At 34.5% G+C, this 57,671-nt stretch carries 46 protein-coding genes and 1 riboswitch (1 of these 47 running past the window's edge); of the genes, 25 read left to right on the forward strand and 21 right to left on the reverse strand.

The window, feature by feature from the left end:
- Positions 1–311 precede the first annotated feature (311 nt).
- On the reverse strand, positions 312–1,289 hold the full coding sequence (ispB, locus tag FcAc13_RS01125) for an octaprenyl diphosphate synthase (protein ID WP_187754366.1): 978 nt from the start codon (positions 1,287–1,289) through the stop codon (positions 312–314).
- Positions 1,290–1,481: 192 nt separating this feature from the next.
- On the opposite strand from ispB, the gene FcAc13_RS01130 reads away from it, so the two are divergent.
- Positions 1,482–2,270: a TonB family protein gene (locus FcAc13_RS01130; protein WP_187754367.1), complete on the forward strand. Its 789-nt coding sequence runs from the start codon at positions 1,482–1,484 to the stop codon at positions 2,268–2,270.
- A 42-nt stretch (positions 2,271–2,312) separates the two neighbouring features.
- Here FcAc13_RS01130 and pepP read toward each other — a convergent pair whose 3' ends face one another.
- The 3 genes from pepP to FcAc13_RS01145 all read right to left on the reverse strand — a co-directional run bounded on the left by pepP (position 2,313) and on the right by FcAc13_RS01145 (position 5,457).
- Positions 2,313–3,617 (reverse strand): Xaa-Pro aminopeptidase, encoded by a 1,305-nt coding sequence (gene pepP / locus FcAc13_RS01135; protein WP_187754368.1) that lies wholly within the window; start codon positions 3,615–3,617, stop codon positions 2,313–2,315.
- Positions 3,618–3,686: 69 nt separating this feature from the next.
- On the reverse strand, positions 3,687–4,229 hold the full coding sequence (locus FcAc13_RS01140) for a UPF0149 family protein (protein WP_187754369.1): 543 nt from the start codon (positions 4,227–4,229) through the stop codon (positions 3,687–3,689).
- Positions 4,230–4,566: 337 nt separating this feature from the next.
- The gene (locus FcAc13_RS01145; protein ID WP_220679435.1) at positions 4,567–5,457 is read right to left on the reverse strand and encodes an SIS domain-containing protein; all 891 of its coding nucleotides are present in this window, start codon (positions 5,455–5,457) and stop codon (positions 4,567–4,569) included.
- Positions 5,458–5,630: 173 nt separating this feature from the next.
- On the opposite strand from FcAc13_RS01145, the gene rpiB reads away from it, so the two are divergent.
- The 6 genes from rpiB (at position 5,631) to FcAc13_RS01175 (ending at position 12,337) form a co-directional block, all read left to right on the forward strand.
- A complete protein-coding gene (rpiB, locus tag FcAc13_RS01150) occupies positions 5,631–6,083 on the forward strand; it encodes a ribose 5-phosphate isomerase B (RefSeq protein ID WP_187754370.1) in 453 nt (150 codons plus the stop codon).
- Positions 6,076–6,729, forward strand: coding sequence for a ribulose-phosphate 3-epimerase (gene rpe / locus FcAc13_RS01155; RefSeq protein ID WP_187754371.1), 654 nt, complete (start codon positions 6,076–6,078; stop codon positions 6,727–6,729). Before rpiB ends, rpe begins: the two co-directional genes overlap by 8 nt.
- A gap of 230 nt (positions 6,730–6,959) precedes the next feature.
- Entirely contained in the window at positions 6,960–8,555 is a 1,596-nt protein-coding gene (locus tag FcAc13_RS01160) for a PTS transporter subunit EIIC (RefSeq protein ID WP_187754372.1), read from the forward strand.
- Between the two features lie 1,247 nt (positions 8,556–9,802).
- Complete coding sequence (locus FcAc13_RS01165) at positions 9,803–10,774, forward strand: hypothetical protein (protein ID WP_187754373.1); 972 nt, start codon at positions 9,803–9,805, stop codon at positions 10,772–10,774.
- Between the two features lie 373 nt (positions 10,775–11,147).
- Positions 11,148–11,193: riboswitch (PreQ1 riboswitch) on the forward strand.
- Between the two features lie 105 nt (positions 11,194–11,298).
- A complete protein-coding gene (gene queD / locus FcAc13_RS01170; protein ID WP_187754374.1) occupies positions 11,299–11,718 on the forward strand; it encodes a 6-carboxytetrahydropterin synthase QueD in 420 nt (139 codons plus the stop codon).
- Positions 11,719–11,722: 4 nt separating this feature from the next.
- A complete protein-coding gene (locus tag FcAc13_RS01175) occupies positions 11,723–12,337 on the forward strand; it encodes a 7-carboxy-7-deazaguanine synthase QueE (protein ID WP_187754375.1) in 615 nt (204 codons plus the stop codon).
- Positions 12,338–12,359: 22 nt separating this feature from the next.
- On the opposite strand, the gene radA is transcribed toward FcAc13_RS01175, so the two are convergent.
- The 3 genes from radA to cycA form a co-directional block, all read right to left on the reverse strand.
- Complete coding sequence (gene radA, locus FcAc13_RS01180; protein ID WP_187754376.1) at positions 12,360–13,742, reverse strand: DNA repair protein RadA; 1,383 nt, start codon at positions 13,740–13,742, stop codon at positions 12,360–12,362.
- A 102-nt stretch (positions 13,743–13,844) separates the two neighbouring features.
- Positions 13,845–14,822 (reverse strand): phosphoserine phosphatase, encoded by a 978-nt coding sequence (serB, locus tag FcAc13_RS01185; protein ID WP_187754377.1) that lies wholly within the window; start codon positions 14,820–14,822, stop codon positions 13,845–13,847.
- A 164-nt stretch (positions 14,823–14,986) separates the two neighbouring features.
- Positions 14,987–16,402: a D-serine/D-alanine/glycine transporter gene (gene cycA / locus FcAc13_RS01190; protein WP_187754378.1), complete on the reverse strand. Its 1,416-nt coding sequence runs from the start codon at positions 16,400–16,402 to the stop codon at positions 14,987–14,989.
- 163 nt (positions 16,403–16,565) lie between these two features.
- Here cycA and mltA point away from each other — a divergent pair, with 163 nt between their 5' ends.
- The gene (mltA, locus tag FcAc13_RS01195; RefSeq protein WP_246415074.1) at positions 16,566–17,717 is read left to right on the forward strand and encodes a murein transglycosylase A; all 1,152 of its coding nucleotides are present in this window, start codon (positions 16,566–16,568) and stop codon (positions 17,715–17,717) included.
- 170 nt (positions 17,718–17,887) lie between these two features.
- On the opposite strand, the gene metG is transcribed toward mltA, so the two are convergent.
- A complete protein-coding gene (gene metG / locus FcAc13_RS01200) occupies positions 17,888–19,918 on the reverse strand; it encodes a methionine--tRNA ligase (protein ID WP_187754379.1) in 2,031 nt (676 codons plus the stop codon).
- Positions 19,919–20,116: 198 nt separating this feature from the next.
- Here metG and apbC point away from each other — a divergent pair, with 198 nt between their 5' ends.
- Positions 20,117–21,202 (forward strand): iron-sulfur cluster carrier protein ApbC, encoded by a 1,086-nt coding sequence (gene apbC, locus FcAc13_RS01205; protein WP_187754380.1) that lies wholly within the window; start codon positions 20,117–20,119, stop codon positions 21,200–21,202.
- 81 nt (positions 21,203–21,283) lie between these two features.
- Here apbC and FcAc13_RS01210 read toward each other — a convergent pair whose 3' ends face one another.
- Entirely contained in the window at positions 21,284–21,637 is a 354-nt protein-coding gene (locus FcAc13_RS01210; RefSeq protein ID WP_187754381.1) for a DMT family protein, read from the reverse strand.
- 420 nt (positions 21,638–22,057) lie between these two features.
- On the opposite strand from FcAc13_RS01210, the gene dcd reads away from it, so the two are divergent.
- From dcd to gltP, 4 genes are all read left to right on the forward strand, one after another.
- Entirely contained in the window at positions 22,058–22,639 is a 582-nt protein-coding gene (gene dcd / locus FcAc13_RS01215) for a dCTP deaminase (protein WP_187754382.1), read from the forward strand.
- Between the two features lie 23 nt (positions 22,640–22,662).
- Positions 22,663–24,600 (forward strand): outer membrane assembly protein AsmA, encoded by a 1,938-nt coding sequence (asmA, locus tag FcAc13_RS01220; protein ID WP_187754383.1) that lies wholly within the window; start codon positions 22,663–22,665, stop codon positions 24,598–24,600.
- Between the two features lie 331 nt (positions 24,601–24,931).
- Positions 24,932–27,607, forward strand: coding sequence for a DNA topoisomerase (ATP-hydrolyzing) subunit A (gene gyrA / locus FcAc13_RS01225; RefSeq protein ID WP_187754384.1), 2,676 nt, complete (start codon positions 24,932–24,934; stop codon positions 27,605–27,607).
- Positions 27,608–27,687: 80 nt separating this feature from the next.
- Positions 27,688–29,016, forward strand: a complete 1,329-nt coding sequence (gene gltP, locus FcAc13_RS01230) for a glutamate/aspartate:proton symporter GltP (RefSeq protein ID WP_187754385.1) — start codon at positions 27,688–27,690, stop codon at positions 29,014–29,016.
- Between the two features lie 960 nt (positions 29,017–29,976).
- On the opposite strand, the gene FcAc13_RS01235 is transcribed toward gltP, so the two are convergent.
- From FcAc13_RS01235 to FcAc13_RS01280, 10 genes are all read right to left on the reverse strand, one after another.
- The gene (locus FcAc13_RS01235; RefSeq protein WP_187754386.1) at positions 29,977–30,771 is read right to left on the reverse strand and encodes an ABC transporter ATP-binding protein; all 795 of its coding nucleotides are present in this window, start codon (positions 30,769–30,771) and stop codon (positions 29,977–29,979) included.
- Positions 30,768–31,718, reverse strand: a complete 951-nt coding sequence (locus tag FcAc13_RS01240; RefSeq protein ID WP_187754387.1) for an ABC transporter permease — start codon at positions 31,716–31,718, stop codon at positions 30,768–30,770. Before FcAc13_RS01240 ends, FcAc13_RS01235 begins: the two co-directional genes overlap by 4 nt.
- A 64-nt stretch (positions 31,719–31,782) precedes the next feature.
- Positions 31,783–32,766 (reverse strand): ABC transporter substrate-binding protein, encoded by a 984-nt coding sequence (locus tag FcAc13_RS01245; RefSeq protein ID WP_187754388.1) that lies wholly within the window; start codon positions 32,764–32,766, stop codon positions 31,783–31,785.
- Positions 32,767–33,047: 281 nt separating this feature from the next.
- Positions 33,048–34,019, reverse strand: a complete 972-nt coding sequence (locus FcAc13_RS01250) for an ABC transporter substrate-binding protein (RefSeq protein ID WP_187754389.1) — start codon at positions 34,017–34,019, stop codon at positions 33,048–33,050.
- 68 nt (positions 34,020–34,087) lie between these two features.
- On the reverse strand, positions 34,088–36,004 hold the full coding sequence (locus FcAc13_RS01255; protein WP_187754390.1) for an SEL1-like repeat protein: 1,917 nt from the start codon (positions 36,002–36,004) through the stop codon (positions 34,088–34,090).
- A 19-nt stretch (positions 36,005–36,023) separates the two neighbouring features.
- A complete protein-coding gene (gene fdhE / locus FcAc13_RS01260) occupies positions 36,024–36,953 on the reverse strand; it encodes a formate dehydrogenase accessory protein FdhE (protein ID WP_187754391.1) in 930 nt (309 codons plus the stop codon).
- Positions 36,954–37,103: 150 nt separating this feature from the next.
- Positions 37,104–37,787: a formate dehydrogenase subunit gamma gene (locus FcAc13_RS01265; RefSeq protein WP_187754392.1), complete on the reverse strand. Its 684-nt coding sequence runs from the start codon at positions 37,785–37,787 to the stop codon at positions 37,104–37,106.
- Entirely contained in the window at positions 37,780–38,745 is a 966-nt protein-coding gene (gene fdxH / locus FcAc13_RS01270) for a formate dehydrogenase subunit beta (protein WP_187754393.1), read from the reverse strand. Before fdxH ends, FcAc13_RS01265 begins: the two co-directional genes overlap by 8 nt.
- Positions 38,746–38,764: 19 nt before the next feature.
- Complete coding sequence (gene fdnG, locus FcAc13_RS01275) at positions 38,765–41,842, reverse strand: formate dehydrogenase-N subunit alpha (protein ID WP_187754394.1); 3,078 nt, start codon at positions 41,840–41,842, stop codon at positions 38,765–38,767.
- Positions 41,843–42,060: 218 nt separating this feature from the next.
- Positions 42,061–43,011: a Kdo(2)-lipid IV(A) acyltransferase gene (locus tag FcAc13_RS01280; protein WP_187754395.1), complete on the reverse strand. Its 951-nt coding sequence runs from the start codon at positions 43,009–43,011 to the stop codon at positions 42,061–42,063.
- 222 nt (positions 43,012–43,233) lie between these two features.
- Here FcAc13_RS01280 and mutM point away from each other — a divergent pair, with 222 nt between their 5' ends.
- From mutM to FcAc13_RS01315, 7 genes are all read left to right on the forward strand, one after another.
- Positions 43,234–44,043 carry a bifunctional DNA-formamidopyrimidine glycosylase/DNA-(apurinic or apyrimidinic site) lyase gene (gene mutM / locus FcAc13_RS01285; RefSeq protein WP_187754396.1) on the forward strand — a complete coding sequence of 270 codons (810 nt, stop codon included), beginning with the start codon at positions 43,234–43,236 and terminating at the stop codon, positions 44,041–44,043.
- An 81-nt stretch (positions 44,044–44,124) separates the two neighbouring features.
- Positions 44,125–45,027 carry a LysR family transcriptional regulator gene (locus tag FcAc13_RS01290; RefSeq protein WP_187754397.1) on the forward strand — a complete coding sequence of 301 codons (903 nt, stop codon included), beginning with the start codon at positions 44,125–44,127 and terminating at the stop codon, positions 45,025–45,027.
- Positions 45,028–45,135: 108 nt separating this feature from the next.
- Positions 45,136–45,966, forward strand: a complete 831-nt coding sequence (locus tag FcAc13_RS01295; protein ID WP_187754398.1) for a shikimate dehydrogenase family protein — start codon at positions 45,136–45,138, stop codon at positions 45,964–45,966.
- A gap of 45 nt (positions 45,967–46,011) precedes the next feature.
- Positions 46,012–46,851 (forward strand): aldo/keto reductase, encoded by an 840-nt coding sequence (locus FcAc13_RS01300; RefSeq protein WP_187754399.1) that lies wholly within the window; start codon positions 46,012–46,014, stop codon positions 46,849–46,851.
- Between the two features lie 69 nt (positions 46,852–46,920).
- Positions 46,921–47,274, forward strand: a complete 354-nt coding sequence (locus tag FcAc13_RS01305) for an Aca2/YdiL-like domain-containing protein (RefSeq protein ID WP_187754400.1) — start codon at positions 46,921–46,923, stop codon at positions 47,272–47,274.
- Positions 47,275–47,543: 269 nt separating this feature from the next.
- Positions 47,544–48,059, forward strand: coding sequence for a shikimate kinase AroL (aroL, locus tag FcAc13_RS01310; RefSeq protein WP_187754401.1), 516 nt, complete (start codon positions 47,544–47,546; stop codon positions 48,057–48,059).
- 414 nt (positions 48,060–48,473) lie between these two features.
- Positions 48,474–49,670, forward strand: a complete 1,197-nt coding sequence (locus FcAc13_RS01315; RefSeq protein WP_187754402.1) for an MFS transporter — start codon at positions 48,474–48,476, stop codon at positions 49,668–49,670.
- 267 nt (positions 49,671–49,937) lie between these two features.
- Here the strand turns inward: FcAc13_RS01315 and FcAc13_RS01320 are convergent, their stop codons facing one another.
- Entirely contained in the window at positions 49,938–50,366 is a 429-nt protein-coding gene (locus tag FcAc13_RS01320; protein WP_187754403.1) for an NUDIX domain-containing protein, read from the reverse strand.
- Between the two features lie 589 nt (positions 50,367–50,955).
- Positions 50,956–52,188, reverse strand: a complete 1,233-nt coding sequence (locus FcAc13_RS01325) for an MFS transporter (protein ID WP_187754404.1) — start codon at positions 52,186–52,188, stop codon at positions 50,956–50,958.
- A 452-nt stretch (positions 52,189–52,640) separates the two neighbouring features.
- Between FcAc13_RS01325 and FcAc13_RS01330 the strand changes: the two genes are divergently transcribed.
- The 5 genes from FcAc13_RS01330 to FcAc13_RS01350 all read left to right on the forward strand — a co-directional run.
- Positions 52,641–53,462, forward strand: a complete 822-nt coding sequence (locus tag FcAc13_RS01330; protein ID WP_187754405.1) for a sugar phosphate isomerase/epimerase family protein — start codon at positions 52,641–52,643, stop codon at positions 53,460–53,462.
- Between the two features lie 9 nt (positions 53,463–53,471).
- Complete coding sequence (locus FcAc13_RS01335; RefSeq protein WP_343066762.1) at positions 53,472–54,353, forward strand: shikimate dehydrogenase; 882 nt, start codon at positions 53,472–53,474, stop codon at positions 54,351–54,353.
- Between the two features lie 125 nt (positions 54,354–54,478).
- Positions 54,479–55,243, forward strand: a complete 765-nt coding sequence (aroD, locus tag FcAc13_RS01340) for a type I 3-dehydroquinate dehydratase (RefSeq protein ID WP_187754422.1) — start codon at positions 54,479–54,481, stop codon at positions 55,241–55,243.
- A gap of 160 nt (positions 55,244–55,403) precedes the next feature.
- Positions 55,404–56,243 carry an SDR family NAD(P)-dependent oxidoreductase gene (locus FcAc13_RS01345; RefSeq protein WP_187754407.1) on the forward strand — a complete coding sequence of 280 codons (840 nt, stop codon included), beginning with the start codon at positions 55,404–55,406 and terminating at the stop codon, positions 56,241–56,243.
- Between the two features lie 469 nt (positions 56,244–56,712).
- Positions 56,713–57,671, forward strand: the start of a protein-coding gene (locus tag FcAc13_RS01350; RefSeq protein WP_187754408.1) for an oxidoreductase. The gene runs 1,081 nt beyond the window's last position; the window shows 959 of its 2,040 coding nt (coding positions 1–959); its start codon is at positions 56,713–56,715; its stop codon lies off the right edge, out of view.

Genomic DNA, 57,671 nt, shown 5'->3' on the forward strand with positions numbered 1-57,671 from the left:
TGTTCTGAATAAATTTATAATCTATTATACAATCTCATCTATAACTTTGTTTATTTGTTAGCAATGTTACGCTACTGATTTATAATCTTATCCTAATTCTATATTTCAGGTTGAATAAATATATAATCAAAATAATGGTTGACTCATTTTGTTTAACTAAATGAATAAACTTTAAAAATCATTTCACACCCATTTAATTAAACAAAATAGACTATTATTCTAAGGAAAAGCAATATGTATTATTAAACAAACGATAAAACATAAATTAGTATAACTATTAAATAAAGGATAACTTTTCCTGAATAAATGAATTAGCGGTTGCGTTTTATTGATAGTAGTGCAATTTGTTGTAACGCATCTTTATAAGGCGAATCAGGTAGAATTTTTATTGATTCCACTGCTTTTTCGGCTTCTTGTTTTGCAATTTGGTAGGTAAATTCAAGTGAATTACACTCTTGCATAATAGTTAAAACTTTTTCAAGTAAATGTCTACCATTTCCCTTTTCAATTGCTTGACGAATTAGCTTTACGTCCTCAATATTTTTTGCATGGTACATAGCATGTATTAGGGGTAAAGTTGGTTTTCCTTCATTAAGATCATCCCCTAAATTTTTACCTAGCACTTCTGCATCTTCAGCTGAATAATCAAGCATATCATCAATGATTTGAAATGCGGTGCCGATATAACGACCATAATTCTGTAATGCGGTTTCAAATTCTTTAGGAGCATTACTTATTATAGCAGCAGTATGACTTGATGCTTCAAATAATCTCGCTGTTTTTCGGTAAATAACTTGTAGATATTGCGCAATGGTAATGTTAGGATCATTACAATTTAACAGTTGTTGTACCTCTCCTTCTGCGATAACATTTGTTGCTTCAGACATGATTTTAAGTACCGGAATGGATTCAATACTAACCATCATTTGAAATGAGCGCGTGTAAATGTAATCACCTACAAGAACACTGGCTGCATTACCAAAAAGAGTATTTGCTGTTGAACGTCCTCTTCTTAGTGATGATTCATCAACAACATCATCATGTAAAAGTGTTGCTGTATGAATAAATTCAATGAATGCTGCAGCCATGTGGTGTTTGTCGCCTTTATAATTTAGTGCTTTAGCACTCAATAATGCGATAATAGGACGTATACGTTTGCCGCCACTGTCAATGATATATTTACCTAATTGATTAATTAATACGACGTCTGAATTTAGTTGTGCTAAGATAATTTCGTCTACCGTTATTAATTCATCATGTATAAGATCAATTATTTTTTCCATTATCATTTTTTAACTCAATAAACCTACTGTTCTTTAAAAATTATATTCTTTTGTATAGCATTATGCGATAAAAGCTAAATGACAACAATAAAAGTTCCATAATATGGAATAAATAATTAAAAAAATACTGTGAATGATATACATTTTCATTTAAACTTGCTAACTTAATATTCTAGTTGTATGAATACTGACTTAACGATGGAAAGAATCTATAATCCTGATAAAAATAAAAGTAATTTTGCTATTGTCGTGATTGCCGCAATGATTTTGCATTTGCTAATAATAACTTTATTAGTAATGGGGAGTTTATTTTCTGAGAAAGCACTTTCCATGGATGGCGATAGTGCGATAAAAGCGATGATGATTGATTTGTCGGTTTTGGCGGCTCCAGAACAATCTTTAGCAGAAAACTCACCTAATGTCGCGAATCAAGAAGATTTACCAGTAGTTGTTGAAAAACCGATAACAACTGAAGAAGTTGCAAAAGATAACGACGATATACCGGATATTGTTGTGGAAAAAAAACCAGAAGAACCAACTTTACCAACTAATGAGCCGACTTTGGTAATGAAAGAAAAACCTAAAAAACCTAAGAAATTACATAAGAAAAAACACCGCCAACAATCATCCCAAGCGCATGTCAAACAAGAAATTATCACTGAAAAACGGGCGGATGTAGCTACTGCTTCAGCTATATCTGATAATAATCAATTTTTAGATATGCCAACTGCAATTAGTCGAGGTTATCCTGAATACCCTAGACGAGCATTGGATATGCGCATTGATGGACATGTCATCGTATTATTTGATATCGATAATCATGGACGTGTCGATAATATTCGAATTACTGAAGCTAAGCCTAACAATATTTTCAATCGATCAGTTATCCAAGCTATGAAGCGTTGGAAATACCCGCCAAGAGCTAAACGAGATTTGAAAATTAAGATTATATTTAATCGTAATAAGTCAATCAAGCTTGAGGATTAGCATCAAACTAGTTTTGATTGACTTATAATCTTGTTTCATCAACTAACTATTCATTAATTTCTCAATTTGTTCAGGTTCTTTCGGTACATCTGCGGTAAGAATCTCATTACCTGTTGATGTGATTAAGATATCATCTTCTATGCGGATACCAATACCTTTATATTGAATAGGTACATCTGCATTTTTATTAATGTATAATCCTGGCTCAACTGTGATAACCATACCTGGTTCCAGAATACGTTCACGAGCAACCGATTTATAATCACCCACATCATGGACATCAATACCTAACCAGTGGCCTAAACCATGCATATAAAATTGACTATAAGCTTTTTGAGCAATTAAATCATCAATTTTTCCGTGCATAATATCTAAATTAATTAGGTCTTCCACCATAATACGAATGATCTTATCATTAACTTCTTTTATTGATGTTCCAGGTTTGAGTAATTCTAGTGCGCGATATTGAGCTTTTAGTACTATATTATATATTTCACGTTGAGCTTGATTGAATTTGCCATTTACTGGAAATGTACGAGTAATGTCACCCGCATAATTTTGATATTCACATCCTGCATCGATCAAAACTAAATCACCACTAACTAATGGTTGATTATTATCTTCATAATGCAAAATACAACCATTATTACCACTACCGACAATAGTATTATAAGAAGGTGTTCTGGCACCATGCATAGCAAATTCATGTAATATTTCAGCTTCTAATTGATATTCATACATATTAGGTTTACATTTTTTCATAGCTCGAATATGACCAAGGGCACTAATTCGTCCAGCTTCACGCATGATTTCAATTTCGTGTGCTGATTTAAATAGTCGCATATCATGCAAAATAGGTCGCCAATCTATAATTGATTGAGGAGCGAAGAGATTTTGCCTAAGACCATTTCTTAAAGTTTGCATTAGACGTTCGATAATACTATCAGCATAATTATATAATTGGCTCGCATGGTATAACGCTTGTTTACCACTAATGATTTTGGGTAGCAATTCATTAATTTCATTAAAAGAATAAGCTTCATCAACGTTAAGTTGTGTTAAAGCTGCTTGTTGACCTAATCGATAACCTGTCCAAATTTCAGCTAAAGAATCCTTTGTTCGATTAAATAAAATAGTTTGATGTTGATTAGCTGAATCTTTAATTAACAATAATGCTGCTTCAGGCTCATTAAATGTGGTTAAATACCAAAAATCGCTATTTTGTCGATATTTATAATGAGTGTCATTACTTCTAACTACTTCAGGTGCAGCAAAAAAGATAGCTACACTATTATCAATCATTTTGGCTAAGAATTTATTACGTCGATTTATTATATCGTTAATCATTTTACAACCTACCAGCCTTTTAAAGTATTTATTTAAAGTTAATAGTGCCCTTGGTTCGTTATGCAATTACTAATGAATTGTTATAGATGAATAACGATCAGTAAACTCGTCATAGCATAAAATGACAGTAATTCGCACATATTCTAAAATTTCTTCAAAAGCAAATGCTAATTCATCTTGATTGTCATCTTCATCATAATCAAGTTGTGTAATTTGCCTTAAATCGTATATGGCTTCGCCAATATCACCTTTGATTTTTGCTAATTGTGGTTGAGCAAGCCCTAACCCTAATAAAAAATGATTTACCCAACTGACCATATCATCAATTTGTGTAAAAAGATCCTCTTCAGCGATTAATAGTTGAAATTCAAAATTTTCATTAGTTAATTTTTGCTTAATTTGCTCATAAAGCAATTTAACCGACTTATCCAACTCACCTACAATTGGCTGCCCGTTATTCATCATATCTTTTAGCAGTACTAGCCAGCTTTGGTCTTGTATACCACCAGCAACGATTCCAGTTATAAAACCATGTAATTCAGAAGCGTTAATACCGATTTGTGCAGATTTTAATTCAATATTCAAAGTAGAATAGCTTGGTTGGCTTGACATTTTTGCAACTCATAAAAGAAAATATTGTGCCTAGTATATCGCTAATTCATTAATTTTTGCACTATTTACATGGAATTGTTCGCTAGCTACATTTTAATAACATTACAATAATTACCAAGGTTATAACAAAGTAATAACTTGTAATTCAATAGGATAGTAATCATGTTTTGCGGGATATTAATTTTAAAATGTTAGATAATAAATATCCTTTACTTTAAAACAATAATCAAATAGATAGAAAAAATAAAGCTAGTGTCCAGATTTAGATGATAGAATTTACTATCATCTTTAACCATAAAACACAGAAAATTTTCAGTAAAATTAATTGTATATTTATTCAGTCATTTGGGTTTTTTCTGTGTAATGATTTTACAACATCTATACTACGTTCTAGATGCACTTTTGATTTAGCATTATCTAATACCACAATAGCAATAAACAGTGTATCTAGTAAGGTCAATTGAATAATTCTCGCTGCGGCATTTTGGCCTAATAATGGACCGTTTTTTGCAGGACTAAATATTGATAAATCCGAAATTTCTGCGAGCTCTGATTGATGATTATTGGTAATACAGATAATTTTTGTTTTATTTTTCTTAGCAACCAAAATCGCGTTACATATTTCAGTTGTATTTCCTGATTGTGAAATAGCAATAACAACATCGTTTTCTTTTAGTTGACTTGCAACCATTACCATTAAATGATTATCACTGTAAGTATGACTATGAATCCCTATACGCAATAGTTTATGTTCAAAGTCTTCTCCAACAATAGCTGAACCGCCAACCCCGAGAATCACAATCCGATTTGCATTAAAAATCCACTCTGCGGCTTGTGAGATAATTTTAGCGTCGACAATAGATTGTGCTTCTTTTAATGCTTGTACGGAATTATTAAATACTTTTTCAATGATATCATCAACATTATCTTTTTCAGAAAGTTCTTGTTCTTTATCGAATGGCAAGGCGTCAAAATATGAAAGCAATGCTTTTCTAATTTCTCTAAATCCAGAATAGCCCAATTTTTTAGCTACTTTTACCAGCAAAGGTTCTGATACCGATAGCTTTATTGCAACCTCTTTAATACTAGTTCGTGATGTTAAATTCCCTTTGGTCATCATCCATTCGATAATTCGCTGTTCAGTATTACTTAAACTTGAGAGCGAAATACGAATCATCGCACCAATTGCTAGTGCATTAGAATTATCTGGCTCATTTACTCTTTTCAATCTAAACTCTCCAATAACATTTTTATCGTTAATTCTAACCTAATTTCAGCTTAATCACATTGTAAAAGAGGTTTTTTTTATTTTTTAGCAAACTTTACAAAATAAAAAATTAACGTTAATATCATTTTTAGTGAAGTAAAAGATTTATTTCTAGTCATTGGAGAATAAAACATATGAAAATTGCAATTGGTTATGATCATGTTGGTTATATTTTAAAACAAGATGTTATTGATTATTTAACGCAAAAGAATATCACTGTCATTGATTTGGGCGCACCATCTACCGATAGGACGGATTATCCTATTTATGCAAATCGAGTAGCAAATGCAATCAATAATAAACAAGCTGATCTTGGTATATTAATTTGCGGCACGGGTGTGGGTATATCAATAGCAGCAAATAAATCACCAGGAATTCGAGCCGTTGTTTGTAGTGATCCCTATTCTGCCAAATTATCCCGCGAACATAATAACACGAATATTTTGGCTTTTGGATCTCGTGTTGTGGGAAGTGAATTAGCAAAAATGATTATAGATCAATGGTTAAATGCTGAATTTGAAGGTGGGCGCCATCAAAGAAGAATAGATCAAATTCATTTAATTGAAGAGGGTAAATACCATGAGTAAATTTTGTCCTTCACTCATGTGTGTTGATTTTTCCAAATTAGCAACGGAATTAAAACTTCTTGAAGAGGCTGGTGTGGATATGTTTCACATTGATGTAATGGATGGTAATTTTGTACCTAATTTTGCTTTAGGTACTGAAGATATAAAAGCTGTAAGTAAATTAACAACAATTCCTTACGATGTTCACTTAATGGTAAGTAATCCAGTCCCTTATATTGAAAAATTTGCTCAATTAGGATGTCAAATTATTTATGTCCATATCGAAACATTAACACATTCCCATCGTGTGTTAAATCAAATCAAAGCAACAGGAGCTAAAGTTGGTGTTGCTATTAATCCCGGTACACCGTTATGTATGTTAGAGGATATATTAGAACTTATTGATGTTGTTTTAATTATGTCAGTAAATCCCGGATTTGCAGGACAACCTTTTATACACAATTCTATCGATAGAATTAAACGTTTAAGTCACATGATTAAAGACAGAAAACTTGGGACCTCAATTGCTATTGATGGGGCAATAAGTGCTCATATAGTCGAACAATTATCTGCTTATGTAGAATATTTTATCCTGGGTACTGCTGGATTGTTTATTAAAGAAAAACCTTATCAACAAACAATTAATGAATTACGTAAGCTAGCATAATTTAATAGGCCTTGTTATATAAAGGCCTAATTTCACAAAAGATTAAAAAAAAGATAAATTTCTATTGTTTTTTCACCGTTTGATCAAATTTAAAACCTAGTATAATTAATTTTTTATTAATATTATGTGAAGTAGATCTCTTTAAAATGAATTTATTTACATATAAAATTATTTTTGTGAATTTTTGGTTTATTCATTTTATCTTTCAATAAAAAAAAGGGTTAACTACAATGAAAAGTACTTTTTTTAGCATATTGCAACGGGTTGGTAGATCGTTTATGTTACCAATTGCACTACTACCTGTAGCTGGTTTGATGTTAGGTATAGGAGCCTCTTTTACCAATGAAACAACAATCACCTCTTATGGCTTACAAAGTGTTTTAGGTGATGGAACGGTATTACATGCATTTCTTACAATTATGAAAAATGCAGGGAGTGTAGTTTTTGCAAATCTTCCGATCTTATTCTCTATTGGGGTAGCAATGGGAATGGCAAAACAAGAAAAAGAGGTAGCTGCAATTTCAGGAGCAGTTGGTTTCTTTATCATGCACTCTACAATTCACGCATTACTTGAATTAAAAGGTTTATTAATAGCGGGTGCATTACCAGATGGATCGTTAGGTAATGCAGTTGGGATTGAAACTTTACAAATGGGAGTATTTGGCGGAGTAATTGTCGGTTTAGGTGTTGCCGCGTTGCATAATCGCTATTATCGAATTGAACTTCCTGCAATTTTATCTTTTTTTGGTGGATCACGATTTATTCCCATTATTACGGCCTTTGTTTATTTATTTGTTGGTATTTTAATGTTCTATGTATGGCCTTCAATCCAAAACGGTATCTTATTACTCGGTCATTTAGTTAATGAATCGGGTTATGCAGGTACATTTATTTATGGTTTCATTGAACGGGCATTGATTCCTTTTGGATTACATCATGTATTTTATATGCCATTTTGGCAAACTGGTGTCGGTGGAACAGCAATGATTGATGGGCATCTTGTAGCTGGCGCTCAAAATATTTTCTTCGCTGAATTAGCAAGTCCAAATACTACAGAATTCTCAGTTGAAGCAACTCGTTTTATGGCTGGAAAATTCCCGTTCTATTTATTTGGTATTCCTGGTGCGGCATTAGCAATTTATCGTACTGCTAAACCACAAAACCGTAAAATGATATTGGGGCTGTTGGTTTCTGCTACTTTAACCGCAATTTTAACTGGGATTACTGAGCCAATTGAATTTTCATTTCTATTTGCCGGTCCTCTTTTATATGTTATTCACTGTTTATATGCTGGTTTATCCTTTATGTTATGCCACATCTTTAATGTTGGGGTTGGACAAACATTTTCGGGTAGTTTAATTGATTTTGTTTTATTTGGCGTGTTACAAGGCAATGATAAAACACATTGGTTCAATGTTATTTTAATTGGTTTACCAATGTTCCCACTTTATTATTTTACATTTAGTTTCTTAATCAAAAAATTCAATTTTAAAACTCCAGGTCGAGAAGATGATAATGAAGAAACTAAATTATATACTAGAAAAGATGTTGAAGATGCTAAAAAAACAAAACAAAAGAAACAAAGTGATGTTTCCAGCACTATTTTAGAAGGCTTAGGAGGAAAAGATAATATTACTTATGTTGATTGTTGTGCTACTCGATTAAGAATTTCAGTGCAAGATAACAAATTAGTTGATAGAGAAATTTTAAAATCAACAGGTGCGAAAGGTATAATTATTAATGGGGAAGGTGTTCAGGTTATTTATGGACCTCATGTCACAGTCATTAAATCTCATTTGGAAGAGTACATTTCGACGTTAGAATAATATAAATTAAAGCATTTACGATATAAATAAAATGATGTTTTACCTATTTTTAATGATATTATTAGGTTAAAAATAGGTAGAACATAGAATAATGCCTAGTGTTAGTTTAGCTGATCATGGGAAGAGAATTGCTCGATTTAACTAATTAAATAATTCATCAAATAGCTTGCTGATAAACCCTCTCTAAAAGTACTATTTTTTATTTGAACAAATCATATAAAAATATTCATATCATTCAATATTTATTACAGAATATGCAAACAATAATTAAGCCACTTTTCTTACATTAAAGGTGATTAAGTACCCATATCACTATTTTATCAATTAAAAAGATGCCAGAACTTGGCACTATTTATCGAAAATATAATAACTGCAACAATTACTTTTGTATTATCTGTCGATGAAATTATTTGTTCACTTATTGAGAGCAATATAAATTGTTATATTTTGGGGGAAAATTTTAAATATAAATAATTCTGTAAAAATTGACAAAAGTCCTAAATCGGCAACTTTTCATGCTGTTTTAAATAAAATACATATTTACATAATAAACAAATAAAAAGGATTGTATCTATTGCGTGTTACAGGTATTGGCTGTTATAACAACATTTGGGAAAGAACTCACTAGACTAACTAACTTTTTTAAGTAATTATTCTTTCCCTTTATAAAAATAATTTATAACTCTTTTAATAGTAAATAAAAAAATGATAAATTTACAAGGAAATAAATTGGTGAAAAAATCATACTTTGAACTTGTGTTAAGCAAGTTCGTTGCGTGTAAATATTTTTTTTGCAAAAACAATGTTCTGTTATAGATATTATTTCAACGGTTTTTGCAAGAAAAAGTCGATTATTATCAATATCTTCTTTACAAATCATATTCTCAAATATCTTGGTAACAAATTATCAACAATTCACTTCTTTAAAAAAAATGTGGCTTAGGTGTTTTGGCGAAGATTTTTTTCTGTAAACAGTTTGGCGAAACTGTCCGCGACATCTAAACAATCTATTATGGGAAGTGAACCTTATATATTATTACCCAATCTAACTAAACTAACAAATTTAAGTTAGTTACGAACGATTCAAATAACCAAACGTGATGGTAGTTTGAGCACTATTTATACCACAAATGCTAATAGGATTATGAAAGCACCACAATTTATGCGTTTTTCTGATGTTAAACTTTTTTTAAATGTGCCGGCAGATGGTTTTTATCACAATCTTGTTGGTACAATTTTAGGAGACGATGAGTGGTGATAATGCAGAGGTAACGATATCAGGAACAATAAAAGCCACCTGGTATGATGAAAACAATCAGCAGGTACCTAATCATCGTTTAGGTGAAGAGTTATGGCATTGTAGTGGTCCATTTAAACTTGAAGTTATAGTCAAGAATGTGTACGTAGCAACAAAATATGGTAATCCGCGTTCTCGTTATTATGATGATGGGCAAGTTATTAATTATATTTTTTTATCAGGTGGTAGTAACATCTGTTTTCTCAAGCCTAAAGATATGACAATAAGAGATAATTCTTATAATGCTAATATATTTTATCCTAATAAGGGCTTTATCCGTTCAACAGGTTTTCAATATGCATCATTTAGTTTAATGGGACCAGGTCCAAATCAAGGTATATATCGTTGCTACATTTCTCATGGTTGGGGAAAAATCTCATTATCAACCGATGGAGGTATAGGACAAAATTGTACAATAACCTATCAATCTGCAACTAAGGCTGATTTTATTAATAGTGGAACGCCAGTTATAACGATGGAGTATCATGATGGTCAAGCATGGCAATGGTTAGACAGCTTTACTATTCCTGTACCAAGCAAATGGGCATTAGGTGGTAAGAGGGTACCATTCGGCAGCAGTAGGTCATTAACCACTTCATTGTCGTTTCCTGGATTGGATTATTGTTCTGGTGGAAAAGCAGCAATGTCTCAGGCGTTTGACAGAAATTATCGTATTCAATATATGTATGGGCCTTATGAAATTACTAGCAGCTTTGACGGATTTGTACGAGGAATGGGATCATTTATGGCTGAGTGGGGCATGTTACAAAATTACGGAGGCGTTTGGAGTAGAGATCCTGAAATCTGGACTGCTGACGAGGCACCAAACAATAAAATGTATCGAATTTACGGAACAATAGGACTAATTCAGCCCCGTCAACCCAATGATTCAAGTACTATAATGATATGCCGCGGCGATTGATTTAGAACAATATAAAATACCAACAATCCAAAATTGTTGGTATTAATAAGTGTTTTCGCTATTGTTGATGGATAATGCTTTACGTTTTATTATCTTTGTAAGGTTATAATAAAACATAATCTTATATATCTGGTATTAATTTATCAGCTATATGTAACTATATTAGTTAATCTCATAATAAATAGGGCTCATAAACACGGTATTTTATCTTTATATTATTCTAATAAATGTTCATGCAAAAAATATGTTTCGCAAAAGCGAATACCCACATTTGAATTTTAGTTGAAATTAATTTATGATCATTAGCCTCTATTAAGTAATCTGATGATAAATTGGTTGCTGGCTTATAATTTAAAGGTGATTGATTTATTCTATTATCGTGGTTCGTAATCCATCCCACGTAAAAAAACTAGGAGCTTACAATGTCATATTTATCTATCCCATCTTTCAGTTTTCGTAAATGTATACCAATCTCAACAATGAATAATATTTTCATTTAATTATCCAGATAATACGAGTACGTTATGTATAAAATTGCGAAAGAATTTCAATTCGACGCCTGTCATATGTTAGATGGGCATAATGGGAAATGCCATAATTTACATGGGCATACTTATCGTTTGGTGATAGAAGTGTCTGCTCACTTAATTGACCAAGGAAGTAGTGCTGATATGGTAATGGATTTTGCTGATTTAAAGCAGATAGTAAAAAAACATATTATTGATAAATTAGATCATGCTTTTATTTATTATAAAAATAATAGTAATGAAAGCAAAATTGCTCAATTATTACAGCAAATGCAGCGAAAAATTTTTGCCTTTCCCTGCCGAACAACGGCAGAGGGGATGAGTCGTTATATTTTTAATGAACTTAAACAGTATCTTCCTATTTCGTCAGTAACCTTATGGGAAACACCAACATCCTATTGTCAATACAGTGAATAACATTATGCTAACTTTTCCAATTGTTGAAATCTTTCAATCCTTACAAGGTGAAGGATATAATACTGGTATGCCTGCTATATTTATTCGTTTTGGTGGCTGTAATTTGCGTTGTCCTTGGTGTGATACTCATTTTGATCATTTTCAGAAATTTACCTTAACGGCGATATTAACGCGAGTACTTACTTACTCTGCGGAAAATATTATTATTACGGGGGGGGAGCCAACATTACAGAAATATTTGTTTGAATTAGTTGTTCGTTTAAAACGATTCGGTTATTACATCGCAATAGAAACAAATGGCTTAAGAACTGTTTGTACGGGAATTGATTATATTGCTGTTAGTCCTAAATATCATTATTGGCAAAATTATCACGATGCACCGTTGATTAAGGCTGATGAAGTACGTATTGTAGTGGAGGACGCTGAGGATATTGAACAATTTTGTCTGGAAATGGAACAACGTATTAAAGCTAAGCATTACTATCTTTCTCCTTGTGAGCAAAATGGTGACACGACTTTATTGCCCACGCTGCAATTATTAGGCAAACTTAATCGAAATCGGCAAGATAATAAGTGGCAATTAAGTATACAGGCTCATAAAATAGCTAATATCGAATAAGCTAGGCTATGAATTTAAAAATTTAATCTAAATTTGATAAAATATCTAATGCTTCAGATAATTTTTTTACACCATAGACTTGCATATTCATTGCGGTTTTTTTTGGCATGTTACTAATTGGTACAATTGCACGTTTAAAACCATGTTTAGCTGCTTCAGCAATACGTTCTTGGCCACTTGGCACAGGACGTATTTCACCACCTAAACCAATTTCACCAAAAATAACCATATCTTGAGGTAAAGGACGATTACGTAAGCTCGATACTAAAGCTGCGACTAATGCTAAGTCAGCACTAGTTTCACTGACTTTTACGCCTCCAACAACATTAACAAAAACATCTTGATCCGCCATTTGTAAGCCACCATGACGATGTAATACCGCCAGTAATAATGCTAACCGGTTCTGTTCTAATCCAACAGTAACGCGTCTTGGATTACCAAAATTCGATTGATCCACTAGTGCTTGTATTTCAACTAATAGCGGTCTAGTACCTTCCCAAAGTACCATAACTGAACTGCCAGAGCTCATTTCATCGCCACGAGTTAAGAAGATAGCTGATGGATTACTCACTTCTTTTAAGCCTTGCTCTGTCATTGCAAACACACCTAATTCATTAACGGCGCCAAAGCGGTTTTTATGACTACGTAATGTTCTAAAGCGAGAATCTGAGTCTCCATCCAATAGAATTGAACAGTCTATGCAGTGTTCTAGTACTTTAGGGCCAGCTAGTGACCCATCTTTGGTAACATGGCCAACCATAATAATGGCAATGCCTTTAGTTTTGGCAAAACGTGTCAGATAAGCTGCAGTCTCTCTAACTTGTGCGACACTTCCTGGAGAAGATTGTATATCTGCCATATGCATCACTTGAATAGAATCAATCACCATCAATTTAGGTTGTTCTTGATCGGCTAATAAACAGATTTGTTCGATACTAGTTTCAGATAGCATATTAATATTATTAGCGGGCAAACCTAAACGATGGGCTCGCATTGCGACTTGTTGTAACGATTCTTCTCCGGTAACGTATAAAGTCTTCATATTAGCTGATAAACGACATAATGTTTGTAACAATAATGTACTTTTACCTGCGCCAGGATTGCCACCGATTAATATTGCACTACCTGGGACAACACCACCACCCAATACGCGATCGAACTCAGAGAATCCTGTTGTGAAACGTGGTAATTCTTCTAAACTAATCTCAGTTAATTTTTGAATTTTTGATTGTCCAGCGCCGCCGGCATAACCACTGAAGCGGTCATTGCTATGAGAGTTGGTTACGGCAAGACGAATTTCAGTGATGGTGTTCCAGGCATGACATTCATTACACTGGCCTTGCCAACGCAAATAGTCAGCACCACATTCATTACAGACATAAGCGCGTTTAACTGCTTTTGCCAAATCGATACTCCTAAAATTTCAAAATGATTAATAATACTAAAATTCAAGTATTAACTGATAATAAACAATACACTGTAATACAGATTATCTTATCGTGTGCGATTATCCCTGACTATCAAGGCTAGCGGATAAAATACACATCAAACCAGTAAGGTCTGCGTAATTAATACTATTTTTTGCTTTTTGGATAACTTTTGGTTTACCGTGATAAGCAACACCTAATCCAGCAATACGGATCATCATTAAATCATTCGCACCATCACCAATGGCTACGGTTTGTTCTATTGGTATATTGAATTGGTGTGCCAAATTTTGCAACGTTTTGGCTTTGAATCGGGCATCAACGATTTGTCCTTTAATCTTACCGGTTAATTTACGATTATTATTAATATCTAATTCATTAGCATAAACCGCTACTAATTTTAATTTGCTTTTTAAATGTTCAGCGAAATAAGTAAAACCACCTGAAACAATAGCAACCTTCCACTGCCGTTTATGCAGTTCTTTTACTAAAAAAGTTAAACCGGGCATTAATGGTAATTTATTTTTTATCGATTCTAAAATCGCCACATCAGCCCCTTTTAATGTAGCAACACGTTTGCGTAGACTGGTGGCAAAATCAATTTCCCCACGCATTGCTTGCTCGGTAATTTTTGAAACCAGCTCGCCAGAACCATGTCGTTTGGCTAATTCATCAATACATTCGATCTTAATTGCTGTCGAATCCATATCCATCACTAATAAACCTTCTGAATGAAGCGACGGGAGATGGTTAATACTAGCTATATCAATCCCTAATTCATTTGCGATAGATTGCGCCTTCTTCGGCATGACACCAGCAATCCGAATCACTTGATAGTTTTTGACTTGCCAAGATGAGACAATCACTATTGGCATAGCTAGCATAGTTTGAAATTTCGAAACTAGAGTTTTATCTAATTTGCGACCATAAATAATCCAACCCGTTTTACCGGCATTATAATCTAATGGTACAATCTCACAGCCATTTAGAGATAAAGGTAACACTTGCCAATTTTTAATGTTTTCTGGCAAATCGTTAAACGTTAATGTATAACCCATAATTGATTTTAAGTTTTAATTAAATATTCATTATTATTGATTAAATTATCATAACATAAGCAATAACACTAAGTCATAAAAATTGCTTGGGCAAAAATAAACCGTCTAAATTTAGTTGTTATAATTGAAGCAAATATTCAATTTAAAGTCTTATCATTTGTACATTAATGTTCATTAGAAACAGCTGTTTTAGTTTTGCCATATTTTTTATGGACATAATAGCTTGTTGCTAAAATTAAAAACCATATAGGCGTTGCGATTAAGGCTTGTCGTGTATCATTTTCAAATGTTAACAACACAATTACAAATGCAAAGAACACTAAACAAATAATACTCATCACAATGCCACCTGGCATTTTAAATAATGATTGTTCATGTAAATGCTGGCGTTTTTTACGATATTGGATATAAGATAACAAAATCATCGACCAAATAAACATAAATAAGATTGCCGAAATGGTTGTTACAATCGTAAAAGCAGCCATTACATCAGGTACCATATAAATTAACACTACCCCGCTTAACAGACAGATGCAAGAAAACATTAATCCATTTGCAGGCACAAAACGCCGTGAAAGATGTCCAAATAATGAGGGGGCATCGTTTTTCTTTGCCAAACCAAATAACATACGACTGGTTGAATAAATACCACTGTTAGCTGATGATGCAGCAGAAGTTAATACAACAAAATTAATTACACTGGCTGCTGCAGGTAATCCAATAAGCGTAAATAATTCAACAAATGGACTTTTATTCGGTGAAATAAATGTCCATGGCGTTACACTCATAATGATGATTAATGCAAATACATAAAAGAAAATAATTCGTAACGGCACAGAGTTGATGGCTCGTGGAAGATTTATAGTTGGATCATGAGTCTCCGCTGCTGTTGTACCAATAAGTTCAATACCGACAAAGGCAAAAATCGCAATTTGGAAACCTGCAAAGAATCCCATAATACCATTTGGGAACATTCCATCATATTGCCAGAGGTTAGTTAAAGATGCAGTGGTATTGGTGGTTTGTGAATGATACGAAGTAATAAGCAATAAAATACCGACAGCAATGAGCGCAAAAATGGCAATAATTTTTATCATTGAAAACCAAAATTCAGTTTCACCGAACATTTTTACTGTTAACAGGTTTAATGATACCAAAATAAAAATACAGATCAGCATAGGAATCCATGCTTGTAAACTTGGGAACCAATATTGTGCATAACCGGCAATCGCTACGACGTCGGCAATACCTGTTATTATCCAGCAAAACCAATAAGTCCAACCTGTAAAAAAACCAGCCCACGGGCCCATTAAATCTGCAGCGAAGTCACTAAAAGATTTATAGTTTAAATTTGATAATAGAATTTCCCCCATCGCGCGCATCACAAAGAAAAGGATAAAACCTATAATCATATATACAAAAATAATTGAAGGACCAGCTAAATTAATTGTTTTACCTGATCCCATAAATAAACCTGTTCCAATTGCCCCACTAATTGCAATTAACTGAATATGCCGATTAGATAAATTGCGTTTTAGTTTTTTTTCTTGTGAAGACCCAGTATTATTAATAGAATTCATGGTATCTTTGTTCCTTAGTTAATGGTTTTTTTGATTAACGCTTTGGAGATATTAAAGTTTATAAAAAGCTATTTCAATGTTTTTCTATGATATTAATTGAATTTTTAGTGTCATATTCAAAAATATAATATTGTGAAATGTATTATAAGGTTATAATGTTTTTATGAATCAAAATGAGGCTGAAATGGATCTAGGTCAGGTATTACGTAAATTAATAAAATGGAAAACAATAAGGTATTTACTTTTCATCATTATTCTAACATCCTGTCAATATCATCCTACTCAACATGGTCAACAATATACCAATGGTCAATTACCTAGGTTGTTAAACTTAGCTCAACCTCATCTGAATCGACCCATCAATATTGATAGTTACTTGCAGCAAGTTAAACTGATTGAGCAATATTCACCTTCATTATTTAACCAAAATAAGGCAGTATATAATGCAATTAATCAATGGATTATCGAAGGTTTAGCAACAAATCAATTCAATTTTGTCGGATTAAGTACTTATCAGTTACAAGGTCAAGATAAGTGGGGAAATGTGCATTTAACTGGTTACTATACACCTGTGATGAAGGGACGGCGTACCCCACAAGGGCGGTATCGTTATCCTCTATATGCAAAACCAAGGAATTTTTCTACGCGATTACCATCAAGATTAGAAATTTATGATGGCGCATTAGACGGTCAAAAGCTAGAAATTGCCTATACCGATTCTTTGATTGATAATTTTATTATGGAAGTACAAGGTAGTGGTTTTATTGATTTTGAAGATGGTTCACCACCTATATTTTTTGGTTATAATGGTAAAAATGGTCATCCCTATAAAAGCATTGGACGATTATTGATTGAGCAAGGTAAATTCCAACGCGGAAAAGTATCCATGCAAGCGATAAAAGCTTGGGCAAAAGAACAAGATGAGCAAGTGGTAAAAAATTTATTGATTCAGAATGCTTCAACTGTTTTCTTCGAACCCCAACAACATGCTCTAGTCATTGGTTCAACGGGGGTACCATTAATCGCTAGAGCTTCAGTCGCCTCAGATCAATCGATAATACCAGCAGGTTCAGTATTACTCGTTGATATACCGTTACTCGATGATAAGGGAATTTATCAAGGGCAACGAGAATTAAGATTAATGATTGCTTTGGATATAGGGGGAGCAATTAAAGGTCAACATCTAGATATTTATCAGGGAATCGGTGAGCAAGCAGGGAATTTAGCCGGTTATTACAATCATTATGGTCGAGTATGGTTATTGGCACCACCCAAAAATAGTCACCTATTATCTCCAGTCTTAACAAGGACTTGAAAAACTTATGATAATATTGACTTATTTGAGATGATCAATTTCACTTATTATTAACTGATAATTTAGCGCTTTATAAAATAAAACCCCGATAGTTTCGGGGTTATTTTTATTAGTTGGTAATTAGAGTCACTTTTTAAGCATCACGAGTCGTGACGATAAATAAAAGCCGGTTAGCTAATTTTCATACCTGGTTTAGCACCACTATCTGGTGATAATAAATATAAGCCAGCATTATCTTGTGTACCACTGGCACAAAGCACCATGCCTTGTGAAACGCCAAAACGCATTTTACGAGGTGCTAAGTTAGCGACCATAACAGTCAGTTTACCTTCAAGTTGTGAGGGATCAGGATAAGCACTGCGGATACCTGAAAACACATTGCGAATTTCACCATCTAAATCGAGGGTTAATTGAAGTAATTTATCTGAACCTTCCACCAGTTTTGCTTCTTTAATTAAAGCTACACGCAAATCAACTTTGGCGAAAACATCAAAATTGATGATATCTGAAATTGGTTGTTCGGCGATTGCACCGGTTGGTTGAGTGATAGTATTTAATAGTGTTTTGGTTTCTTCAATCATCTTTTCGATATTCGACATTTCAATACGGCTAAACAATGTTTTAAATTTATTAATCGTATGATTAACCAATGGTTGATCTAACGTATCCCATTGTAATGTTGTATTTAAAAACTCTTCGCTTCGTTGACTTAATGATGGAATAACTGGTGTTAAATAAGTCATAATTACTCGGAATAGGTTAATGCCCATCGAGCAAATATCTTGTAGCAATTGTTCTTGATCTGCCTGCTTTGCTACAATCCAAGGTGCTTTTTCATCAATGAAACGATTTGCTTCATCGGCTAGTGCCATAATTTCACGAATGGCTTTACCTAGTTCACGTGCTTCATAATGTTCACCAATAATAGAGGCCTTTGCAATAAACATATCATACAGATCTTGATCTAAAATGTATTGTGATAGTTTGCCATCAAAACGCTTATGAATAAATCCAGCACAACGTGAAGCAATATTTACTACTTTGTTAACAATATCGCTATTAACACGTTGAACAAAATCTTCAAGACTTAGGTCGATATCATCGATCGCCGCTGATGATTTGGCAGCATAGTAATAACGTAAACAATCAGGGTCAAGGTATTTTAGATAAGTATTAGCTTGAATAAAGGTTCCACGTGATTTAGACATCTTAGCACCATCAACCGTAACATAGCCATGCACGAATATATTAGTTGGTTTACGATGATCACTACCTTCCAGCATTGCTGGCCAAAATAAGCTATGGAAGTAAACAATATCTTTACCAATAAAATGATACAGTTCAGTCGATGAATCTTTTTGCCAAAAATCATCGAATGATATTGTACCTCTATGGTCACAATAGTTTTTAAACGATCCCATATAGCCAATTGGGGCATCAAGCCAAACATAAAAATATTTGCCAGGAACACCAGGAATTTCAAAACCAAAATATGGTGCATCACGACTAATATCCCAAGGCTGTAAACCAGATTCAAACCATTCCTGCATTTTGTTAGCCACTTGTTCTTGCAGAGAACCTGAGCGAATCCATTCTTGAAGCATTGATTTAAATTCTGGTAAATCAAAAAAGTAATGTTCGGAATCTTTGATTATTGGCGTTGCGCCAGAAATCACTGATTTAGGATTGATAAGCTCAATAGGACTATATGTTGCACTACAAACTTCACAGTTATCGCCGTATTGATCCGGTGATTTACATTTAGGGCAAGTACCTTTAACAAAACGATCAGGTAAAAACATCTGTTTTTCAGGATCGAAAAGCTGAGAAATAATTTTAGTTTTTATATAACCATGGTTTTGTAAGCGCTGATAAATTAATTCTGATAACTCACGATTTTCTGGGCTGTGAGTAGAATGATAATTATCAAAACTAATATTAAAACCAGCAAAATCCCGTTTATGCTCTTGCTTAACGCTAGCAATTAACTGTTCGGGTGTTATACCTAATTGTTCTGCTTTAAGCATAATTGGTGTACCATGGGCATCATCGGCACAAATAAAATAGATTTCATGACCACGCATGCGTTGATAACGAACCCATACATCGGCTTGAATATGTTCAAGCATATGACCTAAATGAATTGCACCATTTGCATAAGGCAGGGCACAGGTTACCAAAATTCTACGTTTGTCAGTCATCTTTAACACCTTCTAATTCTTGCTGATTTAGGATATATCTCTCTAGAGTGCTGATATTATGCCTTGCTTAATATTTGCGCAAGCTAAATTCCAGCTAATGATCTGTAAATACTACATCAAACATAGGATTATCGCTAGATTTGTGCCATAATTTGTTGCAATAAAATCATAAATTAATGGATTATAAGGTTAGTATCAATGTCTGTTAGAGATTTAACATCAGTTAAATTCATCTTATCTGAATTTAACCATCCAACATTAACCAAAAATTTGTTTGAGTTAAATGCAGTCAAAGAGTGTGTCTGGTTTGGGGATAAGTTAAAAATTTCTTTGGTCATGCCTTTTGTTTGGCGAAGTGTTTTTGAAATACTACAACAACAAACGACGGATAAAATTATTCAAACAACGAAAGCCAAAGCCGTTCTTTGGTCAATCGAATATGATATTGCGACTTTAAAGCGTGCTAATAATCAGCATGCGGTAAAAAATATTAAAAATATTATTGCTGTAAGTTCGGGAAAAGGTGGGGTCGGTAAGTCATCTACAGCGGTAAATTTAGCATTAGCATTGCAACATGAAGGGGCTAAAGTGGGTTTACTAGATGCAGATATTTATGGTCCATCTATTCCAACAATGCTTGGTACGAGTGATCAACATCCACTGACACCTGATAATCAACATATGACGCCAATTATGGCATACGGTTTAGCTACTAATTCCATTGGATATTTGGTTGAACAGGGCAATGCAATGGTATGGCGTGGCCCAATGGCGAGTAAAGCATTGTTACAAATGCTTTATGATACGTTATGGCCAACATTAGATTATTTAGTAATTGATATGCCACCAGGAACCGGCGATATCCAATTAACCTTAGCCCAAAGTATTCCGGTAACAGCTAGTATCATTGTGACAACTCCACAAGATATTGCCTTGATTGATGCTCAAAAAGGGATTGCGATGTTTAATAAGGTCAATATTCCTACGCTCGGGATCATTGAAAATATGAGTTACCACATTTGTGAGAATTGTGGTCATCATGAAACAATTTTTGGTGAAGAAGGGGCCAAAAAATTAGCGCAACAATATCACACGCAATTACTTGGGCAAATTCCATTACACCGTTCATTACGGCAGGATTTAGATCAAGGTAAGCCAACGGTGATGAGTCATCCAACAAGTAAATTTACCGATATATATTGCCATTTGGCAGACAACATAGCTTCAATACTTTATTTCCAAGGTAAAGTGATTCTTCCTGATATTTCTGTGAAAACATTATAGTCAAGAGTAATATGCACCAAAGCGTCATAAACTATATTAACGCTTTGGTATTGCAATAAAGCTGATCAATGAACTTGCGTTTCAGCTCATAATCTTATCACGAAACATAAAAAAAACGGCGCCGAGTAAGCATAAACCCGCCCAAATATAATCTAACTTAAAGGGCTCTTTTAAAATAAAGAGTGAAAAAGGAATAAAGACACTTAAGCTAAGGACTTCTTGAATAATTTTTAGTTGTCCTGCGGAAGCGACTTGATAACCAATGCGGTTGGCAGGCACTTGTAATAAATATTCAAACAAGGCGATTCCCCAACTGACTAAAGCAGCGACAATCCATGTTTTATTATGTAAAAATTTTAAGTGACCGTACCAAGCAAAAGTCATAAAAAGATTGCTTAGGGTAAGCATACCAATCGTAATATAAATAGGATTCATAATGAAGATAATAAATTAAATAATCAAAAAAGAGGAAGACTTAACAATACCTTAACCTAAAGATTTAGCCAATATATTTTAATTAAGTAATTGATAAACTTTGCCATATTATTCTATACATTGCTTTTATAACTTTTCAATCAATATAAGTCCATACTACACGGAAAAAACGTATGAATAAGCTAAAAGTTATAAAATAAGCAATCAATTTATTGATAATAGATTTAATAGGTTGTTAAATGTTAAGATTAGCTTAAATTATGAGTCATCACATTTTTAACGTTTTGAAAAATATGATTTTATTTATGTAATCTTGATAATCAACTACCGAAAAAAAATCGAAATTAAAGTTAAATTTATCAAACCAGTGACTATCTGCTAAAATGGGGACAGATTAAAAATTTGTTCGGAGTCAAATAAATGAGATTATGCGATCGTGATATTGAAGCATATTTAGCTGCAGGAAAACTAAAAATCACCCCTCAACCACACCCTAATAGTATTAATGGTGCAACAGTTGACGTAAGGTTAGGCAACCGATTTCGAACTTTTCGCGAACATACGGCCCCTTATATTGATTTAAGTGGTCCAAAAGAAGATGTTTCCTTAGCACTTGAACGAATTATGGGTGAAGAAATTATTTTAGCTGACGACGAAGCATTTTATTTGCATCCCGGCGAACTGGCGTTAGCGGTAACATTAGAATCAGTATCAATTCCAGATACTTTAGTCGGTTGGTTAGATGGTCGTTCATCGCTGGCTCGTCTTGGATTGATGGTGCATGTCACCGCACATCGTATCGATCCAGGATGGGATGGTCAAATTGTTTTGGAGTTTTATAATTCGGGTAAATTGCCGTTAGCCTTAAGGCCAAATATGACAATCGGTGCCTTGAGCTTTGAGACATTAAGCGGTCCAGCAGATCGGCCATATAATCGTCGTCAAGATGCTAAATATAAAGGGCAACAAGGCGCAGTCGCGAGCCGAATAGATAAAGATTAAGTGTGTGGAATGAGGGAAGTAAGATGGTTAAGAAGTTATTATTGACATTGTTAATTCTAATTGTATTAGTTATAGCCGGTATTATCGCTTTAGTGGTATTTGTCGATCCAAATAATTTCAAAGGCTATATCTCTGAAACAGTTAAAGATAAAACAGGTTATGTGTTAACAATAGAGGGGGATTTGCGTTGGCATGTTTGGCCCCAAATTAGTATTTTGACTGATTCAGTCCGTTTGGTCGATGAAGGAGCAAAAAAACCATTATTAACTGCTGATAATATGCGTCTTGATGTTGAATTACTCCCTTTATTTTCCAAACAATTAACTGTTAAAAATGTATTGGTAAAATCCGCTATTATCAATATTTCAGACGACAGTAAAGGACAAGTGGCCCAGAATGGTAAACCAACCACAACCGTTAATCAAAAAACTGAACAAAATACCGACGCGAAAAAACCATCAAATTGGCGATTTACTCTTAATAAGTTAGATATTGTTGATAGCACCGTTGTTTACCAAAAGGATAAAGATATTATTAATTTTAGAAATATTGACCTTTCGGTGACACAAAAAGATGAAAAACACGTTTCGATTGATTTTAGCGGCAGTGTCAATCGTGATCAGAAGGATTTCATTTATGCTTTAAATGCCGATGTTAATTTGCTTCATTTCCCAGAAAGTGCAGAAGTCGTATTAAATAAGTTAGATTATAATTATAAGGGCGTTGGGGAGGCAGCTGATCAATTAAAAGGGCAAGTCACGGGAACTTTTAATTATCAGAAAACACCAATGACCATGCATAGTAATGATTTTGCTTTAATTTTAAATGGCAATAAGATTACCGGCAAATTGCAAGCTAACCTTGATAAAAAACCTTACTTTGAAGGAATATTTACTTCCGACAAATTTGATTTAACACCATTTACTAACCCTAATAAAATCTCTGATAATGTAAATACCGAACAAATATCGCGAAAACAACCAGTTGTAACATCGACGCCGGCTAAAGGAAATGAATTATCATTTTTAAACAATTTTGATGCAAAATTTAGCCTGAGTGTAAATGAGGTCTTATTTAAAAAATTAGTAATTAATCAATTAGTGGTTAATCTATCCAATAAGGATGGTATAGCAACAATTGAAAAAGCAGATTTTGATATTGCTAATGGGCATATTAATGCCAAAGGGATTGCCAATGGCAAACAGTCGACCACTTTAATCAAATTAGCGACAAAAATCACTGATATTGATCTAGGCAGTTTATTAAGTCAATTAGAGATGGTGAATAATTTAAAAGGACAACTTAATGCCAACGGTAATGTCGTATTAACCAGTATTAATCCAGATAATATCATGAAATCATTGACCGGTGATTTAGGTATGGCGGTAAATAACGCCCGTTTTGATAATATTAATTTACAACAAATTGTGCAAGATGCTGTTGCAAAATTTTGGAAAAAGGCTGTATCTTCAGATGATTATCAAAAATATACCTCTTTGCATGAACTCAGTGCAAATGCCACTTTAGCTAATGGTGATATGAATCTTTCTGCGATTAAGGCTGCATCATCCACGTTAGACATGAATGGGAGTGGTCGAATTGGTTTAGATAAACATGATTTAGATATTAATTTATTAGTTAAAATTTTAGGTGGTTGGAATCAAGATAGTAAGACTATCCAAAAGTTACAAAAGGTTGAAATACCATTACGCATTCATGGTAAATTTGATCAATTACAATATCAAGTGAATACTGATAAATTGGTTAGCGATGTGTTTAACGACAAAATTCAAAATGAGCTTGAGCGTCTGAAAGATCGTCTAAATAATAAGCTTAAAGATACTTCAAGCGATACAAAAAATAATGATGCATCAGATAATAATGGTGATGATGAGAAGGAAAAAGTGAAAGATTTAATAGGTAGTTTTCTTAAGAAAAATAAATCAAAGAATAAAGAGTAACGATTTTAATCTTAATGTAATTATTTATACAATAAAGCCACATAATTAATTATGTGGCTTTTTATTAAATAAAAAAGTGTTAGCTAGTACTGGAGAATTGTAAAATTAAATATCAACTATTCGAAAATAAGCTACCGTTATGATTTAAAGTTATGTTATTCATTATTCACTATTTTACCATTTATAAAAGATGATATTTTATATTAAAAATGCCAGCTTTAACCTGTTATCCCGACTGATTTAATTTAACTATTTCACTGCCTAATTTGTTAAAATTATGATATAATTTCAGATAAATTTATTTATTTTTATCAAGAGAGAAAGTGGTTCTATGACCGAAGTATCAACAACAGAACTCGCCAGAGAAATTACACCTGTTAATATAGAAGAAGAATTAAAAACATCTTACCTTGATTATGCAATGTCGGTGATTGTAGGACGTGCATTACCTGATGTCCGAGATGGTTTAAAACCCGTTCATCGACGTGTACTTTTTGCGATGAATGTTTTAGGTAATGACTGGAATAAAGCTTACAAAAAATCTGCGCGTGTTGTCGGTGATGTTATCGGTAAATATCACCCTCATGGTGATACCGCGGTTTATGATACGATTGTCCGTATGGCGCAACCTTTTTCATTACGTTATATGTTGGTTGATGGGCAAGGTAATTTTGGTTCGGTTGATGGTGATTCTGCTGCGGCAATGCGTTATACCGAAATTCGTATGGCAAAAATTGCTCATGAATTATTAGCCGATCTGGAAAAGGAAACAGTTGATTTTGTCCCTAATTATGATGGTACAGAACAAATACCGGCAGTGTTACCAACGAAAATACCTGCATTATTAGTTAATGGCTCCTCTGGTATTGCTGTGGGTATGGCAACCAATATTCCACCACACAATTTAGCCGAAGTCATTAATGGTTGTTTGGCATTTATCGAAGATGAAAACATCACGGTTGATGGTTTAATGGAGTATATTCCAGGACCAGATTTCCCGACTGCGGCAATGATTAATGGTCGCAAAGGTATAGAGGAAGCTTACAAAACGGGTCGAGGTAAAATCTATATTCGATCAAAAGCGGAAATTCAGGTTGATGATAAAACCGGACGTGAAACCATTATTGTTCATGAAATTCCTTACCAAGTTAATAAAGCAAAACTTATCGAAAAAATCGCTGAATTGGTAAAAGATAAAAAAATAGAAGGTATTTCGGCATTACGTGATGAGTCTGATAAAGATGGTATGCGTATTGTTATTGAGATTAAACGTGATGCCGTAGGTGAAGTTGTTTTGAACAATCTTTATTCCTTAACGCAACTACAAGTTACCTTTGGGATTAATATGGTTGCCCTTTATAAAGGACAACCTAAATTGCTTAACTTACGCGATATGATTGAAGCGTTTGTGCTACATCGTCGCGAAGTGGTGACACGTCGTACTATTTTTGAGTTGCGTAAAGCGCGCGAACGAGCCCATGTTTTAGAAGGTTTAGCTATTGCATTAGCAAATATCGACCCGATCATTGAGTTGATACGTGCCGCAGCAACTCCAGCCGAGGCGAAAGCTAAATTATTGGAAAAAGCTTGGCAATTAGGTAATGTCGCTTCAATGCTTGAAAAAGCTGGTAACGATGCTGCTCGCCCAGAGGATCTTGCTCCTGAATATGGGATTCGGGATGGTTATTATCATTTATCTGATGCGCAAGCTCAGGCAATTTTAGAATTACGTTTACATCGTTTAACTGGGCTTGAGCACGAAAAAATTCTCGATGAATATAAACAATTATTGACGCAAATTGCTGAACTATTGCATATTTTGGCTAATCCTCAGCGTTTAATGGGAGTTATCCGCGAGGAATTAGAAAGTGTTAAAGCGCAATTCCAAGATGCCAGACGGACAGAAATTACCGCAAGCAGCGCTGATATCAATATTGAAGATCTCATTGCTCAAGAAGATGTGGTCGTCACACTTTCACATCAAGGATATGTTAAATATCAGCCATTATCTGATTATGAAGCACAACGTCGTGGCGGGAAAGGTAAATCAGCAACTAAAATCAAAGAAGAGGATTTTGTTGAAAAACTTCTTGTTGCCAATACACACGATACTATTCTTTGCTTCTCAAGTCGAGGGCGCTTGTATTGGATGAAAGTTTATCAATTACCAGAAGCTAGCCGTGGCGCAAGAGGGCGTCCGATCATCAATTTACTGCCGTTGGAAGCAAATGAACGCATTACGGCCATTTTACCAGTTAGAGAATTTGATGATGAACATTGTGTCTTTATGGCGACAGCACAAGGCACGGTTAAGAAAACATCACTGATCGAATTTAGTCGTCCACGTAGTGGAGGCATTATCGCTATTAATTTACGTGATGATGATGAATTAATTGGGGTTGATTTAACTAATAATGATCCGTTGTCAGTGATAGAAGATGACGAAATCAATGACGATGTTATCATTGAAGAGATTGAATCTGAAGATGAGGAAACAACAGAAATCTCTACTACGGAAGATATCATGTTATTTTCTGCTAATGGTAAAGTTGTTCGTTTCCCTGCTAATAAGGTACGTGCTATGGGGCGGACTGCTGCTGGTGTTCGTGGTATAAAACTTGATCATGATGACAAAGTCGTATCTTTAATTGTACCTCGTGGCGATGGTGCGATTTTAACGGCTACCCAAAATGGTTATGGTAAACGAACCGAACAAGCGTCTTATCCGACAAAATCACGAGCGACTAAAGGTGTTATCTCAATTAAAGTCAGTGAACGTAATGGTCAAGTCGTGGGTGCAGTTCAAGTCGAAGAAACGGATCAAATCATGTTGATCACTGATGCTGGAACATTGGTAAGAACACGAGTTAGCGAAGTGAGTATCGTGGGTCGAAATACGCAGGGTGTAACGTTAATTCGTACTGCTGAAAATGAAAAAGTTGTCGGTTTACAGCGTGTTGCTGAGGCTGAAGATGACAGCGAACTTAATCAAAATGATGAGGAATAATGCTCATCCCCGTTTGAATAGAGCAATAAAAGATTACTGTAAACAGATCTTTTATTAATAATTATCGGAAAGGGAAAGATATGTCATTAATTTTAAAAAAATTTAGTAAAAGTCTCGCTTGGCAAATATTGTTTGCTTTAATTTTTGGAGTTATTGTTGGTACATTATTACACAATATTTCTGCCTCAGCTCATCCATTAAATAGTTATTACCAATTCATGATCGAGAATATTTTTGGACCAGCAGGGAAAATCTTTATTAAATTGATTAAAATGATCGTGTTGCCGATTATTTTAAGTACCTTAACATTAGGCATTGCTGGTTTAGGTGGCTCTAAACGATTAGGTACGCTTGGTTTTAAAACTATTTTATATTTTGAGATTATTACCACAATTGCGATTTTATTAGGTTTATTATTTGGTAATTTATTTTGCCCTGGAGAAGGTGTCAACTTAGAACAATTGACTCAAGCGGATGTTTCAACCTATATTTCAAAAAGTGCCGAAATGAGTGAAAAACCGCATGGACTCATCGTCATGATTTTGGATATGATTCCTGCTAATATCTTTAACGCCATGACAAATGGTGAAGTATTACCGGTTATTTTCTTCTGCGTATTCTTTGGTTTAGGGCTAATGAATTTACCAGATAAACAACGCCAGCCGTTTATTGACTTCTTAAAAGTCATTTCTGATACCATGTTTAAAGTCACTAATATGATTATGCTTTATGCGCCAATAGGCGTCTTTGCTTTAATGACGGTAACGATTGCTAAATATGGTTTCGCATCATTAATACCATTATTACAGTTAGTTGCTTTGGTATATTTAGCGATGGTGGTTTTCACACTGGTTGTACTCGGATTCGTCTGTAAGTTATGTCATTTCAATATTTTTATGTTACTAAGAATTTTAAAAGAAGAGTTAGTTATTGCTTTTTCAACCGCAAGTTCTGAAACGGCATTACCGAAGATTATCGAGAAAATGGAAGCGTATGGTGCACCAAAATCAGTAACTAGTTTTGTCATTCCTACCGGTTATTCATTTAATCTTGATGGTTCAACACTTTATCAAAGTATTGTCGTGATATTTTTGGCACAATTATATGGTATTGATTTATCGATCATGCAGCAAATTATTATCGTTATTACTTTAATGATTGCTTCAAAAGGTATTGCTGGTGTACCAGGTGCGTCAATCCTAGTTCTTGCTGCAACACTTGGCAGTGTAGGAATTCCTTTAGAAGGTATTAGCTATATTATGGGTGTTGAACGTATTTTAGATATGGGACGTACTGTTGTTAATGTCGTCGGCAATGCATTGGCAGCAATTGTTATTGCGCGTTGGGAAGGATTGTTTGATGACAAAAAAGCCCGAGAATATGAAAAAGAATATTTCTTAGCAAAATAATATTATTGTGATAAAAACCAGCTTAGCTGCTGTATTAGAATAAGCAAGTTGGTTTAGAGCTATTCTAATTTTGTTTAGTATTTTTAATTAATTCTTTTATTTGTGTAGTGATTATTTCGGATCTTAATATCTGAAGTGCTATATCTAACACATATTACCAATATTTAAATCGAGGGCTAGCGAGCCCTCAATGTACTCTGTTATCCCCCACAAAATAGATGACTACGATATATATTTTAAACAATAGTAATTGTTTCGGTATTGATAGTTGGCGTACTATATTTAACATTCTAGCAATCCTAAATTAAGGGCTAGCGAGCCGCCGATGTGATCTGTTACCCCCACAAACTAGATGACTGAGTTACATATTTTAAACAATAGTGAATGTTTCGAAGGTTAATATCTGATGTGCTATATCTAACACATATTACCAATATTTAAATCGAGGGCTAGCGAGCCCTCAATGTACTCTGTTAACCCCCACAAAATAGATGACTACGTTATATATTTTAATCAATAGTAATTGTTTCGGTATTGATAGTTGGCGTACTATATTTAACATTCCAGCAATCCTAAATTAAGGGCTAGCGAGCCGCCGGTGTACTCTGTTATCCCCATAAACTAGATGACTGAGTTACATATTTTAAACAATAGTGAATGTTTCGGTATTGATAGCTGGCGTACCATATTTAACATTCTATCAATCCTAAATCACGGGTTAGCGAGCCGTCGGTACTCCTCTTGTTAACAAATTTTTTCAATAAGCTTTTATATCAGTTTTATACGCGTAATAACGTGGTGATAGTTTAAAAAGGTACTTAAAATAAGCCAAGTGGGAAATTAGCTTTAATACCGTATAACCATGTTACGAGGTATAATAAAAAGAATCAAAACCACCTAATCAGGTGGTTTTTGTGGTTCGAATATCAAATTGCCAGTAATATTAGTGGTAAATAGTAATTAACCTAATAACAGTGTATCATCAGTCACTTCTTCGCCACGCGTTTTTTCAAACTTTGTAAGTAAGTCAGCAACAGTTAGTTTTTGGCGTTCTTCACCAGATACATCTAATACCACTCTACCTTGATGTAGCATTACAGTACGTGTACCATAATGTAAAGCTTGTTTCATTGAATGGGTCACCATCATTGTCGTCAATTTATTTTCTTTAACAATTTGATTAGTTAATTCTAAAACAAACTGAGCTGTTTTTGGATCTAATGCGGCAGTATGTTCATCAAGCAATAAAAGCTTAGACGGTTGTAAGGTTGACATCAATAGGCTTACTGCTTGTCGTTGCCCTCCTGATAGCAATCCCATCATATCCGATAAACGATTTTCTAACCCAAGATCTAAAACTCTCAATTTTTCTCGGAATATGTCAGTCATTTTATGATTTAACGCTGGTATTAAACGGCTTCTTTTACCACGATTATAGGCAAGAGCCAAGTTTTCTTGGATGGTTAAATTACCGCACGTACCTACCATTGGGTCTTGAAAAACACGTGCGACTAAACCCGCTCTACGCCATGCGGGTAAATGGCTGACATCTTTTTCATTGATAATAACATAACCGGAATCAGCAATTAAATCACCACTGATAACATTTAATAGCGTACTTTTACCCGCACCATTACTACCAATAACCGTAACAAATTCCCCTTCTTTAATATTGAGGTTTAAACCACGTAAAACATGATTTTCTATCGGTGTATTAGCATTAAAAGTAAGTTGCAATTCTTCGACTTTTATCATGCGGATTTACCTCTTTTGCTTTTCCATTTTTTTAACTGTTTTGGTAATACCAACGCTAAAACCACTAAGATAGCCGTGATCAAATTTAAATCTTCACTGCCAATACCAATATCTTTTAATAATTCATTACCTAAGGCTATCGCAATAAATAAGCGATATAAGATCGAACCAAAAATGACGGATAACGTGATTGCCCACATCCGTTTAGCTGAGAAGATGCTTTCACCAAGGATAATTGATGCAAGACCAATAACAATCGTTCCAACACCGATAGTAATATCAGCGCTTCCTTGTGTCTGGATAAATAATGATCCACCCAATGCAATTAAGCCATTAGAAATCGCCATACCTAAAATGACCATTCGACCAGTTGCAATACCTTGAGCTTTTGCCATACGTTGATTGGTACCTGTAGCACGTAATGCTAAACCTTTTTGAGTATTAAGAAAGGCGTTTAATAAAAACCAAATAGCGATCACGAATATGAAAACTAGCAGTGGTTGTACAATATATTGATTGGTAGCATCCTCATTAATAAACGGACTAAAAATAGTATTAGTACTAAGCAGGGGTAAATTAGGTGATCCAACCCAAGTGTCCATTTCATCATTAAGGTATTTACCTAGTCCTAAGATCCGTAAATTAATGGAATAAAGACCAATCATAACAATAATACTGGATAGTAACTGTAAAATATTTAAACGGACATATAACCAACCAGTCATAATTCCAGCAATACAACCACCAACAGTACCAAAAAATGTTGCAAGCCATGGATTGATGCCTAAGTATAAACATAAACCACAAATTGCCCCCCCTAACGGGAAACTAGCATCAGCAGTCAGATCAGGGAAATCTAACAACCGAAATGAAATAAATACCCCAAGACTCACAATGGCGTAAATGAGGCCTATCTCTAACGAACCGAGAAAAAATTCAAATGACATGAGTTATATATCCTAATGAATTTGCTTATTAATGGATTAATAAGCAATAAAACAAATTAATTAATCAATCAATAATTTTAGCCGCCATTTGTAATACTTCATCAGAAAGTGTTACACCTTGTTTTTCAGCTGCTTTAGGATTAATGACCAATTGGGTTACCTCACCAACTTGTGGCGCGATATCACCAGCTTTTTCACCATTTAAAATACGAATCACCATTTTACCTGCTTGACGACCTAAATCATAATAACTCATTCCTAAAGCAGCAGTAGCGCCACGAGCTGCAGAATCTGGATCTGATGCAATAAGGGGAATTTTTGCTTCGTTTGCGACTTTAACCAATGATTCATAAGCGGAGATAACATTATTATCGGTTGTCGTATAAATTAAATCTACTTTACCTTTTAAACTGCGTGCCGCGGTTGGAATATCTGAAGTGCGTTGAGCTGGCACAGAAATAATTTTGATATCGTGTTGAGCTAAGCGTTGTTGTAATTGCTTTAGTACAATTGTGGAATTAATTTCGCTTGGAGAATAGACATAACCAATCGACTTTGTTCCGGGTTTAATTTTCAACATCATATCAATTTGGGTATCGAGTGATAATGCATCGGATACACCTGTGATATTGGTTTTCGAAGGTTGCCAGCTCGGTGTTAATTTTGCAGCTACAGGATCTGTTACGGCGGTAAAAATAATCGGAATCGTTTTGGTTGTTGCTGCTAAGGCTTGGGCACTAGGTGTCGCAATGGCAACAATCACATCAGGTTTACTAGCAGCATATTGTTTAGCAATTTGCGCAGCATTGGCACTACTTCCTTGTGCGCTTTGATATTGTAGTTTTAAATTTTCACCATTAATATAAGAATTCGCTTTTAATTCATCTTCAACGCCTTTTCTCACATTATCTAATGCTGGATGTTCAACAATTGCAGTAATGGCAACATATTTAACATCTTTATCAGCAGCCCAACTATTAAACGGTGATATGACTAAACAAAAAGCCATACTTATTATTGAAAGCAATTTAATTTTTAAATGGCTCATTTTATTTTCCTGTAAAGTTATAAATACAACAGTAATTTAATAATGACTACTATAGTATAAATTTAGCTGTTTATCTAGCATTGAAACAAAAACATGTTGTAACATTTTATTTACACTATTATCAATACTAGTGATTTTATCAACTTTAATTGGTTTGATTATCTATTAGGCTTACTTGGTTGATTGCAAGTTGTAATAATCGTTTAGGATATAAAGTATTCAGCGTAAGTTAGTTTACTTACACTGATTTTAGATTAGGGTAACAAAAGAATGGGTGAAAATTAATTTTCAACAACCACTTTATAAGCTGATTGAATTACCTCTGGAGCAATTTTAATACCTAAACGTTTAGCCGCCACAAGATTAACAATTAAACGCAACTCCTTGCCAATTTCAGGCGTGATATTACCGACTTTTTCGCCTTGTAGAATTCGCGCAACTAATTTGCCAGATTGTCGACCTACGTCATAATAGCTCATACCAAACGCAGCGGTAGCTCCGCGCTCAATTGCATCGGGAAACGATGCTAAGAGTGGGATTTTGGCTTCATTTGCGACTTTCACTAAGGATTCGTATGCTGAAACAACATTATTATCGGTCGTGGTATAGATTAGATCCACTTTGCCAGCTAGACTTTTGGCTGCAGTTGGAATGTCTGCCGTTCTTTGAGCAGGAACGGCGATAAATTTAATTCCTTGTGCTGGTAATAATTCTTTTAACTGTTTCAAAATGATAGTTGAGTTAATTTCCCCAGGGCTATAGACATAGCCAACCGATTTTAAATTGGGAACAATTTTTTTCATAAAGGCAATTTGAGGTTCGACTGCTTGATAATCTGATACACCAGTAATATTGCTGCCAGTAGGTTGCCAGTTTTTTATTAATTTTGCAGCAATAGGATCGGTAATGCCAGCAAAAACCAACGGGATTGTTTTTGTTGATGCGGCAACGGCCTGTGCACTTGGTGTAGCGATAGCAACAATCACATCGGGTTTACTGGCAACAAATTGTTTAGCGATTTGCGCAGCATTGGCACTACTTCCTTGTGCACTTTGGTACTGAACGATTAAATCTTTACCTAAATGATAGCCTTGTGCACTAAGCTCGTCCTTAACTCCATCTCTAATTTGGTCTAAAGAAGGGTGCTCGACAATTGCGGTTATTGCAATATGTTTAACATCGTTTGCATATACACATAATGAACTGGTTAATATTATACCTAAAAATAATTTTTTAAAAAAAAGGTTGATCATAAATATCTCTATACTAGTACAATAATGATACATTGTAACGAGATTACAATTAAATGTTAAGTGTTTTATCAGTTCAAATATTTTTGTTTATATTCCTCAACTAGTTTATTCGCTTCGGCAATTTGTTCAGTAGATAATTTTATTCTGATTAATTTTAATAGTTGAGTCGCATCCTTTTCACCATTTAATTCTGATAATGTTGCCCAAGCGTAAGCTTTTACCATTGATGAAGAATTATATTTATCATTCGAATGATATAACAGGCTAGCTAAATTATATTGAGCTAAAGCATTATTTTTTTCAGCTGCAAATTTAAACCATTTTAAAGCGCTAGCATATTTTTTTTTGTCTTGATAAATGGTAGCTAGTTTATTTGCCGCAAAACTATTCCCTTGATAAGCTTTACTAGTATACCACTCAATTGCTTTATGGGGTTGGTTGAAATCATTTTCATAAATATTACCAATGGCATTAAGCGCATCATCATCACCATTCTCAGCTGATTTTTCATACCATTTTAAAGCGAGAGCTAGATTTTTTTCTATCCCTCTACCTTGATAATAAGCATTAGCTAAATTATATTGAGCAATTGTTTCACCTTGTTCGGCTGCTTTTTGATACCAATAAAATGCTAAACGTAAATCTCGTTTAACACCGTAACCATTATCATATAAATTAGCTAAATTATTTTGTGCATATTCATTTCCTTGGTGGGCGGCTTTATCATAATAAATGTAGGCTTTATAATAATCAGGCTTGATTGCCCCATAACCGTACTGGTAAAAATAACCCATTCTAAATTGCGCGTTGGCATAATTTTGTTCGGCTGCTAGTTGATACCATTGTATGGCCTTATTAGAATCCTTTTCCACACCTGTACCATATTCATATAATATTGCTAAGTTATTTTGCGCAATCGGTTGATCTTCCATGGCCGCATTACGGTACCAATAAAAGGCTTTGGAATAATCTTGTTCAGTGCCTTTACCTACATCGTACATGTAACCGACATTAACCATTGCCGTGATATTGCCCGCATTAGCAGCTTTTTCATACCAATAAAAGGATTTTTTTTCATCAATTTCAGTTCCGTAGCCATAGTTATACATTCTTGCCAAATTTAATTGACTGAGTGTGTTATTCAGTTCTGCTCCTTTTGTGTACCAAGCAAATGCTTTTGCATAATCTTGTGTTACTGCTGTACCCTCTTCATAGAGTTCGGCTAATAAATTCATCGCCCGTGTGTATTTTAGTGCCGCAGATTTTTCATACCATTGCATCGCTTTTTGAATATCCAACTCACAACCACGACCATATTGATACATCAAACCTAAATTGGCTTGGGCTATACTATTACCCAGTTCGGCAGCTTTTTGATACCAAAATAACGATTTTTGATAATCTTTAGTAACATATTTACCTATCTCATAGAAATACCCCAAGCTATTCATGGCATCGCTATTATTTAATTCGGCGGCTTTTTCATACCAATAAATGGCTTGTGATGCATCGATATCTTGATAACTATTCCCTTCCGCATAAATGACGGCCAATTTAAACTGCGCGTAACTATTATTTTGATTGGCGGCAGCTAAATAATAGGGTAAAAAATCATATTGGTGATTGTTCTGCTCCACTTGTTGTAAAGTATCTTTTAAAGGATAGGCTTTTTGAAACCAATACCAAGCTTGGTCAAGATTTATCTGTGTTCCAATACCATTTTCATAAAAATAGGCCAGATTAAAGGCAGCAGGTTGATAACCTTGAATGGCGGCTTTTTGATACCAATAAAAAGCTAATTCTTTCTCATGAGCAGTTGCTACGTAATTATCATTTCTCAGAGCTAGCTCAAACATCTCCTTTGGGTCAGTAATATTCTGTTGCTCAATCGGGATATCGATGATCTGATCTTTTTCAATATTCGCAAAAGCCAAAGTTGGGAGTAAGTTAATAATTATTAAAGTTTTAATCAATAAATTAGGCATAGCATCCACATCTGATTAATTATTGTTCTGCTGAAAATAATAAAGTATTTATGCCACTTTTGGCAAACCCTAATTGTTCAGTTTCTAAATCTAATATTAAAGAATTAACATCATCGACCACGATATCTAAATCTGGATCATGCTCTTGATTAAAGAGTTTTAGGTAACTATGACACTTTTCACAGCATTCAGTTTTAATAGCAGTAAGAACCTGATCAAGAGAATAATAACTAATATTTTCTAAATTATCACAACATGTGCATTTCGCACGTGGAACATACCATTCACTTTCACATAGGCTACAATGTAAATAGCGTAATCCCGCATGTTGACCAATATGAATAATACTGGCAGTTGGACTACTTTGACAAACAGGACATTGCCAGCATTGTTCAGCAGTATTTGCGGTTGCTTTGCCTGAAAGTTGACTTGCAAGTTGGGTATAATATACGGATAGGGCAGACCAAATAAATAATGATTCGTTACTATCGACTTGCAAAAAATGCCCAGACATCAGTTGTTGTGCCTTAGCTAATAAAACTGTTTTAGTATAACCAGTGAGTTGCTGACGAACATTATCAATTTCAGATGTGACTGATTTGGTAGCACTTAATATATAGTACAAATAGTCGATCCATTTAGTATCCAACGGTAAATTTTGTAACGATAAAGGGGAACAATCCAATTTAGCTGCTTGTTGCACCAGTTGATTAAGATCATATTCTACTGCATCTTGTAGGATAATTTGTGCCTGAGCATAGACAATTTTATGGCAAAATTGAAGATAATCACTTAATGGGCTATCGGCAATCAGTTGTTCGATACGAGCAATGCGGTGCGAGTATAGTTGTCCAGTTTTTGGGTAATAGACTAACGGAATGTTAGGCATAATACTGGTTTTATGATTGGGTTGTGTTAACTGTTCTTGTGGAACAATTTTAATGCTCATAATAAACCTATTTTATTAAATAATACATGGATGAAACAACATTCGGGAATAAGTATTATTTTTATCTTTCTTTTTGGGAAGATTTTCAATGTCCTATTACCTTATATTTTTATTGTTGTTAATCTAACTTCAGCATCATAATACTGGCTTTTATTGACTATTTTGTTGCACATTGGATTGTGCTTGTTTGGTTTTTTGTTCTTCAAGATATATTTTATTCATTTCATCATGATACCATTTAGAATGGTTCTTTCTGGCCCATGCTCGTGAGACATAGCCAGATATCATACCTTTAACCGAGCCTTTAACCCAGAAAGCCATATAGGCATGACCTATGATCAGTAAAATTAAACCAATTGCTGCTAATGAATGAAAAAAGATGGCCAGTCTCAGTATATCGATTGGAAAGTATTGAGCAAAATAACGACGCCACATGATGATTCCCGTAATCATTAATACGGTGATCAGGCTCATAATACACCAAAATAAAATTTTTTGACCAGCGTTATATTTACCGATTGGAATATCTTCAGGCTCTTTTCCTGCAATAATACGATTAATATGTTTTAACCAACGAACATCATCGCGGTTAGGAATATTGTGGTGTGCTAATCTGATTAACATAAACATTAGTAAGATAAAAACTATGCCACCTAAAAAAGGATGTAATTCTCTGACTAATTGTGGCGTACCTAAAACTAAGCCAAATGCTTTGATCGAAGGAAAGAATAGCGATAAGCCCGATAACGCGGTTAGGATAAACAGAATGACGATGAAAACATGACAAAACCTTACTAATAAAGGCGTTCTTAATAGCATATCCTGCTTATTCATGGCGATTTTCCTCGATTATTGTTGATGTTGTTTTAGCATTTTTAGCATGAAAGGCTTTACGAGCTTGATGTTCGAACTCTTTTTCGCGTTCAACATCGTCTTCTTCAACTTCAATCGGACCTACAGCCATATAATGGAAAACTAATCCAGCAAAAGTGGCAACAAAAGCCGCTGCAGAAATCGGTTTCCAGGCACCTTTCCAAAATTTGACGATTTCACTAATGTGAGGGTTATTTGGTAATCCATGATATAAGCTGGGTTGATTAGCGTGATGTAATACATACATCACATGTGTTCCTCCAACTTGTTGTGGATTATATAAACCAGCATTTTGAAAACCACGATTCTTAAGATCAACAATTCGCTCATCGGCATAGGTGATCATATCCTCTTTAGTGCCAAAATGGATCGCACCAGTCGGACAAGTTTTAACACAAGCAGGCTCTTGTCCTACGGCAATTCGATCGACACATAGTGTACATTTATAAGCACGATTATCTTCTTTGCTAATTCGGGGGATATTAAATGGACAGCCAGCGACACAATATCCACAACCGATACAGTGTTCAGATTGAAAATCGACAATTCCATTGGCATATTGAATAATGGCGCCTTCAGCGGGACATGATTTTAAGCAGCCAGGATCGCTACAATGCATACAACCATCTTTACGGATCAACCATTGAAAATGGCCATCGACTTCTACTTCAGAATAGCGCATTACCGTCCAAGCTTTGGGAGCTAAATCCCTTGGGTTATCATAGACACCAACGGTATCACTAATTTCAGCTCGCAGATCATTCCATTCACTACACGCTACTTGGCAGGCTTTACAACCAATACAGGTTGTAACATCGATAAGCTTAGCCACTTCTTGCTGAAATTCACGCGCTTTTGGCGCAGGAGTAAGACGATTTGTTGCTGAGCGTTTGATAATGTCTTGAGTTTGTAATGACATAATTATGATCTCCAATCCACTAAGCGATCGAAGTTTCGCTAGAAACTTTCTCGATATTGACTAAAAAGGTTTTATATTCGGGGGTTTGCGAATTAGCATCACCAAGATGAGGCGTTAACCCATTGACTAAAAAGCCTTTTTGGGTTTGTCCCGTAAAGCCCCACACAATAGGAATACCAATTGTTTCAATCTGTTTGCCATCTACAGTTAGGGTTGGTAAACGTTTAGTTACTACTGCTTTAGCTTTAATATAACCTCGGTTAGAACTTACCTTAACGGTATCACCAACCTTAATGCCTTTTTGTTTTGCTAAATTCTCACTGATTTCAATAAATTGTTGTGGTTGAATAATGGCATTGAGTCTGGCATGTTGGGTCCAAAAATGGAAATGTTCAGTAATACTATAAGTCGTGCCCACATAAGGGAATTGTTCAGCTTTACCTAAACGCACCAAATCTTCGTCAAATATTCGTACTGCGGGACTATGGATTTGCTTTGGATGCAGCGGATTGGTATTAATAGGCGTTTCAAATGGTTCATAATGTTCTGGAAAAGGACCATCGACAAGACGGTTTAAGCAAAATAGACCACCTAAACCATCATTATTCATGATAAATGCGCCGGCTTTTGTATCGGGTGACAGCGTGGTCGGGAAGTCAGGAATATCATTTCCTGTCCATTGGTTACCATTCCACTCTATTAATAGTTTATTCTGATCATATGCTTTACCATTAGCATCGGCTGAGGCGCGGTTATAGAGTATTCGGCGATTCATTGGCCATGCCCATGCCCAACCAGCATGGATACCTTTACCAGATGGATCGGTAGGATCGCGACGTGCCATTTGATTACCTTGTTCAGTCCAGCAACCGCAGAATATCCAAATGCCACTTGAAGTTGTGCCATCAGCTTTTAATTGTGCAAAACCGCTAAGCAATTGGCCTTTTTTAACGGTAATATTTCCATTGTCATCTTTTAGATCAGCTAACGCATAGCCGTTATAATCCTTGGCTAGTTCTTCAGCAGAAGGTTCATTGGGGATAGAATAATTCCAACTTAGATTATGGATGGGTTCTTGACCTGGCCCACCTTCTTCTAGATAAAGTTCTTTAATTCGTAAAAAGATACGCGCGATAATTTCTGGATCATATTTAGCTTGAGCTGGGGGGGTTGCAGCCGCCCAATGCCATTGTAATAATCGTGAAGAGTTGACTATCGTGCCATTTTCTTCAGCAAAACAGTTTGCCGGTAAGCGGAAAACTTCCGTTTGAATTTGGCTAGGGTCAACATCATTAGATTCACCATGGTTTTGCCAAAAGACTGCTGTTTCCGTTGGCATAGGATCGATACTAACTAAGAATTTAAGTTTTGATAATCCTTCGCGTACAGCATTTTTATCAGGTAACGCGGCCAAAGGATTGAAGCCCTGACAAATAAAGCCATTAGCTTGCCCATCGCGCATCATCTTACTAAATTGCAAAACATCGTAGGTTTTATCCCATTTAGGTAGCCAATCAAATCCCCAGCTATTTTCAGCCGTTGCCTTTTCGCCATACATAGATTTCATAAAACTGACAAAGAATTTTGGATAATTTCCCCAGAAGTTTACTTCTGATGGTCCAAGTGGCTTAGGGGTTTTTTCAGTAAGATATTGTTCTAAGGTTAGCTGTGAATCTTTTGGTAATTCAAGGTAAGCAGGAAGACGATTAGATAATAATCCTACATCCGTTAACCCCTGAATATTCGAATGCCCACGTAAGGCATTAATACCGCCACCCATTACACCAATATTGCCTAACAACAGCTGAATCATGGCGGCAGTTCGAATGATTTGCGTACCGTAGCTATGTTGGGTCCAGCCTAAAGCATAGAGAAATGTGGCTGCGCGATTATTGGTTTTAGTACTAGCAAGTGATTGGCAGACATGAATAAAATGCTCAACTGAGCTTCCTGTTATATTATTGACAACCTCGGGCGTATAACGGTGTACATGTTTTTTTAACAGATTCCAAACACATCGTGGATGTTGTAACGTTTCATCACGTAATGCGTAACCTTTTTCATCAAGCTCATAGTACCAACTTGTTGTATCATAGTGACGAGTATTTTCATCGTAACCACTAAATAAGCCTTGGTTTTCATCAAAATTAAAATCTTCTCTCACTATTAAACTGGCGTTAGTGTGTGTAATCAGATAGTCGTAATTGACGTCATTGTGGCTAATTAAATAATTAATAATCCCTAATAGAAACGTGATATCGGAACCGGAACGAATAGGTACGTAAAGATCAGCCACTGAAGCAGTTCGTTGGAAACGCGGGTCAATCGCAATGAGTTCAGCGCCATTATGAATTTTTGCTTCCATTGCCCATTTAAAGCCTACCGGATGTGCTTCGGCGGCATTACCTCCCATGACGATAATCACATCAGCATTTTTTATATCATTCCAGTTGTTTGTCATTGCACCACGACCATAAGTGGCAGCTAAACTTGATACCGAGGGACCGTGGCAAACACGGGCTTGGGTTTCAAGACTGAGCATACCTAATGCACGTGCAACTTTAAAAGCGAGCCAACCGGTTTCATTACTGGCTGCTGAGGTGACTAACCAACCGGTCGTCGTCCAACGATTAACGGTATTACCTTGCTCATTTTGCGCAATAAAATTTTTATCGCGATCTGCTTTCATTAAACGAGCAATGCGATCGATTGCTTCATCCCAGCTAATTGATTGCCATTTATCGGAACCTGGGGCACGGTATTGGGGATATTTAACACGATTTTCACTTTTGATATAATCCAATACACCAGCACCTTTAGGGCATAAAGAACCACGACTAACTGGATGATCAGGATCGCCTTCAACATGAAATATTGATGATACAGCGTTTTTAGCACCATCACCCCGACTATATAGTAACATCCCACAACCAACCGAACAGTAAGTACAGTTATTACGTGTTTCGCTAGATCTTAGTAATTTATATTGACGCGTTTGCGCTAGCGCAACATTCGGAGAAAAACCAAGCGTTGCTACGGTTGTTCCTGCCATACCACCAGCACAGATCTTAAAGAACTGTCTACGGTTAAATAGCATATCTGCTCCTTACAAAAATGACATTTGCTAATTATTGCTTAATTTTTATTTATTATAGAAAGTATTATAACCATTATTTTTGTAATGATAATCGCTATATCTCAGAAAAAAGAGCATAAAGCATTTATTTACATTTAATAGATAAAGGTGTATCAAAAAAATTCCAATAAAATGATGTGGATACAAATTGCTATTAGATTAATAGTGACCAATTTTTTTTAATGTTTTTGTACTAAAGTGGTATATAGGGAAGGTTCACCTTGTGGACGGGTTTTAAAACGGCGATGTAACCACATATATTGTTCTTTAGCTTGTAGGATTTCTTGTTCAATAACTTTATTCATAAAGGTTGCTGCTGCAACATCATCATTTAATGGAAAATCTTGTATTGGCATGGCAACTTTCACAACATATTGTCCTTCAAGCTCTCGTTTTGGAGTGAAAGGAATAATGACTGGTTTTCCAAGTTTAACTAATATTGAGGTACCTACTGTCGTGGCTGCTTTATCTACCGCAAAAAAAGGTGCAAAAACACTATTTTTTCGACCATAATCATGATCAGGGGCGTACCAAACGATTTCGCCGTTTTTTAATGCACGAATCATCCCTTTTGTGTTATGACGATCTAACATATATTTATTGGATTTTAACCGGCCTTTTAATTGCACATAATCTAATACTGGATTATCATTTGGGCGATATACTCCCACTCCAGGATGGTTCATACCAAGAATTCGGGCACCTAATTCTAAGGTTAGGAAATGAATACCAATTAATAAAACGCCCTGTTTATTTTTTTGCACTTGTGTAATGAATTCATCACCTATAATACATGAATGTTTTTTAAGGCGTTTATCTGACCAAAACCAGGCCATACCGGTTTCAAAAATAGCTAAGCCTGTAGAAATGAAATTCTCTCGCAATAATTTTTCTCGTTCATTGACAGATAAATGTGGAAAACATAATTGTAAATTTTGTCTGGCAGTTTCTCGGCGTTTAGTCATCACTTTTTGACCCAGCAAACCTAAACTTTTCCCCAATTGATAAATGATTGGGTATGGTAATAAAACTAATGTATAAAAAATTCCAATACCAAGCCATGTTAACCAGTGTCGTGGATGAAGTAATGTTTTGCTAAATTTAGCATGAATCTCTTGATTATTGCTCATCTCTTTCCAAATGATAAAAACTTTTGATCTTTAATCCAAAGCATTATATCGAAAATCCATGAAGCAAGCAAAATGGTTACCAAGTATTTGTAAAAACAATATTAGAGGGAATTGTTTGATTTACATGTACTATTTATTCATTTTATACCGTGTTGTACCGGATTAGGTAATCATTTAAAGTTATGTTAGGATTGCCATAATCATTATAAGTGAGTATTTGTTATGCCAGAGTTACCCGAAGTTGAAACCAGCCGATTAGGAATTCGCCCTTATTTGCTACATCAAAAAATTCATAAAATAATCGTTCGTCAGTCTAAATTACGTTGGCCGATTGATAAAGATATCGTTCAAGCTGAAGGGCATTTGATTGAAGATGTGCAGCGACGTGCTAAATATATTTTAATCAAACTTGCCATTGGATGGATCGTTATTCATTTAGGTATGTCTGGGAGTTTACGAATTTTAACAGAGGATAAAGTTGCTGCAAAACATGATCATGTTGATTTAGTACTGGAAAATGGTGTGATTTTACGTTATACCGATCCTCGGCGTTTTGGTGCATGGTTGTGGACACCTTTTTTAGAATGGTTACCACAATTAGCAAATCTAGGGCCAGAGCCGTTAAGCAATGATTTTAATGCTGTTTATCTTCAGCCCCTTTTAGAAAAGCGCAAAGTACCGATCAAATCGTTGATCATGGATAATCATGTTGTTGTTGGTGTTGGCAATATCTATGCGAGTGAATCACTATTTATGGCAAGAATATTACCAACTCGTTTGGCAAATACGTTAACGGTTGTCGAGACTACACGACTTGTACAAGCAATTAAACAAGTGTTAACAAAATCTATTGAGCAAGGTGGCACAACGTTACGTGATTTTGCGCAATCTGATGGTAAACCGGGATATTTTGTCCAGCAATTACAGGTCTATGGTCGGGCAGAATTAGGCTGCTTCATTTGCAATACGCCTATTAAATCACAACGTATAGGTCAACGAAACACGTTTTATTGTGAGAATTGTCAAACATAATATGAGCTATTGTAAAATGGATAAAATAGTGATACAAGTCTTATTCTTGTCTGTAAATCAATGATTAGAGTGAAATATTCAATGAATATCAAACAGCTTAAATATTTTCAAATTCTTGCTAAGAACCAACATTACACTTATACCTCGGAATATTTTGCTATTAGTCAACCTAGTCTTAGCCATGCGATTGCTGAGCTTGAAAAAGAAGTCGGTATTAAATTATTTCAAAAAAAGGGGCGGAATGTTGAATTAACTAAAGAAGGGGAACAATATCTTTCTTATGTTAATCAAGCATTGCAATCACTAAATGAAGGTGAACAATTTGTTAAAGAATTAACCAGTATTTCACATGGACACATTCGACTCGCTTTTGTTTATTCATTAAGTATGAGCTATGTGCCGAAAATTATTCATGCCTTTACCGAATTAACGGAATATAAAAATATTTCATTTTCTTTTTATGAAGATCTCAGTAGTAATATTGTACAACAGTTAAAAACTAAGCGTTACGATATTGGACTCTGTTCTTATTTACATAATGATCCTGAAATTGAATTTACTCGTTTAGCTAGACAAGAAATTGTGTTTATCATTTCAAATAATAATCCGTTATCTAAACGTAAAAAACTTGATTTAAAAGATATTGTTAATGAACCGGTGATTTTATATACCGAACGGAGTGGAATGCAAGGCTATTTAGATAATATGATTGCTGAATCAGGAGTGAAATTAAACAATATTATTAGTCGGGTTGAAAGTGAAAATGCGATGATTGGACTTGCTTCGATAAACTATGGCATAGGTATGATGATCAAAGTACCGGTTCCAGAAGAAGCCAATGTATCATTAATACCAATGAATAAGAATCGCCAGAAGCGTGAGATCTATATCGCAACAGTGAAAAATAGGCCGTTAATGCCGGTAGCACAAAAATTCTATCGTTTTTTAACGCAATATTGTGGCGACAGTTTTTTTAATAGTTAAATTTGTGTTATTATCTATTGATATTATGAATAGATAATCTAATTTTTATAGATAAATTTCATATATATTATTAATGAAATATAATTATTTGGATAAGAAGGTCATTTTATGAGTCAGTTTAAACCTTATGATATTTATGGCATTATTGGCTATCCGTTGGGACAAACATTAAGTCCTCTCATTCATACCACGTCTTTTAAAGATCAAAACATTCCAGCTGTATTGGTAGCTTGGCCAATGCCTCCTGAGCAAGTCGAAAACTTTGTTAAATCTGTACGTTTATTAAATATTCGGGGGTGTTGTGTAACGATTCCTCATAAACAAACGGTTATTCCATTTTTAGATGAAGTCACAGATCGGGTTAAAAAAGTGGGTGCGGCTAACTTAATTTATTGGGATGGTAATAAGTTATGTGGTGACAATACTGACGTTAAAGGCTTTATGGAACCTCTTGAAAGAGAACCTTTACCAAAAACTTACCAACAGATTTTATTACTGGGTGCTGGCGGTGCGGCACGAGCGGCAGTCGTTGGTTTACAGACCCTTGGTTATACTGATATCACGGTAACAGATATTGTTGATGATTTACCAAATGCGTTAGCCAAAGAATTTTGTTTAAAAACCGTTAAATGGGAACAGCGTCATACTGTTGAAGCACAAATCATTATTAACTCAACGCCACTAGGTATGTTGGGTAAATTTGAAGGTCAAACACCTTATCAAGCCGATTGGTTTAAAGGTGAAGGCGTCGCATATGATATTGTTTATACTCCTTATTATACTCAATTCCGTTTAGATGCGGAGAAAGCAGGCTGGAAATCCATTTCTGGTCGTGATATGTTTATTGGACAAGCCAATGAACAGTATAGGATATGGACGGGTCAAGATTTATCTGCCAATGCAAAGCAAGCGGTTATCGATGCTTTAGCAAATAAATAATGGCTTGTATTGAGCATAATCAAACACAAATGTGGTGAGATAACGATGACACAATTCATAAAACAAGTTACGTTAAGTAATGGCGTAGCACTTGCTCAATTAGGATTTGGTACCTTTAAGATTGTTGATTCTAAAGAGGCAAATACTGCCATAATGACAGCATTGGAAAATGGCTATCGTTCTTTTGATACAGCACAATTATATAACAACGAAAATATCCTTGGTGACGTTTTCGCTAATTGTGGTGTACCAAGAAAGGAGCTGTTTTTGACGACTAAAGTCAGTAATAATAACCAAGGCTATGCACAAACGCTAAGATCGTTTGAGCAATCATTAAATGATTTAAAAACCGATTATATTGATCTATTTTTAGTACACTGGCCATTAAAAAATCATTTCTTTGCTACCTGGAAAGCACTAGAACATATTTATGAAAACAAAATGGCTCGCGCGATAGGTGTCTGTAATTTTCATCAATCCCACTTTGAATTGTTGAAAACGCAAGCAAATATCAAACCAATGATTAATCAAATAGAAATTCATCCTTACTTAGTTCAACAAGAACTTATAAATTATCTGCAAACTGAAAATATCGCCATTGAGGCGTGGAGTCCTTTAGCACGTGGTCGAGTAAATGATGATCAGCTATTAATCAATATCGGTAATAAATATCAAAAAACACCTTCGCAAGTCACATTATGTTGGCATAAACAAAAAGGTATAATCGTTATTCCTAAATCGGTTAACCCACAACGTATTGCGGAAAATACACAAATCTTTGATTTTGAGCTTACTACCGAGGAAATGCAAAAAATTGATCAGTTAAATGAAGGTTTTAGAACCGGACCTAACCCAGATAATGTTTATGAAAAAAATGGCTTTTAGTGTTTGCTAAATTAATGGCGGTTTGATTCTTATCGATTGGAATAATTTAAAATTCGTTGGAGAGTATCTATGACTAATATCGAACTACAGGCCTATCGACGTTTTTTTATGTTAAAAGTCGCTGAAGCGAGTGAGTTTATTGGTAATACCACTGCCGAAGTCTGGCATAATTGGGAACAAGGAAAAGAGGCTATTCCTAATCACGTTATTGAAGCGATGAAAAATCTCAAAAAGCGTCGGCAAGATAAAATTGCAGCGATTATTGCAGATATCAATAATCGCATTGGCAGTAACAATATCCGTTATTTTTTAACCTTTGCCGATTTTAAAAAAATAAATCCATCGCTTACCGTGTTGGATTGGCGACTACATCAATCTATTGCAACTGAACTCTACTTTAGAGGTCTTGAGGCATTGTGTTAATTTTTTGTCAAAATTGGCCAATCAAATCGACTAAAAATGGGTATTTAATGTACCCATTTTATATCCTTTTATATAAATTTATTCTAAAATTAATGAAAAATCTCTATTTCAATATTGTGTAAAGTATTTTTTACACATCAATCATCTTATAATTCATTGATAAATATGGGTTTTAATGTAATTAAAATAAGGTGTAAATATTAGTTGCAATTATGGTTTTTATGAATAACATAGTATTATTATTTTAATAATCATCTGAGACAATTAGCATGAATAAAACCATTTATTTAGTAGGAGCGAGAGCAGCAGGTAAAACCACAATGGGTCGTTTACTGGCTGAGAAATTAAATTACTCTTTTGTTGATACAGATGTTTATCTGTTTGAAACAACTCATCGCACGGTTGCTGAAATTGTTGAAAAAGAAGGATGGGAAGGCTTTAGAAAACGTGAAAGTCAAGTTTTGAAAGATGTGACTCAACCATGCCGAGTCATTGCAACAGGTGGTGGCATGATATTAGCAGAACAAAACCGACAATATATGCAAAAAATGGGGATTGTGTTTTTTCTTTCCGCGCCAGCAAAAATTCTTGCTCAACGATTAATGAAAGATCCTAACGTGGCACAGCGTCCATCATTAACGGGATTATCGATCGTTGATGAAATGGAAAAAGTGTTAGAAGAGCGTCATCATCTCTATATGGATTCGGCAAGTCATGTGGTTAATGTTGATTGCGAAGAGATGCAAATATTAGGTCAATTCCTTGATGCGCTCAACATTGACTAGAGATTGATGTGAAAAGAATTGCTAATTCTTATATTTTAAACAGAGATTTAGTAATCATCTATTAGACCGTCTAAAAAGCGGAAGTTTCATAAATTATAAAGTTATTTTAACATTAGCTATGGGTCATTGTGAAATTCAATGACTCATTAATAATAAAATTAACCTGTTATAAATACGTTAATCTTGCAATTAAGTTCTGAAGAATAAATAAATATTCAGGTCTAAAGTGTGTCAATTCCACATCTGCCAAAAATTTACCTATGTAATTGTTTTTTTATAGTATAACAATTCATTTTAAAAAAAATCACTTTTTGTAAGGTCTTTTTTCTTTTATAAATAGCGGTTAACCGCTAATATTGAGCTAGTTTATTTCAAAAGAATTTTATATTTAAATTTATTATGGGGTATTGAATAATGACTAACAATGTAAACTCCTATTCGATAGCAGGATCGATTTATGCTAATTATATCATTCAAAGTATCGCTTTGATTGTAATTATGCAATTTTCAGCTGAAATTTCAAAACAATTTGGAACCGATCTAATTGGCGTGGGTTATATAGCATCAGGAATAGGATTTGGTAAAATTTTCTTGATGTTTATTGGTGGTATTTTATCCGATATATTTGGTCGTAAACCCTTCATCTATCTTGGCATGTGCTGTTATATTATTTTTTTTATAGGTTTGCTATTTTGCCATGATATTGAAACTGCCTTTTATTTAGCGATGTTTATTGGTGCAGGAAATTCCTTTTTAGATACGGGTTCAATGCCTGCTCTCACTGAGTGTTTTCCGCGTTCAGCCGGTACCGCAAGTGTTTTAATAAAAGCCTTTATTTCAATTGGTACTTTAGTTCTGCCATTTATTGTAACCGTTTTCCATATTTATCAGCTTTGGTATGGTTATGCTTTTATAGGGTTTGTCGTTTATTTGTTAATCAATTTATTATTTTTGCTACCAAGAACCTTCCCTTCCTCAAATACCGTAATTTGTAGCGATAAAGGTGAGAGTAATTACTTTATTGGTAAACCGAATTTTTGGTTTGAAGGAATTTGTTTAATTATTATGGGTTTTACTACGACGGCAACGTTTGTCATAATTTTACAGTGGTTACCAGCGATTGCTGAAAAAGGTATTGGTATGGATGAGATATCATCTAAACAATTGATTAGTTATTACAGTACGGCATCAATTATTTCCGTTTTCTCTACTGCATATATTGTCAAAAAATTTGTAAAACCGATTTATTGCATCATAATATTACCATTGCTTTCAGTTGTGATTTTATCATTGTTCTTAATGAATTTAACACCTGCTATGAGCTTTTTTGTGGCAATCGGCATGGGACTAACAGCTGCTGGTGGCGTGTTACAATTGACCTTAGTGGTTATGCAACAGTTATTTCCCGATCGTAAAGGATTGGCTGTGGGTACCATGTACACATTGAGTGGATTATCATTTGTGGTTATTCCATTAGTAATACCAAAATTAGCGGTGACGAATGTTAGTTATGCCATTTTAGTTGATCTTATTATTGCCTTAAGTAGTGTAATATTAGGTGTCATTGTTTATTCACGCTTCAAAAAAGTGGTTGATATGAATAAGATTTAATCGTCTGTTATTGACAAGCATTTATCACTAACAGAAAGCATCCGAATCAAATAGGATGCTTCTTTATTACTGAAGAGTATAAAAAAAGCAAGCAATATATCATTTTTACTACGGATAGAGATTATTTTTGAGCTTTTTTAGTAAAATAGATTATGATTAATATCTTGTTAATTTTGCAATCAACCTAAGCTACAACTAACTATCTGGTCGTAATATTATCTCTAGAAGATATAAATAATAACAATTAGTTGCTCACTGAATCGATGATTAAATATCTTCTCGATAGGCCATGTAGTTTTTTTGTTGAATTAAAAAATTGACAATACTCCTTGGTTTAATCTTAAAGTGTTTTGCATGACTATGTATATTAATCCAGAAAAATTCTCGTTTAATATTATTTTCATGGTAAGTAAGCTGATTGTGATAATAGCCTTTAAAAATCACTAAGGTTTCTTCAATTTTTTGATTATTTAAAATATAAAAATTTTCGATTAACCCTAAAAATACCAATTCATTAATATGGATACCTAATTCTTCTAGTAATTCTCGTTTACAGGTTTCCATATAATCTTCATTATTTTCTTTCTCGCCACCAGGTAAAATGAGATAGTCATCATCATTTTCTCGAATAAATAGATATTCGCCGTAACGATTTTCAATAACAGCAGCTACTCTAAATTTCTTGTTTGTTTGCATAACCGTTCACTATTCAATTGCAATATCAGTAAATTTTTAAATCATTGGCATTAATTTTGCTGGTAACTGAATCATCAAAAAGCTTTTATGAAATTTGTTTAAACGTTCATTGCCAGATTGGTTAATTATTCTGCATTGCCTTGATAATTATATTATCGCAAATCAACGAAAAACTGTAATAAAATTAATCCATTAAGGGATTTATATCGATAGTGCTGCTATCTTTTCTAACCAAGTTTAGTGCTGGTGAATTGCGAATATTTACGGGAAGTGTCGATTATTTAAAACGGGGTGACGAGTCATTGGTGATAAAATCTAACTTTGCTTGCTAGTTTTCAATTTACTCACTAGCTGATTTTTTCTACCAAGCTATTTTGATATAGCGGTTAAGTTGTGCTGATATATATTTTAATCAAGTTCATTTTAATCTACAAATAGCATTTCCCACTTAAATAAGATTAAGAATATAGCAAAAAGACATCGTAGATACATCATAATTTATGGTATTAGATTAAGTCTCCCAAGCCAATATTTGGCATCGGAGACTTATTTTAAATCAATGATCAAATGTTAGATTGATTTTCATCGCTTATACATTATTGGCGTTGCGTTTTGGGAACTCAAAAATTTTGTGATATCGAGCAATAATTACTAATGCTAAAATCGAGCCTAATACCGCAATAAAGCCATCAAACAAGATGATATTGGCGATACTTGTTTCTGAAATGATACCTGTAATAACAGGAATGGAGAATGTCGCTAAACTTGATGACGTAAAGAAAATGCCTAGTACTTTACCTTTACCTTTTGGATAAAACTCAGACATCGTCGTTAAGGCTAATTGTAAAACACCGCCAGCAGCAGTAAATCCTAAAATAAACCCACCTGCCATACATAATAGTGATGATGGGTATAAATAAAGAGCAAATAACATAATAGCGGATAAACTCGGGTAAACAAACACGATATAGACCGGACGAATCCAACTCTTAACTAAAATTGAAGTTAAAATGACACTGGCCAACGTTCCGATTGCATAATAACTAATTGTTTGAGCAGCAGCTGATTCACTCATATTGGCTGCTGACATCGAGAATTTAGGTAACCAAATTGAAACTAAATAGAAAGTCGCGGTTGAAGTATAACCAATGATGATAAAGCAGATACCTTCAATCCAGAAGTTAGCTTTTTGTTTTAATTTTGGCAATGGATTGGTATCAATTTCTGTTGTCGCTTGGGTAACTTCTTCTGTTTGCGGTTGCTTATTATTAGGGAATGGCATTTTTAATACAGCTATGGCATTGATAGCTAAAATGGCAATACAGAAGAAGAATGACCAGCCATAATAAGCTTTATAGGTAAAAATGAGTGTCATGATGATCGGTAACACAAATTGACCACCAGCAATGGCTGCTTTGGTTAAAATTGATGCAGTTCCGGTTGCTTTCGGGAATGATTCCATCAATGCTGGATAAGTCCCTGCGTCAAGTGTGGAATTAGCAATTCCACCTAAAATTGCGAATATAAAAGCAACTTCTAAATTTGGGCTAACTAAAATGCCTAGCAAAAAGCCGATGTAAAATAAACCACCTAAAAATACAAATGGTTTACGACCAAATTTATCGGATAATGTACCCATTACAAATAGTACTAACAATCGTCCGATACCTAAACCTGAAATCACATAGGCGATACCTGCATCATTAGTATTAAATTGTTTGGTTAAATAATCCATATTTTGAGCAAGAATAATTGCCCCCATGCCATGAACGAAATAGTTCATATATAAGCAGATTGAGGTCCAAAGATATTTGTTTTTCATTTTGTATCCTTTTTAGGTAATTTAAATTTGTAAACTTTTCTATTGATTTCAACTTATGAAGTTTTGCTCTTCTCTGTCAGGAATCATGTATTTGTGAGATAAATCTATAATTATTTGAATTTATTATGAAATTAAAAATATTAAACAACTATATATTTAAAAGTTAGATATAGTCGTAATCTTTAATAGATATTTTTTAACAAATAAATAAGGTTAATCCGTTTTTTTCCAATTCCCCCTTGATTTATATTAATGAAATAGATTTATCTCATTGTTTTTTATCAAAATTGATGTAAATGTTACTAGTTATCACATATTTTATTTTAAATAAATTCATTAAAAAAATAAATTAAAATAACAAAATCTATAGATAAAATTATTTTATTGTTTTACATTAATAGCAACACTTTTTTATCATTTTTAGTAAAAATTTTTAATTTTAGGAGGATAGTATGTCGACTGAACGTCCTATTGGGCTTGCAGCCTTGACTGTGTTAGATGTATCCCCAGCAAATCAAGTTATTGTTGCCGCTGAGGCTGGTTATACGCATGTTGGTTTAAGATTAATTCCCGCAACGCCTACTGAGCCAGTATATGCTACAGTTGGCGATACACCTTTAATTCGGGAAGTTGAACGACGATTAAAAGAAACGGGCATCAAAGTTTTAGATATTGAAATTTTCCGTTTAAAACCAGATACACGTGTGATTAATTTTTTACCAGTACTAGAAACGGGCGCACGTTTAGGCGCCAGTCAAGTATTATTAGCGGGTAATGACCCCGATCCTAACCGTTTAGCTGACAATTTTGCTCGTTTATGTGAAATTGCTGCTCCATTGGGGATTGCTATTAATATTGAACCGATGCCATGGACCGATGTGCCAACCGTTAATTCTGGCGTGGCATTATTACAAGCGGCTAATCAGAATAATCAAGGGATGATTATTGATCCATTGCATTTTGATCGTGGTGCAAATACTCTTGAGGACCTGAAAAAAGTACCAAAAGATTGTTGGCGTTATATGCAATTATGTGATGGCACCAAGGAAAAACCACAAGATATTGAAGGATTATTGTATCAGGCACGTAATTATCGTTTATCTCCGGGACGTGGTGGAATTGATCTCGTTGCTTTATTAAAAGCATTACCAGAAATGCCGATTTCAATCGAATGTTGTAATGATGAATTTGCTTTGCGTCATTCTCCGATTGAGCGAGCTAAAATGTATTTGGAAGATACAAAAAAATTACTAAAATTGGTCGCTGAGTCTTAATAATAAAAATTGGAGAAAAACATGAGAGAAAATATTGATGGTCATTTTTTATTAATCGGATTAATGGCTTATCCAATTCGACATAGCCTTTCACCTAAAATGCAAAATATTATATATTCTAAGTTGGATGTGCCTTATGTGTACTTAGCGTTTGAAGTGACACAAGAAAAACTACCCGATGCCATCAAAGGTTTACGAGCATTAGGATTGCGTGGCAGCGCAGTTTCTATGCCAAATAAACAATTGGTATGTCAATACTTAGATAAATTAACGCCTGCCGTAGAACTGATTGGTGCATGCAATACTATTTCAAATGATGATGGTGTACTAACAGGTTATAACACAGATGGTATGGGTTATATGCGTTCATTGAAAGAAGCTGGTGTTGATGTCATAGGAAAAAAAATGACCATACTTGGCGGTGGTGGTGCAGCAAGTGCGATTGCAGTACAAGCAGCATTAGACGGCGTTAAAGAGCTAGCTATTTTCAATCAACAAGATGAATGTTTTGCCAAGATTGTTGAGATCGCAAAACGCATCAACGAAAAAACCGCTTGTAAAGCCACCGTATATGATCTTGCGGATAAATCACAATTATGTCAACAAATCGCCGAAAGTACTGTTCTGTGTAATGCTACTGGTGTCGGTATGAAACCGTTAGAAGGGCAGAGTTTGATTACAGATCCGACGATGTTAAGAAAAGAATTAGTGGTGACCGACTGTATTTATAGTCCACGTAAAACGAAATTACTTGAGATTGCCGAAAGTCAAGGCTGTAAAACATTAAATGGTATTGGCATGATGTTATGGCAAGGTCACGCACAAATTAAAATTTGGACAGGTCAAGATGCACCAATTGATTATGTTAAAGAAAAAATGGGCTTTAATTAATTTTGCAAGATAAGCGATATTGTTATTTTATAGTATAAATATTAATAGTCAGTATCAAACTAACCTCTTATTTTTACCATGGTATTAACAAGAGGTTAACCATCATGATAGAAACTGGTGATCAAATGACAAAAATGATAGTAAAAGGTTTAGAAATTGGAGTAGGGGCCCCTAAAATTATTGTTCCTGTAGTAGGTAAAACTGAACAAGCGTTATTAGAAGAAATTGAATTTTTAACTGGGATTGATTTTGATATTTTAGAATGGCGAGTTGATCATTTTGACGAGGTTGCGGACATTGATAGCGTTAAACAAATGGCGGGTAAAATTCACGCAATAATTGGTCATAAACCGATTTTATTTACTTTTCGTACTGCTAATGAAGGTGGCGTTTATCCAGCATCGATAGAATTTTATATCAATTTAAATAAACAAATGATAATGAGCGGATTGATTGATTTTGTCGATATTGAAGTATTTACTGGCGATGAATATGTAAAAGAAATTGTTGCGTTAGCGCATCAGCATCAAGTTCTGGTCATTGCTTCAAATCATGACTTTGATAAGACCCCTGCTAAAGATGAAATTGTTTTACGATTACGTAAAATGCAAGATTTAGGGGCGGATATTCCGAAAATTGCCGTAATGCCACGTTCAAGAGAAGATGTAATTACATTACTGGCTGCCACTGCTGAAATGAAAGATAAATATGCCAAAAAACCATTAATTACTATGTCTATGGCTGGTAAAGGTGCAATTAGTCGTGTTGCGGGAGAAACCTTTGGCTCAGACTTTACCTTTGGCGCAGCTAAAAACGCATCAGCTCCCGGTCAGCTCGATGTTAAAGAATTACGATACATATTAAATGTGTTACATCGTAGTTTAGCTTAAATGCACTCGCGATATACCATCGTGTTAAGTGCTTAAGAGTTGTAAATATACCGTCATGACAAGCGAATCTATGAAAGATAGAGTGCGGGTTAGTGTCGATAAAGAATCAGTCTAAGCTCGATCAGTGATGATTGAGAATATTAATTTTTAGGAGTTTTGTATGAGCAATAATTGGTTAGGTTTAGCGGGTGATGTTTGTGTTATAACCGGTGCTGTTGGTGGAATGGGTGCTGAAATATGTCGTGAATTTGCTAAACAAAAAGCTAATTTAGTGTTGATTGATCTGGATGAGGCGAAATGTCAGGAATATGCTAAACAATTAGCCAGTGAGTATGGTATTAAAGCAATCGGTTTAGCTTGTAATACGACTGACGAAAAAAGTGTTGATGCGGCTGTGATAATGGTAAAAAAAGAGTTTGGTCGTTGTGATGTGTTAGTTAATACAGCAGCAATTTTAAAATTCTGCCCATTAGAAGACTTACCGCTTGATGAATGGAATCTCACGGTTAATGTTAATATGACAGGTTATTTCTTAATGTCACAGCGTTTTGGTCGTTTAATGATTGAACAAAAAGCGGGTCGTATGGTGCATATTTCTACCGTAGCATCACACACTCCAGAAACTTACAGCGGCGCATACAGTTCAACTAAAGCAGCAATTTCTATGTTGTCAAAACAGATTGCAGCAGAATGGGGACAATTCGGTATTCGTAGTAATGCTATTTGCCCATGTTTCGTAAAAACTCCATTATCGAAAAAATTCTATGAAGATAAAGAAGTTGAACAAGGTCGAACACGTATGATTGCTAGCCGACGTATTGGTGAAACTATTGATATTGCCAATGCAGTATTATATCTAGCGAGTAAACGTTCAGATTATTCTAATGGCACTGAATTGGTTGTCGACGGTGGTTATGAAATTATGTTGGGGGATTTAGCGCCAAGACCAGGTGGTCGTCGTCAATTTGCCATTAATTCACGTAAAACAGCAAAAGCATAGGCGAATTATTGGTTAGTACAATCTATCTGATTCAATCACGCAATTAGCCTTATTATTTGAAATACCACACTTAAAGGTGGTATTTTTGATTTATAAAATCGATTAAATTAATCATTCTTATTAAAAAAATAAATAATCGATTCTATTTTATTTGTATAAAAATCAATATGATATTTTAATTTTTAAATTATCTTATTTTGATATCATTAAAATAAATTAATGATGTTAATAATAATTTTTGATTCTTTTTTTCTCATTATTTTTTCCACTTTATTTAATAAGTACATGTTTATTAAAGTTAAATTAAAAAAATAGAGCTTATTTAATTTATAAAATATTTGAATTGATTTGATAAAAAATAAAGAATTTATTTATTAATAAATGGTGTATAATATGCTTAATCGAATATCAATTTTAAAATTAGAACTAAGCACAAGCACCGTTTTGTGTGGTGATATGAGGGAGTAACATGAGCAATTTCTCTTCAATATTTCAACCCATTACCATTAAGCGCACTACTATAAAAAATCGTATAGTTATGCCACCTATCGGCACTAATTTTGCGACTTTAAGTGGTGAGTTTGTGGATGATCACTTACAGTATTATGAACAACGCGCCAAAGGCGGTACGGGATTAATTATTTTAGAAAATGTCTGTGTAGATTATCCTTACGGAACGAATGGTACAACGCAATTACGTATTGATAATGATCAATATATTCCAGGTTTTTATCGTTTCACAGAACGTATGCATAAACATGGAGCAACGGTTGCTGTACAAATTAATCATGCAGGAGCATCGGCTTATTTTGGTCGTTTAAATGGTTTACAACCGATCTCAGCATCTAATGTGCCTTCTAAAACGGGGGGAAATGCTCCTCGCCCTATGTCAGTTGATGAAATTCATTATGTCGTAAAACAATATGGTCTGGCTGCTTCTCGTGTTCAACGGGCTGGATTTGATGCAGTAGAAATTCACGCTGGTCATTCCTACTTATTAAGTCAATTTTTATCGCCACTGTTTAATAGACGAACCGATGAATTTGGTGGCAGTATCGAAAATCGTGCCAGAATTGTACGGATGGTGATTGACGAAATTCGTAAACATGTTGGACCACATTTTTTAATTATGCTGCGTTTTAGTGCTGATGATTTTATTGAGGGCGGTAATACGTTAGAAGATACCTTGGAAATTCTTGAATATTTAACCGATGAGGTGGATATTTTTGATGTGTCAGCGGCGCAAAATGATACATTATTTATGCAAATTGACCAAATGAATCTTCCCGATGGTTGGCGCTCTTATATGGCAAAAGCGGTAAAAGAGAAATTTAATAAACCGACTATTACGTCAGGTAATTTCCGAGATCCACAAATTATTGCAGATACTATCGCCAATGGACATGCTGACTTTGTGGTGATGGGACG

The sequence above is a fragment of the Frischella japonica genome (assembly GCF_014489845.1).
Classification (GTDB): Bacteria; Pseudomonadota; Gammaproteobacteria; order Enterobacterales; family Orbaceae; genus Frischella; species Frischella japonica.

What these genes read in the sequence shown, in the direction of transcription:
- ispB (WP_187754366.1), bottom strand. Translation starts at nt 1,289, where the DNA reads ATGATAATGGAAAAAATAATTGATCTTATACATGATGAATTAATAACG.
- FcAc13_RS01130 (WP_187754367.1), top strand. Translation starts at nt 1,482, where the DNA reads ATGGAAAGAATCTATAATCCTGATAAAAATAAAAGTAATTTTGCTATT.
- pepP (WP_187754368.1), bottom strand. Translation starts at nt 3,617, where the DNA reads ATGATTAACGATATAATAAATCGACGTAATAAATTCTTAGCCAAAATG.
- FcAc13_RS01140 (WP_187754369.1), bottom strand. Translation starts at nt 4,229, where the DNA reads ATGTCAAGCCAACCAAGCTATTCTACTTTGAATATTGAATTAAAATCT.
- rpiB (WP_187754370.1), top strand. Translation starts at nt 5,631, where the DNA reads ATGAAAATTGCAATTGGTTATGATCATGTTGGTTATATTTTAAAACAA.
- rpe (WP_187754371.1), top strand. Translation starts at nt 6,076, where the DNA reads ATGAGTAAATTTTGTCCTTCACTCATGTGTGTTGATTTTTCCAAATTA.
- FcAc13_RS01160 (WP_187754372.1), top strand. Translation starts at nt 6,960, where the DNA reads ATGAAAAGTACTTTTTTTAGCATATTGCAACGGGTTGGTAGATCGTTT.
- FcAc13_RS01165 (WP_187754373.1), top strand. Translation starts at nt 9,803, where the DNA reads ATGAGTGGTGATAATGCAGAGGTAACGATATCAGGAACAATAAAAGCC.
- queD (WP_187754374.1), top strand. Translation starts at nt 11,299, where the DNA reads ATGTATAAAATTGCGAAAGAATTTCAATTCGACGCCTGTCATATGTTA.
- FcAc13_RS01175 (WP_187754375.1), top strand. Translation starts at nt 11,723, where the DNA reads ATGCTAACTTTTCCAATTGTTGAAATCTTTCAATCCTTACAAGGTGAA.
- serB (WP_187754377.1), bottom strand. Translation starts at nt 14,822, where the DNA reads ATGGGTTATACATTAACGTTTAACGATTTGCCAGAAAACATTAAAAAT.
- cycA (WP_187754378.1), bottom strand. Translation starts at nt 16,402, where the DNA reads ATGAATTCTATTAATAATACTGGGTCTTCACAAGAAAAAAAACTAAAA.
- mltA (WP_246415074.1), top strand. Translation starts at nt 16,566, where the DNA reads ATGAATCAAAATGAGGCTGAAATGGATCTAGGTCAGGTATTACGTAAA.
- metG (WP_187754379.1), bottom strand. Translation starts at nt 19,918, where the DNA reads ATGACTGACAAACGTAGAATTTTGGTAACCTGTGCCCTGCCTTATGCA.
- apbC (WP_187754380.1), top strand. Translation starts at nt 20,117, where the DNA reads ATGTCTGTTAGAGATTTAACATCAGTTAAATTCATCTTATCTGAATTT.
- FcAc13_RS01210 (WP_187754381.1), bottom strand. Translation starts at nt 21,637, where the DNA reads ATGAATCCTATTTATATTACGATTGGTATGCTTACCCTAAGCAATCTT.
- dcd (WP_187754382.1), top strand. Translation starts at nt 22,058, where the DNA reads ATGAGATTATGCGATCGTGATATTGAAGCATATTTAGCTGCAGGAAAA.
- asmA (WP_187754383.1), top strand. Translation starts at nt 22,663, where the DNA reads ATGGTTAAGAAGTTATTATTGACATTGTTAATTCTAATTGTATTAGTT.
- gyrA (WP_187754384.1), top strand. Translation starts at nt 24,932, where the DNA reads ATGACCGAAGTATCAACAACAGAACTCGCCAGAGAAATTACACCTGTT.
- gltP (WP_187754385.1), top strand. Translation starts at nt 27,688, where the DNA reads ATGTCATTAATTTTAAAAAAATTTAGTAAAAGTCTCGCTTGGCAAATA.
- FcAc13_RS01235 (WP_187754386.1), bottom strand. Translation starts at nt 30,771, where the DNA reads ATGATAAAAGTCGAAGAATTGCAACTTACTTTTAATGCTAATACACCG.
- FcAc13_RS01240 (WP_187754387.1), bottom strand. Translation starts at nt 31,718, where the DNA reads ATGTCATTTGAATTTTTTCTCGGTTCGTTAGAGATAGGCCTCATTTAC.
- FcAc13_RS01245 (WP_187754388.1), bottom strand. Translation starts at nt 32,766, where the DNA reads ATGAGCCATTTAAAAATTAAATTGCTTTCAATAATAAGTATGGCTTTT.
- FcAc13_RS01250 (WP_187754389.1), bottom strand. Translation starts at nt 34,019, where the DNA reads ATGATCAACCTTTTTTTTAAAAAATTATTTTTAGGTATAATATTAACC.
- FcAc13_RS01255 (WP_187754390.1), bottom strand. Translation starts at nt 36,004, where the DNA reads ATGCCTAATTTATTGATTAAAACTTTAATAATTATTAACTTACTCCCA.
- fdhE (WP_187754391.1), bottom strand. Translation starts at nt 36,953, where the DNA reads ATGAGCATTAAAATTGTTCCACAAGAACAGTTAACACAACCCAATCAT.
- FcAc13_RS01265 (WP_187754392.1), bottom strand. Translation starts at nt 37,787, where the DNA reads ATGAATAAGCAGGATATGCTATTAAGAACGCCTTTATTAGTAAGGTTT.
- fdxH (WP_187754393.1), bottom strand. Translation starts at nt 38,745, where the DNA reads ATGTCATTACAAACTCAAGACATTATCAAACGCTCAGCAACAAATCGT.
- fdnG (WP_187754394.1), bottom strand. Translation starts at nt 41,842, where the DNA reads ATGCTATTTAACCGTAGACAGTTCTTTAAGATCTGTGCTGGTGGTATG.
- FcAc13_RS01280 (WP_187754395.1), bottom strand. Translation starts at nt 43,011, where the DNA reads ATGAGCAATAATCAAGAGATTCATGCTAAATTTAGCAAAACATTACTT.
- mutM (WP_187754396.1), top strand. Translation starts at nt 43,234, where the DNA reads ATGCCAGAGTTACCCGAAGTTGAAACCAGCCGATTAGGAATTCGCCCT.
- FcAc13_RS01290 (WP_187754397.1), top strand. Translation starts at nt 44,125, where the DNA reads ATGAATATCAAACAGCTTAAATATTTTCAAATTCTTGCTAAGAACCAA.
- FcAc13_RS01295 (WP_187754398.1), top strand. Translation starts at nt 45,136, where the DNA reads ATGAGTCAGTTTAAACCTTATGATATTTATGGCATTATTGGCTATCCG.
- FcAc13_RS01300 (WP_187754399.1), top strand. Translation starts at nt 46,012, where the DNA reads ATGACACAATTCATAAAACAAGTTACGTTAAGTAATGGCGTAGCACTT.
- FcAc13_RS01305 (WP_187754400.1), top strand. Translation starts at nt 46,921, where the DNA reads ATGACTAATATCGAACTACAGGCCTATCGACGTTTTTTTATGTTAAAA.
- aroL (WP_187754401.1), top strand. Translation starts at nt 47,544, where the DNA reads ATGAATAAAACCATTTATTTAGTAGGAGCGAGAGCAGCAGGTAAAACC.
- FcAc13_RS01315 (WP_187754402.1), top strand. Translation starts at nt 48,474, where the DNA reads ATGACTAACAATGTAAACTCCTATTCGATAGCAGGATCGATTTATGCT.
- FcAc13_RS01320 (WP_187754403.1), bottom strand. Translation starts at nt 50,366, where the DNA reads ATGCAAACAAACAAGAAATTTAGAGTAGCTGCTGTTATTGAAAATCGT.
- FcAc13_RS01325 (WP_187754404.1), bottom strand. Translation starts at nt 52,188, where the DNA reads ATGAAAAACAAATATCTTTGGACCTCAATCTGCTTATATATGAACTAT.
- FcAc13_RS01330 (WP_187754405.1), top strand. Translation starts at nt 52,641, where the DNA reads ATGTCGACTGAACGTCCTATTGGGCTTGCAGCCTTGACTGTGTTAGAT.
- aroD (WP_187754422.1), top strand. Translation starts at nt 54,479, where the DNA reads ATGACAAAAATGATAGTAAAAGGTTTAGAAATTGGAGTAGGGGCCCCT.
- FcAc13_RS01345 (WP_187754407.1), top strand. Translation starts at nt 55,404, where the DNA reads ATGAGCAATAATTGGTTAGGTTTAGCGGGTGATGTTTGTGTTATAACC.